The organism is Phenylobacterium sp. (genome assembly GCF_046590535.1).
Lineage (GTDB): Bacteria > Pseudomonadota > Alphaproteobacteria > Caulobacterales > Caulobacteraceae > Phenylobacterium.
In genome coordinates this window covers 1-46,754 of record NZ_JBKJTG010000171.1, presented here as the reverse complement: position 1 = coordinate 46,754, position 46,754 = coordinate 1, and the positions used below count along the sequence as shown (strand labels likewise).

General features: G+C 69.8%; 43 protein-coding genes. 15 read left to right on the top strand and 28 right to left on the bottom strand.

All coding sequences use genetic code 11. From position 1 onward, the window contains the following. A partial coding sequence (locus ACLL81_RS10370; protein ID WP_411288262.1) for an acyl-CoA dehydrogenase family protein occupies window positions 1-1,089 on the bottom strand: 1,089 nt, incomplete at its 3' end. 149 nt (window positions 1,090-1,238) lie between these two features. Between ACLL81_RS10370 and pepN the strand changes: the two genes are divergently transcribed. Both pepN and ACLL81_RS10360 read left to right on the top strand, forming a co-directional pair. Continuing rightward, window positions 1,239-3,872, top strand: coding sequence for an aminopeptidase N (gene pepN / locus ACLL81_RS10365; RefSeq protein WP_411288261.1), 2,634 nt, complete (start codon window positions 1,239-1,241; stop codon window positions 3,870-3,872). A gap of 88 nt (window positions 3,873-3,960) precedes the next feature. Further along, window positions 3,961-5,820: an ATP-binding protein gene (locus ACLL81_RS10360; protein WP_411288260.1), complete on the top strand. Its 1,860-nt coding sequence runs from the start codon at window positions 3,961-3,963 to the stop codon at window positions 5,818-5,820. Here the strand turns inward: ACLL81_RS10360 and ACLL81_RS10355 are convergent. The 18 genes from ACLL81_RS10355 to ACLL81_RS10270 all read right to left on the bottom strand — a co-directional run bounded on the left by ACLL81_RS10355 (window position 5,770) and on the right by ACLL81_RS10270 (window position 24,151). Next, window positions 5,770-6,285, bottom strand: coding sequence for a periplasmic heavy metal sensor (locus tag ACLL81_RS10355; protein ID WP_411288259.1), 516 nt, complete (start codon window positions 6,283-6,285; stop codon window positions 5,770-5,772). The genes ACLL81_RS10360 and ACLL81_RS10355 overlap by 51 nt on opposite strands. Continuing rightward, window positions 6,285-6,710, bottom strand: a complete 426-nt coding sequence (locus ACLL81_RS10350; protein WP_411288258.1) for a hypothetical protein — start codon at window positions 6,708-6,710, stop codon at window positions 6,285-6,287. The genes ACLL81_RS10355 and ACLL81_RS10350 overlap by 1 nt, the downstream gene beginning before the upstream one ends. 1 nt (window position 6,711) lies before the next feature. Then, the gene (locus ACLL81_RS10345; protein ID WP_411288257.1) at window positions 6,712-7,260 is read right to left on the bottom strand and encodes an RNA polymerase sigma factor; all 549 of its coding nucleotides are present in this window, start codon (window positions 7,258-7,260) and stop codon (window positions 6,712-6,714) included. 32 nt (window positions 7,261-7,292) lie between these two features. Then, window positions 7,293-7,739 (bottom strand): EF-hand domain-containing protein, encoded by a 447-nt coding sequence (locus tag ACLL81_RS10340; protein WP_411288256.1) that lies wholly within the window; start codon window positions 7,737-7,739, stop codon window positions 7,293-7,295. 71 nt (window positions 7,740-7,810) lie between these two features. Continuing rightward, on the bottom strand, window positions 7,811-10,672 hold the full coding sequence (locus ACLL81_RS10335; protein WP_411288255.1) for a bifunctional [glutamine synthetase] adenylyltransferase/[glutamine synthetase]-adenylyl-L-tyrosine phosphorylase: 2,862 nt from the start codon (window positions 10,670-10,672) through the stop codon (window positions 7,811-7,813). Between the two features lie 34 nt (window positions 10,673-10,706). After that, window positions 10,707-12,110 (bottom strand): sensor histidine kinase, encoded by a 1,404-nt coding sequence (locus ACLL81_RS10330; protein WP_411288254.1) that lies wholly within the window; start codon window positions 12,108-12,110, stop codon window positions 10,707-10,709. An 18-nt stretch (window positions 12,111-12,128) separates the two neighbouring features. Further along, window positions 12,129-12,800, bottom strand: coding sequence for a response regulator transcription factor (locus ACLL81_RS10325; protein ID WP_411288253.1), 672 nt, complete (start codon window positions 12,798-12,800; stop codon window positions 12,129-12,131). 29 nt (window positions 12,801-12,829) lie between these two features. Beyond that, window positions 12,830-14,416 (bottom strand): Do family serine endopeptidase, encoded by a 1,587-nt coding sequence (locus ACLL81_RS10320; protein WP_411288265.1) that lies wholly within the window; start codon window positions 14,414-14,416, stop codon window positions 12,830-12,832. 147 nt (window positions 14,417-14,563) lie between these two features. Next, complete coding sequence (locus tag ACLL81_RS10315) at window positions 14,564-15,016, bottom strand: cytochrome c-type biogenesis protein (RefSeq protein ID WP_411288252.1); 453 nt, start codon at window positions 15,014-15,016, stop codon at window positions 14,564-14,566. Then, complete coding sequence (locus tag ACLL81_RS10310) at window positions 15,013-16,989, bottom strand: heme lyase CcmF/NrfE family subunit (RefSeq protein ID WP_411288251.1); 1,977 nt, start codon at window positions 16,987-16,989, stop codon at window positions 15,013-15,015. The genes ACLL81_RS10315 and ACLL81_RS10310 overlap by 4 nt, the downstream gene beginning before the upstream one ends. Beyond that, window positions 16,986-17,486, bottom strand: a complete 501-nt coding sequence (gene ccmE / locus ACLL81_RS10305; protein WP_411288250.1) for a cytochrome c maturation protein CcmE — start codon at window positions 17,484-17,486, stop codon at window positions 16,986-16,988. Before ccmE ends, ACLL81_RS10310 begins: the two co-directional genes overlap by 4 nt. Further along, window positions 17,483-18,562, bottom strand: a complete 1,080-nt coding sequence (gene ccmI, locus ACLL81_RS10300) for a c-type cytochrome biogenesis protein CcmI (RefSeq protein ID WP_411288249.1) — start codon at window positions 18,560-18,562, stop codon at window positions 17,483-17,485. Before ccmI ends, ccmE begins: the two co-directional genes overlap by 4 nt. Before the next feature lie 44 nt (window positions 18,563-18,606). Next, window positions 18,607-19,980 carry a hypothetical protein gene (locus ACLL81_RS10295; protein WP_411288248.1) on the bottom strand — a complete coding sequence of 458 codons (1,374 nt, stop codon included), beginning with the start codon at window positions 19,978-19,980 and terminating at the stop codon, window positions 18,607-18,609. An 81-nt stretch (window positions 19,981-20,061) separates the two neighbouring features. Beyond that, window positions 20,062-21,528, bottom strand: coding sequence for an ATP-binding protein (locus ACLL81_RS10290; RefSeq protein ID WP_411288247.1), 1,467 nt, complete (start codon window positions 21,526-21,528; stop codon window positions 20,062-20,064). Then, a complete protein-coding gene (locus ACLL81_RS10285) occupies window positions 21,497-22,189 on the bottom strand; it encodes a response regulator transcription factor (RefSeq protein ID WP_411288246.1) in 693 nt (230 codons plus the stop codon). The genes ACLL81_RS10290 and ACLL81_RS10285 overlap by 32 nt, the downstream gene beginning before the upstream one ends. Window positions 22,190-22,215: 26 nt before the next feature. Next, window positions 22,216-22,560: a PepSY domain-containing protein gene (locus tag ACLL81_RS10280; RefSeq protein WP_411288245.1), complete on the bottom strand. Its 345-nt coding sequence runs from the start codon at window positions 22,558-22,560 to the stop codon at window positions 22,216-22,218. Between the two features lie 94 nt (window positions 22,561-22,654). Then, window positions 22,655-23,605, bottom strand: coding sequence for a DnaJ C-terminal domain-containing protein (locus ACLL81_RS10275; protein WP_411288244.1), 951 nt, complete (start codon window positions 23,603-23,605; stop codon window positions 22,655-22,657). Window positions 23,606-23,686: 81 nt separating this feature from the next. Beyond that, the gene (locus ACLL81_RS10270; protein WP_411288243.1) at window positions 23,687-24,151 is read right to left on the bottom strand and encodes a YcgN family cysteine cluster protein; all 465 of its coding nucleotides are present in this window, start codon (window positions 24,149-24,151) and stop codon (window positions 23,687-23,689) included. Between the two features lie 79 nt (window positions 24,152-24,230). Here ACLL81_RS10270 and ACLL81_RS10265 point away from each other — a divergent pair, with 79 nt between their 5' ends. The 4 genes from ACLL81_RS10265 to ACLL81_RS10250 all read left to right on the top strand — a co-directional run bounded on the left by ACLL81_RS10265 (window position 24,231) and on the right by ACLL81_RS10250 (window position 29,027). Next, entirely contained in the window at window positions 24,231-26,039 is a 1,809-nt protein-coding gene (locus ACLL81_RS10265) for an ABC-F family ATP-binding cassette domain-containing protein (protein WP_411288264.1), read from the top strand. Between the two features lie 488 nt (window positions 26,040-26,527). Continuing rightward, entirely contained in the window at window positions 26,528-27,526 is a 999-nt protein-coding gene (locus ACLL81_RS10260; protein WP_411288242.1) for an ABC transporter substrate-binding protein, read from the top strand. Then, window positions 27,523-28,263 carry an ABC transporter ATP-binding protein gene (locus tag ACLL81_RS10255; protein ID WP_411288241.1) on the top strand — a complete coding sequence of 247 codons (741 nt, stop codon included), beginning with the start codon at window positions 27,523-27,525 and terminating at the stop codon, window positions 28,261-28,263. Before ACLL81_RS10260 ends, ACLL81_RS10255 begins: the two co-directional genes overlap by 4 nt. A gap of 5 nt (window positions 28,264-28,268) precedes the next feature. Continuing rightward, the gene (locus ACLL81_RS10250; RefSeq protein WP_411288263.1) at window positions 28,269-29,027 is read left to right on the top strand and encodes an ABC transporter permease; all 759 of its coding nucleotides are present in this window, start codon (window positions 28,269-28,271) and stop codon (window positions 29,025-29,027) included. Here ACLL81_RS10250 and ACLL81_RS10245 read toward each other — a convergent pair. The 4 genes from ACLL81_RS10245 to ACLL81_RS10230 form a co-directional block, all read right to left on the bottom strand. Then, window positions 29,024-29,245: a hypothetical protein gene (locus tag ACLL81_RS10245; protein ID WP_411288240.1), complete on the bottom strand. Its 222-nt coding sequence runs from the start codon at window positions 29,243-29,245 to the stop codon at window positions 29,024-29,026. The genes ACLL81_RS10250 and ACLL81_RS10245 overlap by 4 nt on opposite strands. Continuing rightward, window positions 29,214-30,596 (bottom strand): hypothetical protein, encoded by a 1,383-nt coding sequence (locus tag ACLL81_RS10240; RefSeq protein WP_411288239.1) that lies wholly within the window; start codon window positions 30,594-30,596, stop codon window positions 29,214-29,216. Before ACLL81_RS10240 ends, ACLL81_RS10245 begins: the two co-directional genes overlap by 32 nt. 169 nt (window positions 30,597-30,765) lie before the next feature. Continuing rightward, window positions 30,766-32,364, bottom strand: a complete 1,599-nt coding sequence (locus tag ACLL81_RS10235; RefSeq protein ID WP_411288238.1) for a peptide chain release factor 3 — start codon at window positions 32,362-32,364, stop codon at window positions 30,766-30,768. Between the two features lie 50 nt (window positions 32,365-32,414). Next, window positions 32,415-32,747 (bottom strand): DUF1491 family protein, encoded by a 333-nt coding sequence (locus ACLL81_RS10230; protein ID WP_411288237.1) that lies wholly within the window; start codon window positions 32,745-32,747, stop codon window positions 32,415-32,417. A gap of 156 nt (window positions 32,748-32,903) precedes the next feature. On the opposite strand from ACLL81_RS10230, the gene ACLL81_RS10225 reads away from it, so the two are divergent. Beyond that, a complete protein-coding gene (locus tag ACLL81_RS10225; RefSeq protein WP_411288236.1) occupies window positions 32,904-33,764 on the top strand; it encodes a hypothetical protein in 861 nt (286 codons plus the stop codon). On the opposite strand, the gene ACLL81_RS10220 is transcribed toward ACLL81_RS10225, so the two are convergent. Then, window positions 33,761-35,347, bottom strand: coding sequence for a sensor histidine kinase (locus ACLL81_RS10220; RefSeq protein WP_411288235.1), 1,587 nt, complete (start codon window positions 35,345-35,347; stop codon window positions 33,761-33,763). The genes ACLL81_RS10225 and ACLL81_RS10220 overlap by 4 nt on opposite strands. Window positions 35,348-35,576: 229 nt before the next feature. On the opposite strand from ACLL81_RS10220, the gene ACLL81_RS10215 reads away from it, so the two are divergent. Further along, window positions 35,577-36,335, top strand: coding sequence for a sensor histidine kinase (locus ACLL81_RS10215; protein WP_411288234.1), 759 nt, complete (start codon window positions 35,577-35,579; stop codon window positions 36,333-36,335). A 59-nt stretch (window positions 36,336-36,394) separates the two neighbouring features. Continuing rightward, the gene (locus ACLL81_RS10210; protein WP_411288233.1) at window positions 36,395-36,820 is read left to right on the top strand and encodes a SufE family protein; all 426 of its coding nucleotides are present in this window, start codon (window positions 36,395-36,397) and stop codon (window positions 36,818-36,820) included. 6 nt (window positions 36,821-36,826) lie between these two features. Here ACLL81_RS10210 and ACLL81_RS10205 read toward each other — a convergent pair whose 3' ends face one another. The 3 genes from ACLL81_RS10205 to ACLL81_RS10195 form a co-directional block, all read right to left on the bottom strand. Beyond that, a complete protein-coding gene (locus ACLL81_RS10205) occupies window positions 36,827-37,309 on the bottom strand; it encodes a PAS domain-containing protein (RefSeq protein WP_411288232.1) in 483 nt (160 codons plus the stop codon). A gap of 195 nt (window positions 37,310-37,504) precedes the next feature. Next, window positions 37,505-37,924, bottom strand: coding sequence for a MucR family transcriptional regulator (locus ACLL81_RS10200; RefSeq protein ID WP_411288231.1), 420 nt, complete (start codon window positions 37,922-37,924; stop codon window positions 37,505-37,507). Window positions 37,925-38,227: 303 nt separating this feature from the next. Further along, on the bottom strand, window positions 38,228-39,112 hold the full coding sequence (locus ACLL81_RS10195) for a crotonase/enoyl-CoA hydratase family protein (RefSeq protein WP_411288230.1): 885 nt from the start codon (window positions 39,110-39,112) through the stop codon (window positions 38,228-38,230). 126 nt (window positions 39,113-39,238) lie between these two features. Between ACLL81_RS10195 and ACLL81_RS10190 the strand changes: the two genes are divergently transcribed. The 3 genes from ACLL81_RS10190 (at window position 39,239) to ACLL81_RS10180 (ending at window position 42,249) form a co-directional block, all read left to right on the top strand. Further along, window positions 39,239-40,777 carry an acyl-CoA synthetase gene (locus ACLL81_RS10190; protein WP_411288229.1) on the top strand — a complete coding sequence of 513 codons (1,539 nt, stop codon included), beginning with the start codon at window positions 39,239-39,241 and terminating at the stop codon, window positions 40,775-40,777. A gap of 48 nt (window positions 40,778-40,825) precedes the next feature. After that, window positions 40,826-41,731: a TylF/MycF/NovP-related O-methyltransferase gene (locus ACLL81_RS10185; protein WP_411288228.1), complete on the top strand. Its 906-nt coding sequence runs from the start codon at window positions 40,826-40,828 to the stop codon at window positions 41,729-41,731. 68 nt (window positions 41,732-41,799) lie between these two features. Continuing rightward, entirely contained in the window at window positions 41,800-42,249 is a 450-nt protein-coding gene (locus ACLL81_RS10180; protein ID WP_411288227.1) for a MaoC family dehydratase, read from the top strand. A gap of 36 nt (window positions 42,250-42,285) precedes the next feature. Here ACLL81_RS10180 and ACLL81_RS10175 read toward each other — a convergent pair whose 3' ends face one another. Next, complete coding sequence (locus ACLL81_RS10175) at window positions 42,286-43,110, bottom strand: serine protease (protein ID WP_411288226.1); 825 nt, start codon at window positions 43,108-43,110, stop codon at window positions 42,286-42,288. 186 nt (window positions 43,111-43,296) lie between these two features. Between ACLL81_RS10175 and ACLL81_RS10170 the strand changes: the two genes are divergently transcribed. The 3 genes from ACLL81_RS10170 to ACLL81_RS10160 form a co-directional block, all read left to right on the top strand. Then, a complete protein-coding gene (locus ACLL81_RS10170; RefSeq protein ID WP_411288225.1) occupies window positions 43,297-45,384 on the top strand; it encodes a S9 family peptidase in 2,088 nt (695 codons plus the stop codon). Beyond that, the gene (locus tag ACLL81_RS10165; RefSeq protein ID WP_411288224.1) at window positions 45,381-45,902 is read left to right on the top strand and encodes a GNAT family N-acetyltransferase; all 522 of its coding nucleotides are present in this window, start codon (window positions 45,381-45,383) and stop codon (window positions 45,900-45,902) included. Before ACLL81_RS10170 ends, ACLL81_RS10165 begins: the two co-directional genes overlap by 4 nt. Window positions 45,903-46,304: 402 nt before the next feature. Further along, window positions 46,305-46,754, top strand: a 450-nt coding sequence (locus ACLL81_RS10160; protein WP_411288223.1) for a hypothetical protein, incomplete at its 3' end; no start/stop codon positions are given.

Genomic DNA, 46,754 nt, shown 5'->3' with positions numbered 1-46,754 from the left:
GCTGACGAGGCGTTCTTTCCAGACCCGAGGCGCACCGGCCACCAAGCTTAGTTGACGCGAGCGGCGGTAGAAGAGGTGGCAGTCCATCTCCCAGGTGAAGCCGATGCCGCCGTGGGTCTGGATGTTTTCCTTGGACGCGAACCAGTAAGCCTCTGACGCGGAGATCCGCGCCGCACTGGCCGCCACAGGCAATTCGGCTGCGTTGGTGTTCAGCGCCCAGGCTCCGTAATAGGCGTTGGAGCGGGCCAGTTCGTTCTTGACGTAGATGTCGGCCAGCTTGTGCTTGATGGCTTGGTAGGAGGCGATCACGCGCCCGAAGGCGTAGCGCTCCAGGGCGTAGGCCTTGGCCATCTCCAGGCAGCGGTCTGCGCCGCCGCACTGTTCGAAGGCCAGCAGCACCGCGGCGCGATCTAAGATCTGCTCCAGCAGGGCGAAGCCCTCGCCCGCCGCGCCCAGCCGCTCAGCCTTGGCGCCCTTGAACGTCAGCCGGGCCGCGTCGCGGGTCGGGTCCAGGGTCTTCAGCGCATCTCGCGTCACGCCCTCGCCCGTCAGGTCCACCAGGAACAGGCCAGCCTGGCCGTTCTCCTTGGCCAGCACCAGCGCCAGGGTGGCGATGTCGCCGTCGGTCACCGGCAGCTTCACGCCGGTGAGCTTGCCGCCGCTGACGCTGGCCTGCAGGGTCGCGGCGCTGAGCACGCCGGGGCCTTCCGAGGTCGCCACCGCGCCGATAACCTCGCCGGCGGCGATTTTCGGCAGGATGGCCGCCTTCTGGGCGTCATCGCCCGCCAGCATGACCGCTTCGGCCAGGAAATAGACCGTCGAGGCGAAAGGGATCGGCGCCACCGCGCGGCCCAGTTCCTCGGCGATGACGCAGAGCTCCAGGTGGCCCAGGCCCAGGCCGCCAAATTTCTCGGGGATCGCCGCCCCCAGCCAGCCCTGCTCGCCAACGGCCTTCCACAGCGCCGCGTCATGGCCCTTGGCGTCGTCGTCGAGCACGGCGCGGACGCGGCTGGTCGGGCTGTTGGCCTCGAGGAACCTGCGCGCCTCGGACTTCAGGGACTTCTGGTCGTCGGAGAAATCGAAATTCATGCCTGCCCTATCGCCTCGGTTGCGCCCGGTCTCGGCGTTTCCTAAGGGCACGAGCATACCTCGCGCGCGGCGGGCGTTGAAAGTGTGACCTCGCGTCAGCCCTGCTCGCCGCCTTGGCGCCGCCCCGTTCGGGGGACTAGATGCCGGCCATGCGCACCGACACCCCCCAGCCGATCCGGCTCTCCGACTACCGCCCGCCCGCCTTCCTCGTCGACGAGGTCCACTTGACCTTCGACCTGGCGCCCAGCGCCACCCGCGTTCGCGCCCGGCTGCAGGTTCGCCGCAACGGCGACCACGCCGAGCCCCTGTGGTTCAACGGCGAGCGGCTGAAGGCGATCTCGGTGGCCATCGACGGCCGCGTCCTGGGCGAGGCCGAGCGCACCATCGACGCCGAGGGCCTGACCATACCGGGCGCCCCTGACGCCTTCGTCCTGGAGACCGAGGTCGAGATCGACCCGGCCAACAACAAGGCCCTGGAAGGCCTCTACATGTCGGGCGGCCGCTTCTGCACCCAGTGCGAGGCGGAGGGATTCCGCAAGGTCACCTTCTGGCCCGACCGCCCCGACGTGCTGTCACGCTTCACCGTGCGCATCGAGTCGGACCAGGCGTTCCGCCACCTGCTTTCCAACGGCAACCTGATGGAGAGCGGGACCTTGCCTGGCGGGCGCCATTTCGCCGTCTGGAACGACCCCTTCCCCAAACCCTGCTACCTGTTCGCCCTGGTGGCCGGCGAGCTGGACGTTCTGGAGGACAGGCTCGTCACCATGAGCGGGCGCAGCGTAGCCCTGCGCATCTATGTGGACTTCGGCATGGCGGCCCGGGGCGCCTACGCGATGGACGCGTTGAAGCGCTCGATGACCTGGGACGAACAGGCCTTCGGGCGCGAGTACGACCTCGACCTGTTCATGATCGTGGCGGTCCGCGACTTCAACTTCGGGGCCATGGAGAACAAGGGGCTGAACATCTTCAACTCCTCCCTGCTACTGGCCGACCCCGCCACCGCCACCGACCAGGACTTCGAGCGCATCGAGAGCGTCGTGGCACACGAGTATTTCCACAACTGGACCGGCAACCGGATCACCTGCCGCGACTGGTTCCAGCTCTGCCTCAAGGAAGGCCTCACCGTCTTCCGCGACCAGAGCTTCTCCGGCGACATGCGCGGGCACGCCGTGCAGCGGATCAAGGACGTCAAGGCGCTGCGCGCCCGCCAGTTCGCCGAGGATCATGGTCCCCTGGCCCATCCGGTGCGGCCGGCCAGCTACCAGAAGATCGACAACTTCTACACCGCGACCATCTATGAGAAGGGCGCGGAGATCATCCGCATGCTGATGCTGCTGATCGGGCCCAAGGCGTTTCGAACCGGCATGGACCTCTACTTCGAGCGTTGGGACGGCCACGCCACCACCGTCGAGGAATTCGTCGGATGCTTCGCCGAGGCCTCCGGCCGCGACCTCACCGACTTTTTCGCCTGGTACGAGCAGGCCGGCACCCCAAAGGTGACGTTGACCAGCCGCTACGACGCTGAACGCCGGGCGCTGGAGCTCAGGCTGGCGCAGGAGACCGCGCCGACGCCGGGCCAGCCCACCAAGCGCCCCCTGCCGATCCCAGTGGCCTTGGGCCTGCTGGATCAGGACGGCCGCACCCTGGCCTTCGAGCGTGACGGCAATGCCTGCGACGAGACCGTCATCGTGCTGTCTAGCGCAGAGACTAGGCTGACGCTGACCGGCGTGGACCGGGCGCCGGTGATCTCCGCCCTGCGCGGCTTCTCCGCCCCGGTGCGCCTGGACACCGACGCGGAGCCCAAGGACCTCTACGTCATGCTGGCCGGCGACCCCGACCTGTTCAACCGCTGGGAGGCCGGTCAGGAGCTGGCCAAGAGCCTGATCCTCGGCCGCGCCGACGGCCAGCCGGACGAAGTAGGCGAGGAGCGCTATGCCGAGGCTGTCGGCCGCGCCCTGGCCAACCAGGCGGCCGATCCGGCCTTCAAGGCTTTGCTGCTGGCGCTGCCCACCGAGGGCGACCTGGCGCTGGCCATGAAGTCCGCAGACCCGGCCGAGCTGCACCAGGCCCGCGAGGCCTTGCGCCTGCGCCTGGCGCTGCACCTTTCCGAGGAGCTCCGCCACCTTCACACCGGCCTGCAGGACCTAGGCGAGTACACTCCGGACGCCGCCGGCGCCGGCCGCCGGGCCCTGCGCAACGCCGCCCTCGACCTCCTGGCCGCCAACCCCCGCGCCGAGGTGGGCGACCTGGCGCTGGGCCACTACCGCGCCGCTGGCAACATGACCGACGCCATGGGCGGACTTACCGCCCTGATGCTCATTGGCGGCGAGGCCTATGAGGAGGCGCTCGCCGACTTCTACGCGCGCTGGACCTCCGAGCCTCTGGTGATCGACAAATGGTTCGCCCTGCAGGCGCGCGACCCGTCCGAAGCCGTCCTCGGCAGGGTCATGGGCCTAACTGCCCACCCCGCGTTCGACACCAAGAACCCCAACCGGCTGCGGGCCCTGGTCTCCACCTTCGCCAACTTCAATCCCGTCCGCTTCCACGACCCTAGCGGGGCCGGCTACCGGTTCCTGGCCGACCAGATCCTCGCCGTCGACGGGTTCAACCCGATGACCGCCGCCAAGCTCATCGACCCGCTCGGCGGTTGGCGGCGCTACCGCTCCGATCTCGGTGAGCTGATGAGGGGGCAACTGCAGCGTATCGCCGCGGCGCCCAGGCTTTCCCGGAACGTCTCGGAGCTGGTCGGACGGGCTCTCGACGAGGCCGCCGACCCAGACTGATCGCCCCGTGACGCTAGGCGCCGCCGAGGTTAGACTCTGATTTGCATTGGGGGTGATTTGCATCGTGGGCGGGGAGGAGCGGCGGGCGTTGGCCGGACGCGCAGGCGACAACGCGGCTGACGCCAGACCGCTGGGCCAGCCCGCCGGCCTTGCGCTCACGCGGCCGCCAACCCAGCGCTTCGCCCGCGTCGCCATTCTGGCCGCCCTGCTGCTGATCGCCGTCTACACCGCCATGGCCGTCTTGCGGCTCCGGGCCGGGCCGCAGAGCCCGGACGAGCAGTTGGTCTGGGTGCTTGTCCCGCTGGCGGTGGCCTTCGCCCTGGGCGTGCTGCTGTGGATGGAATCCCGCCGGGTCGAGCGCACCCACGCCGCCTACACCGACTCCGAACAGCGGTTCCGCTTGGCCGTGGAGGCCGCCCGCTGCGGCATCTGGGAGTGGGACCTGGCCAGCGACACCATCTTCATGTCCGACGTCACCGGCGACCTGTTCGGCTGGCGCGGCGGGGTGGTGGACGGCCAGCAGGTGCTGGATCGGGTCTCGCCAGGGCACCGCGACGGTCTGCGCGAGGCGCTGAGCACCGCGGCGGTCTATGGCGAATTCGACGTCTCGTTCCGGGTGCCCAGCCTGGCCGGCAGCCGGCCGGTGTGGATCGACGCCCGGGGTCAGGGCTTCGGCAAGAGCCCGGAGGGCGGCTTCGCCCGGATCATCGGCGTGGCCCTCGATGTCACCGAAGAGCGCCTCGCCCAGGCCCGCGCCCAGTCCGCCGAGAGCCGGCTGCGCGACGCCATCGAGAGTGTCTCGGAGGCCTTCGTGCTTTGGGACCGCAACGGGCGGTTGCTCATGTGCAACCGCAATTTCCGCGACTTCTTCCGACTGGAGGCCCAGGTGCTGAAGCCCGGCGCCTCCCGCGAGACCGTCGAGGCCACCGCGCAACTGGCCATGCGCCAGGAGTTCCCGGCGGCGGGGGGCCAGGACGTCCGCGAGGCCGAACTGGTGGACGGCCGCTGGGTGCAGATCACCGAACGCCGGACGGCCGAGGGCGGCCTGGTGGTCACCGCCGCCGACGTCACTGTGCTGAAGACCCAGGAGGAGGCCCGCCGGCGCAACGAGGAGGAGCTGCGCAAGGTGGTCACCAACCTCGAGCGCAGCCAGGAGCAGCTCTCGGAACTGGCCCGGAAGTACGAGGCCGAGAAGGTCCGCGCGGAAGGCGCCAACCAGGCCAAGAGCGAGTTCCTGGCCAACATGAGCCACGAGCTGCGCACCCCGCTGAACGCCATTAACGGCTTCTCCGAGATCATGGTGGGCGAGATGTACGGCCCCCTGGGCGACAGCCGCTACCGCGACTACTGCCGCGACATCCTCAACTCCGGCCAGCACCTCCTGGCCCTGATCAACGACATCCTCGACATGTCCAAGATCGAGGCTGGCAAGCTCAGCCTGCGCTTCGAACCCATGTCCCTGGAGGAAGTGGCCGAGGACGCCCTGCGGCTGGTGCGCAACCGCGCGGAGACCGCCGGTCTGACCCTGTTGCTTGACTTCGTGGAGCTGCCGGATGTGGAGGCCGACTACAGGGCCATCAAGCAGGTGCTGCTCAATCTGCTCTCAAACGCGGTCAAGTTCACGCCCCGAGGGGGCCGCATCACCATCCGCGCCGAGCGCCGCGAAGACGCCCTGGGGGAGCGCGTGCGGGTCAGCGTGCAGGACACCGGCATCGGTATTGCGTCGGCCGACCTGGAGCGGCTGGCAAGGCCGTTCGAACAGATCGAGAGCCAGCAGGCCAAGACCCAGCAGGGCACAGGCCTGGGCCTGGCGCTGACCAAGTCGCTGGTTGAGATGCACGGAGGCCTTCTGGACCTGCGCAGCGCGCCGGGCCAGGGGACGACGGCCAGCTTCTCGCTACCGGTCCGGCAGACCGCCCTGGCGCTGGCCGGGATGGCGGCGGCCTGAGCCTTCCGACCGGCCCCTGGGTTGCGACAACGCCTCGCCGAACCGCGCCCGCTCGGCGGCCGGCAAGGTCGCAGCGAAGCCTACAATCCGCTGATCCATCTGCGACCGGGCTACCTGTTCGATGGCCAGCGAGCGCTGCAGGTCGGCCTGCACAGCCGCCGGGTCCAGGGGCTCCCGGCCTAGCTTGAGGAAGGCCTCGCGGCGAACGGTCCTGGCCTCGCGCATCTGCGGGCGCACCTCGCGGGTCTGGTCGCGCCAGGCGTCGCGCCAGGCCTCGCGGCGTTCCGGCGGCAGGCTGAGCGCCGCGGCGGCCATCGGCCCGCCTGGGCGGTGCGCCATGGCCTGCATCGGCGGCGGCGCGCGGAACCGGTGCCCCAGCGCGCCTGCGCCAACCAGGGTCCCCGCCAGGAAGAGATTGAACGCCAGGGAGACGAACAGGATGATCAGCAGCATGCGGCGGCTCATCAGGCCGCCTCTTCCTCGGCATAGAGGCTGAACTCAGCGTCCTCGCCGGCAGAAGCGGCGAGGGTCTCAGCCGAGGCGCTCGGCAGGTTGGAAACCTGCACGCCGACGATCAGGCCGGCGGCGCAGGCCGCCGCCAAGCCCGCCCCCAGGCCGACAGGGGTCAGCCAGCTCAGCCAGGCCGGCCGCCGACGCCGCTGCGGCGCGTGCGCCAGGATGGCCTCGGCCAAGCCGCCGGAAGCCGGGGTGAACCGGAACGCGTCGAGGGCCTCGTCCATCCGCCCGGCGTCGGCCAGCAGGCGCTGAGTGAACGCCGGCTCCGCGGCCATCAGCGTGGCCGCCGCGTCGCGTTCCGCGGGCGGCCAGCGGGCCACGTCCCCGCCATAGGCCTGGGCCAGCGCTTCGAACCGTTCGTGCGTCAAGTCCACGTCAAGGCTCCACCATGTCCGCCAGCGCCAGCCGGAGCGCGCGCCGGCCGCGACCGAGCAGGCTTTCCAGCGCCTCGACGCTGACGCCCATCGCTGCCGCGGCTTCGATATTGCCGAACTCCTGATAATGGCAAAGCACGATCGCCTCCCGCTGCCGGTCGGGCAGCGCCTGCAGCGCCGCCGAGACCCTGCGTCCGGTGTCGGCCGCCTGCAGGCCACGATCCGGTGCCGGCCCCTCGTCCACCTGTTCCGGGGGTTCGGCTAGGACGATCTCGCGCCGCTGCCGCAGCCGGTCGTAGCAGAGGTTGAGCGCCACCCGGTGCAGCCAGGTGTCGAACCGCGCCACGCCCGGCCGCCAGCCCGCCGCATGCTTCCAGACCCGCAGGAACGCCTCCTGCGCCACGTCCTCGGCTTCGGCGGCGTCGCCCATCATGCGCTGGCCTAGGCTCAGTAGCCGAGGCAGTTTGCGAGCCACCAGCGCGCGGACCGCGGCAGGGTCGCCTTCGGCCACGCGCACCAGCAGTTCCTCGTCCGGATCGGACCGATCCAAGCCTGACCTCTCCGGCCGCGTACACGCCGGGGCTATGCGGGGCCTTGGCCGCCACCCGCCCCGTTCTGCCGCATCATGCTCAGCTCTTCAGGGGAGAGCCAGCCATCCTTGTTGGCGTCGGCGGCGTCGAAGCGGCGTTTGCCGCCGTCCGCATCCATCTCGGCCTTGGTGACGGAACCGTCGCCGTCGATGTCCATCCGCTGAAGCATCCGACCGCCGGCGGCCTGCGCGCCACCTGAGGCCTGGGCGCGCTGGCCCATGGCGGCCATCTCGGCCGCCACGAGCTTGCTGTCGTTGTTGGCGTCAAGGCGGGCGAACATGCGCGCATTGCGCTGAGAATGGATCGCCGAGAACTCCGCGAAGGTGACCTTGCCGTAACCGTCGGCGTCTGGGTTGGCCTGACGGCCGCCGGCAGGCTGGGCGCTGGCGGCGCTGGCCAGAAGGGCTGCGGTGGCGGCCGCAAGACTGAGACGCATCATGAAAGGTCCTTCGAAAACAGGGCGATCTCGCCGTCCACCCCTTCCACGCCTGCGGTTAGGCTTTCCGTCGGTCACCCCGCGACGAGGGTCTCGTAGGCCTTCCGAGCTGCGGTCCGGGAACGCTCCAGCTTGGCGCTCAGACTGCGGAAGTCTCGCGCCTCGCCCGCCCGGGCCAGCAGGACCCGGAATGCCTTCGGCTCGGCCCCAGGATCGGCGTGGTCGTCCAGGGCCACCTTGAGGAGCTGGGTAAGATCCTGCTGCAGACGCCAAGCCTGAGCAAGAGCCTCAAGCGGCGCCGGCGGCGCAAGCAACGTCTCCGCGAACGCGGCGAAGGCCTCCGCCGTATTGGCCCTCAGCGGCCCACCGTCGCCCGCGTTGACCAGCTGCAGGAACTGGGCGGCGAACTCCATGTCCACCAGGCCGCCCGCCGTCAGTTTCAGGTCCCACTCGCCCTTTGGCGGGCGTTCCTGCTCAAGCAACTCGCGCATCTCGCGCACGTCGGCGGCGATGGCGGCGCGGTTGCGGGGGCGCCGCAGCGCCGCCTCGATGGCCCCGCTGGCCGACTGCGCGAACGCCTCAGAGCTGGCCCAGACCACCCGGGCGCGGGTCAACGCCAGCAGCTCCCAGGTCTCCGCCTCGCCCTGGTAGTAGTCGCCGAACGCCGCGAAGCTCACCGCCACCGGCCCTTTGGTGCCGGAGGGGCGCAGCTGCATGTCCACCTCGTAGAGGCCGCCCTCGGCCGTCTGGCTGGCGAGCGCCGCGATCAACCGCTGGGTGAAGCGGCCATAGAAGGTCTCGGCCCCCCAGCCCTTCAGCGCCGAAGCCGCGGCGGGCTCATCGGCGCGGTAGAGGGTCATCAGGTCGAGGTCAGAGCCGGCGCTCATTTCCCGTGACCCGCACTTGCCCAGCGCCACCACGGCCACAGCGCCAGGGAAGTCGCCGCCCAGCCGCACGGTCTCGGCCAGGGCCGCCGGCGCCAGCGCCCCGATGCACAGGTCGGCCAGGTCGGCGAAGGCCCGACCGGCGATCTCTGCCGTGGCGGTCCCGCTCATCACCTGGACGCCCACCCTGAAAGCCTGTTCGCGATGCACCCGCCGCACCGCGTCCATGGCGGCTTCGAAACCGTCGGCGTCCGCCAGCGCACGCTGCATGATGGCGCGGTCCTCGGCCAGGTCGATGGTCTCGAAGAAGGCGTTGTCCAGCATGGCGTCGAGAGCCGCCGGACGCCGGGCGAGCGTCGAGGCGAGCTTCGGCGCAAAGGCCATCACCTCCACCACCAGCTCGAACATCCGGGGCTGGGCCAGGAACAGCGACTGCAACTGCACCCCCGACGACAGCCGCGAGAAGAAGTCGGCGAACCGATTGAACGCCGGGTCCGGCGCGCCGGTGGCTTGGGCGGCGTCCAGCAGGCGCGGCGCCAGGCGGGTGAACAGCTCGCGGCCCCGCTCGGTGCGGGTCGCCGGGATGTTGCCATGGTGCCAGCTGCGGATGGTCTGCGAGACTCTGGGCGGATTGGAGAACCCCATGCGGGCGAGGGTCGCCAGCGTCTCCGAATCGTCGTCGACCCCGGTGAATACCAGGCTGCCGAACTTCGACGACAAAGCCTCCTCCTGCGGGAAGAGTTCGCCGTAGCGCGCGTTCACCGCCTTCAGCAGGCGGGTGATGGCCGCGTCGAAGCTCTGTAGCCGGTCGTAGCCGGCCAGGGCCGCGACCCGGCGGCGCTCCGCATCCGCCTCCGGAAGGCGGTGGGTCTGCTCGTCGGCCAGCATCTGGATGCGGTGCTCAATGGCGCGCAGGGTGCGATAGGCCTCGGCGAGCTCGGCCGCCGTCTCTGGCGCCACATGGCCAGCTTCGCTCAGAGCCTGCAGGGCGTCCAGCGTCCGGGAGCTGCGCAGCGCCGGGTTGCGGCCCCCCAGGATCAACTGCTGGGTCTGGACGTAGAACTCGATCTCGCGGATGCCGCCGCGGCCCAGCTTGACGTCCACGCCCTTGGCGGAGACCCGCTCGTCCACCTTGTGGGCATGGATCTGGCGCTTGATGGAGTGGATGTCGGCGATGGCCGCGAAATCGAGGTTCTTGCGCCAGACGAAGGCCGCCAGTTCGTCCAGGAAGGCTTGGGCGGCGGGCAGGTCGCCGGCGCAGGCGCGAGCCTTGATGAAGGCCGCCCGCTCCCAGTTCTGGCCCACCGTCTCGTAGTATTCCAGGGCCGCCGGCGCCGCGACCGCGACCTGGGTGGATGACGGATCGGGCCGTAGCCGCAGATCCATCCGGAAGACGTAGCCGTCGCCGGTGCGTGCCTGCATCAGGTCCGACAGGCGTTGGGTCAGGCGCACCGCGAAGGCTTCCGCCGCGATCCCGTCGGCCAGCGGCATCCGCTCGGCGTCGTAGAACACCGATACATCGATATCGCTGGAGTAGTTGAGCTCGAAGGCCCCCTGCTTGCCCATCGCGATGCAGAACCAGCCGGGCACCGGGCCCTCGTCGCCCGCGCCCAGGCCGGTCAGGCGGCCGGCCTCGACCTCGCCCCGGGCGGCGACCACCAGGGCCGCCTGGACGGCGGTGTCGGCGAAGCGGGTCAGGGCGCCCGTCACCTGATCCAGGTCCCAGACGCCGCCCAGGTCGGCCAGAGCGGCCAGCAGGTGCAACTCGGCCTTCAGGTGGCGCAGCGCCGGCTGGGCGTGGTCCAGGTCGAGCGCCGCCACCTTGGCGGTGCGCTTGAGCAGGCTCTCCAGGCGGACCTGGGGTTCAGACGCCAGCAGGTCGGCCAGCATCTTGGGGTAGCGCCGGGCGAGACGTGCCAGATAGGGCGAGGCGGCGAATACCGGCTCCAGCGCCGGCCAAGCCTTGGCGTCCTTGACCAGGTCACGGGCGCGGGCGGCGGCCTTGGCGTCCAGCGTCGGGCCGCAGGGCTTGAGGCTTTGGGCGAGCGTCATCTGCCCTGGGGCTTCCACCCGGGCGAGGGCGCGGTCAAGCGGCGCGCGGCAGGATCAGGGCCACCCGCAGACCGGGGCCCATCTCGCCCACCAAGCCAGGGCCTTCGTCGAGTTCGAGACGCCCACCGTGGGCCTCGGCGACCGCAGCCACCAGCGACAGGCCCAGGCCCGCCCCGGGCTCGTTGCGGCTGTTCTCAAGGCGCACGAAGCGGTCGACCACCCGCGTGCGGTCCTCAATCGGCACGCCTGGGCCGGTGTCGGTGACCGAGAACTCCACCTCGCCGGAGGAGCGCCGGCGCACCCGCAGCATGATCGCGCCGCCCGAGGGCGTGTACTTCACCGCATTGTCCAGGATGTTGGCCAGAGCCTGGGCCAGGAACTCGCGGTTGCCGCGGATCGTCAGGTCCTCGGACAACTCGGCGGCGAACTCGATGTCTTTGTCCTCGCAGAGCGGCTCGTAGAGTTCGGAGATGTCCGCCGCCAGCTCGGTAGGGTCGAACATCACCGGATCGGGCGCAGCGCCAGCGGCTTGCAGCCGCGCGATGGAGAGCACGGCGCCGAAAGTCTTCAGCACCCCGTCGGTGTCGGTCAGCGCCTGGGCGAGGGCTTCCTTGGGATTTCCCTTGCCAGCCTCTACGTCCAGGGACGCGGCCTCCAGCCGGGCCCGCAGCCGAGTGAGCGGCGAGCGCAGGTCGTGGGCGATGGCGTCGCCGGCGTGCTTGTGGCCGGCCATGGAGCGCTCCAGCCGGTCGAGCATCTCGTTCACCCCAAGGGCCAGCTCGTCGAATTCGTCGCGGGCGCCGCGCACCCTGGCGCGGGCCCCCAGATCACCGTTGCGCACCGCGTCAACTACGTCCGTCAGACCAGCCATGCTGCGCGAGACGTTGCGGCTGACCAGCACCCCACCCGCAAGGCCCAGGACGATCACCAGCGCGCCGGCCCCCCACAGCGCCCGGACGATCTTGACCACATAGGCCTCGTCCGCCCCCACGTCGGCGCCCACGAACAGGATCTCCCCGCCGCTCAGCCGTTCCTGCAGGCCCCGGGCGGGGTGCTTCAGCGCCCTGCCCTGCACATCGGTGTCGGTGACCTGGAAGGTGGTCCAAGAGGGTTCGCCCTCGAACTCCTCCACCGGCGACTGCTCGATGGAGCCGGAGATCCGGCGCCCGTCGCGCGACATCAACAGGTAGAGGAACGGCCGCTCGCTGGACGCGCGCTCGATCAGCGACTGGTTCACCGCGTCGACGCCCGCCCGGTCATAGGCGCCGGTGAGCGAGCGCATCTCGCGCCGGATGTCCGTGTCCGTGCGCCGCGTGGCCTCGCCGGCCGTCGCCACGTAGATATAGGCCAGAAAGGCGCTCGCGGCGCTGGCGAACAGCGCCAGGAACAGCAGCGTCAGCCGAAACGGCGTGGTGCGGAAGATGCGCGGCAGGCGCAAGGCAGCGGCCCGCCGGGCTCAGGCGTCGAGGCGGTAGCCCGCCCCGCGGACGGTTTGCAGCATCGGCCGGTCGAAGCCCTTGTCGATCTTCGAGCGCAGGCGCGAGATATGCACGTCGATGACGTTGGTCTGCGGGTCGAAGTGGTACTCCCAGACCTTCTCCAGCAGCATGGTGCGGGTCACCGACTGGCCAGCGTGCCGCATCATGAACTCCAGCAGTTGGAACTCGCGGGGCTGCAGATCGATCTCCTTGCCCTGGCGGTGCACGGTGCGGGCGATCAGGTCCATTTCCAGCTCACCGACCCGCAGCAGGGTCTGCACGGACCCCGTCTCCCGCCGCCGGGCCAGGGCCTCGATCCGCGCCGAGAGCTCGGCGAAGGCGTATGGCTTGACCAGATAGTCGTCGCCACCGGCCTGCAGGCCCGCGACCCGGTCGCCGACCTCGCCCAGGGCGGACAGGAACAGCACCGGGGTCTGGTCGCCCTCGCGCCGGATGGTCTCGATCAGGGTGACGCCGTCCATCTTGGGCATCATCCGGTCGACGATCATCACGTCGAACTCGCCGGTCTGGGCGGCGGCGAGGCCCGCCTCGCCGTCAGCGGCGCGGGCGCAGTCATGGCCGGCCTCGGTCAGGCCCCGCTCCATGGCGTCGGCGGCTTCGAGGTCGTCCTCGACGATCAGGATTCGCATGTGATTCCGCCCCCCGCAGAGCCGCTAGCTTATCCCGAAACCTTCAGAGGCAGGAAGGCGGTGCGGCCGTTGCGGAACACCCACACCAGCACGCTGGGCCGCCCGGCCCGCTTGGCGGCGTCGACCACAGTGGCCACATCGGCGGCGGCCAACACCGGGCGCTCGCCCACCCGGGTGATCACGTCGCCGCGGCGCAGGCCCTTCTGGCCCGCGTCGGAGTTCTGATCGACCGCGGTCACAACCGCGCCGCGGACCTCTGCCGGCACGCTCAGTTGGCGGCGCGTCGCCTCGTCCAACGGACTTAGCGTCATGCCCAGAACCGCCGGAGCCGCGACTTGCGGCGGCTGCGCCCCCGGGGCCTGACGGCCGCCCGGCGTGTTGTCGTTGGAGGCCAGCTCCCGTTCGGACGGGCGGGTGCCGGAGCGGACCTCGACCACCCGGCGGCGGCCATCGCGGATCACGTCCAGGCGCAGCACGTCGCCGGCCTGGGCGCGGGCGACCTCGCGGGTCAGCTCCGAAGAAGTTTTCACCGACTTGGCGTTGACCGAGACGATCACGTCGCCGGGGGTGAGGCCGGCGCGCGAGGACGGCCCGCCTGGCACCAGGTCGCCGACGATCGCGCCGCGCTGTTCGCCCAGACCCTGGGCCTCGGCCATGTCCGCCGTGAAGTTCTGGATCGAGGCGCCGATGTAGCCGCGGCTGATCTTCCCGCCGGACATTAGCTGCTTGGTCACTGCGTCGGCGACTTCCGAGGGGATCGCGAAGCCGATGCCCACCGACCCGCCGGAGGGCGAGAAGATCGCCGTATTCACGCCGATCACCCGGCCATAGATGTCGAAGGTCGGACCGCCGGAATTGCCCCGGTTGATGGGGGCGTCGATCTGGATGTAGTCGACGAAGGTCTCGCCGATGTCGCGGCCGTAGGCCGAGATGATCCCCGCCGTGGCGGTGCCGCCCAGGCCGAAGGGATTGCCCACGGTGATCACCCAGTCGCCGACCCGAGGCTTGCCGGCGTTCTCGAAGTTCACGAACGGGAAGTTGACGCCCTTGACCTTGAGGACAGCAAGGTCGGTGCCTTCATCGCGGCCGACCACCACGGCTTCCAGCTCGCGCTCGTCCTTAAGCACCACCTTGATGCTCTCGGCGTTCTCCACCACGTGGTTGTTGGTGACCACATAGCCGTCCGCGGAGATGAAGAAGCCCGAGCCGGACGACTGTTGCGACGGCAGACGCGGCTGGCCGCGCTCGGTGCGCCCGCCCTGATCGCCGCCCTGTCCGGGTGTGCCACCGCCCTCCTCGTCCGGCTGACCGCGCGGGACGATGCCGAACGGCAGGCCGGGGAAGCCAGGGATCTGGCGAAGCGCGCTGGCCTCGGCCCGGCTGGTCACGTTGATCGACACCACGGCGGGCGAGACCCGGTCGAAGATGTCGGCGAACGACATGGGCGCGCCCGGCGGCGGCGCGAAGATCGGGGCGGTGGACGCCTTGATGAATCCCGAGGGCTGCTGTCCGGCTTGGGCCTCCGGAAGGCGCATCCCTGCGCCCGCCACCGCGGCGGCCATGACACCGGCGCCGGCGACGGCGCCCAGGAGGTATCCGGTCTTCTTCGAAGTCATAAGCCTCATGTTCCCTGTACGCTCTTCGTCCGACTTCGGATGCGCGCCCGACAAACCTAGGTGCGATGCACGAGAGTGCAACGCCCCTCAAGTTACCTTTAGGTCACCCTGCCCGCGCCATCGCGTCGGATATTTGGCGCAATCGTGTCAGGCCTGATCTTTGTCCGCCAGCCGTTCGACGCGCTCCGCCTCCAATTCCGAAAGCTCCACGTCCGGCCTTCGGTTCCGGAGACGCCCGGCCAGTAGGCCCGCGCCCAGCAACGCCACCAGGAACGGCCCGGCCCAGAGCGCCAGGTTGCCCACGGAGAAGGCCGGCGTCATCAGCACGAATTCGCCGTAGCGGTCGGTCAGGAAGCCCTTGATTTCGCCGTCGCTGCGGCCGGCGCGCACCTGTTCGCGGACGATCTGGCGTAGGTCCTGGGCCAACTCGGCGCTGGAATCGTCGATGGACTCGTTCTGGCAGACCAGGCAGCGGACATCGCGGAAGATCGTGCGGGCTCTCGCCTCCTGGCCGGGGTCGGGCAGGCGCTCGGCCGGGTCGGAGGCCGCGGCGAGCGACGCCACACCAGCCAGGGCCGCGAAGAGCGCCCGCCACCTCACGCGGCCGCCCCTCCCCGCCGGCGTCCGGCGGCAAGCCGCAGCCGGCGGTCCGAGAGCGAAACGAAGCCGCCCAGCCCCATAATCGCGGGGCCCAGGAAGATCAGGCTGGCCCAGGGGTTCCAATAGGCCCGCACCAGCCAGACCGGCTGGCCGGCCGCCTCGCGCCGCTCGCCCAGCACCACATAGACGTGGCTGAGCCCCTGGTAGCAGAGACCCACCTCCGAGGTAGTCTGGCCGCCCGCCGGATAGAACCTGCGCTCGGGCGACGGCGCGCAGATCGGCTGTCCGTTTCGGGTGATGCGAAGCTGCGCCCGCTCGGCGTCATAGTTGGGCCCGTCCACGTCGCGGATGGCCGCCAGGGTCACGTGATAGGCGCCAGCGTCCAGGCTGCCGCCCACCGGCAGCACCTCGGCGGCCTCGACCTTCCAGGTGGTCTCAAAGACCGCGCCCAGGGTGAAGACCCCAAGGCCCAGGTGGGCCAGGGTCATGCCCCAGGCGCCGCGCGGCAGGCCGGTGAGCCGGCGCCAGCTCTCGGAGGCCGGCGCTCTGAACGCCCGTGTGCGCTCGACGATCTCGGCCGCCGCGCCAGCGATCAGCCAGGCGCCCAGGGCCACTCCCGCCGCGCCCATCGCCTTCTTCGGGCTGACTAGCGCCAGGGTCGCCAGGCCAGCCCCCGCAGCGATCAGCGCCGCAAGCCACAGCCGCTGGGCGACGCCCGCCGCATCGCCGCGCTTCCAGGTCAGTAGCGGCCCCGCGGGCACGATGATCAGCAAGGCGGCCATCAGCGGTGTGAAGGTCAGGTTGAAGTAGGGCGGGCCCACCGAGATTGCCTCGCCGCTAATCGCCTCGCGGATCAGCGGGTAGAGCGTGCCGAGCAGCACCGTGGCGGTGGCGGCGGCCAGCAGGATGTTGTTGAGCACCAGGGCGCTCTCCCGGCTTACCGGGGCGAACACCCCGCCTTGGGCCAGCTTCGGCGCACGCCAGGCGAACAGGCAGAATGCCGGCCCCGCCGTGACGCCCAGGATCATCAGCAGCAGGACGCCCCGCGCGGGATCGACTGCAAACGCGTGCACCGACGTCAGCACACCGGAACGCACTAGGAATGCGCCTAGCATCGAGAAAGTGAAGCCCGCCAGCGCCAGAAAGACGCTCCAACCGGCGAGCGCGCCGCGCTTTTCGGTGACGATGGCCGAGTGCAGCAGGGCGGTGGCCACCAGCCACGGCATGAAGCTGGCGTTCTCCACCGGGTCCCAGAACCACCAGCCGCCCCAGCCCAGCTCGTAGTAGGCCCAGAAGGCGCCGAGCGTGATGCCCAGGGTGAGCATGCTCCAGGCCGCCAACGCCCAGGGCCGGACCCAGCGCGCCCAGGCGGCGTCCACCCGGCCCTCAATGAGCGCCGCTACGGCGAAGGAGAACACCACGGACATGCCGACGTAGCCGGCGTAGAGAGCCGGGGGATGCACCGCCAGGGCCGGGTCCTGCAAAAGGGGGTTGAGCGAGCGGCCCTCCACGGGGGCGTCCGCCAACCTCGCCAGCGGGTTCGACGCGAACACGGTGTAGGCCAGGAAGACCACGCCCAGCGCGCCCTGCACCGCCACCGTCGAGGCGCGCAGGCCCCGCGGCAGGGTCCCGCCCAAGCCCGCGGCGGCGGCGCCGAACCCGGTCAGGGCCAGGCACCAGAGCAGCATGGAGCCCTCATGGCTGCCCCAGGTTCCGGCCACCCGGTAGAGCAGCGGCTTTTCCGAATGGGAGTTGGCGGCCACGTTGGCCACTGAGAAATCGGAGGTGACAAAGGCGTACATCAGGGCGGCGAAGGCCACCGCCACGGCCAGGAAGGCGCCGAGCGCCGCCCCCTCGCCGGCCGCGGCCAGCACCGTGGCGCGACGCAGCCGCGCGGCGGCCGACAGCGCCACTTGGGCCACCGAGAGAGCCAGCCCCAGAATCAGGGCGAAGGCGCCGATCTCCGCGATCATCGGGCGCCGCCTTTGGGCGACGGCCGCGCATAGTCCGGGGTGGTCCCGTCGCCGCGCCACTCGCCCTGTTCCTTCAGCGCGTTGGAGATTTCCCGGGGCATGTAGCGTTCGTCGTGCTTGGCCAGCACCCGTTCAGCCTCGAACACCCCGTCCGCGCGGTAAGATCCGGTGGCCACGATGCCCTGGCCCTCGCGGAACAGATCCGGCAGGTCGCCCTGGAACACCACCCGGTCGGCGGCGGTCTGGTCGGCGACGGTGAACTCGACCCGGCCGTCGGGGTGCTTGACCACCGAACCCGCGGTCACCAAGCCGCCGAGTTGCACCGAGCGGCCCACCGGGGGCTGCGCGGCGCGCGCCTGCGAGGGCGTGTAGAAGAACGAGATCGAGTCCCGCAGGCCCCACAGGGTCAGGCCCACGGCCAGCGCCAACACCGGGGCGATCGCCGCCAGCAGGGTCAGGCGGCGGCGCGCCTTGCGGGACTTGGGCAGCCAGCTCATCGCATGGGCTCCGTACGCGCGGCCTGAGCCAGTTGATCGAGGATTTCGGCCTGGCCGGCGTAGCGCGCCTGGGCCGCCCTCAGCGCCGCGTCCCGCTGCGCCGTCTCGCCGAGCACCGAATAGGCCCGCACCAGCCGCACCCAGCCTTCCGGGTCGTCCGGGCTGGCATCAAGCCGCTGGGCCAGTCCCGCCACCATGCCACGGATGGCGGTGAGCTGTTCGTCGGACACCGACGCCACCGTCGCCTTGCCCTCCGCCAGGGCCAGCGCCGCCTCGACCGCGCCGCGCCGTTCGTCACTGGCCGGCACATCGGCCAGCAGGGCGCGCAAATCGGCCGCCGCCTCTGCCTTCGCACCCGCAGCCTGCTTGCCCTGGGCCCGGTAGAACCGCGCGGTGACGTCCCCGGGCTCGCGCCGCAGCACCTCGGCAAACACCTGCGCCGCCTCGGGTTTCACCTCGCCCCCGTCGCGATAGACGATAGCCTCGGCCAGCAGCCGCCACAGGTCCGTGCGTTCCGGCGCCATGGCTACGGCGCGCCGCAGGGCCCGCACGGCGGCCGGAGGGTTCTCCGACGCGCCCTCCGCCAAGGCCAGCAGGCGCAGGCCCTCGGGATCGCCGGGGCGTTCCTTGACCACCTGGCGCAGCACCGCGGCGATCTCGGCGGGCTTGAGGGTGGCGAGGTCGCCGCCGCGCCATGCGGCCAGGCGCGGGGCGTAGGGCTGGTCGGCCAGCCCCGGCGAGCCAAGGGCCAGGTAGAGACCCAGCGCCAGGGCCGGCGCCGCGACAACCGCCGCCAGCACCGGACGGCGGCCGGCGGCCTCGGCGGTCCAGGCCTCAACGGGGGCGTCGGCGGCCCCCAGCAAACGGCGGCCGGCCTCGGCGTGGGCGCTCTTGCGTTCGGCCTCGCCCAGCAGGCCGCGGTCGGCCAGGTCGTCGATTTCGGCGAGCTGGCGGCGATAGAGAATGGGCGTGGGATCGGCGGCCTCGACGGCGGAGGCGGCCCGGGCGGCGCGGAAAAGGGTGAGGCCGGCGGCTGCGGCTGAAATGACGCCGGCCACGACCCAGAACAGGAACATGGCCGAGCGTTTAGCCGAAAGCGCCCGTGGGCGCGAGTGGGTCCTCAGCCGTGGGCGGCCATGGGCAGGTCGGGATGGCCGGCGGCGGCGGCCCGGCGACGCACCAGGTCGGCGGCCTTCTCGCCGCGGACCAGCAGCGCGAACTGCGCGGCCACACCCAGGAAGGCTTGGGCGATCGCCTCGTCCTCCACGTCTCCGGTCTTCAGATAGTCGAGAACCTCCTCGACGTAGTGGTCCAGGAGGTCGCCCAGCTTCTCCAGCATCTTGCCCCGCACGGCGGCGAAACCCCCGTAGTTGGCGCTGGAGCGAATTTCCTGGGCGAAAGTCAGCAACATCAGCGCCCGCGACACGGTCTTCTCGTCTGGCGGCACGGTCAGCCTGGGCACCGTGCGGCGGATGCGGGCCAGCTTGGCGGCCTGGGTGGGCAGCGCCTGGGTGGCGTACTTGTCGGCGTCGCGCAGACGGGCCTCCACGACGCTCGCCAGGGTTTTCTTGTGCTTGGCGATGCGTCCGCCCCAGCCGTGCTCAGGGCCCAGGTCGACGCAGTCCTCGATCTCGGCGGTCTTAAGGGTCACCCCTTCCACCAGCTTGCCGGCCGCGACGGCCGCCGCCGGCCCGCCGTCCAGGTCCAGGTGGCCTATGGCGTGCAGGGCGTCGTCGATCTCCTGCATCACGCGCTCGCCGAAGCCGGCCATCTCGCTGTCGGCCAGGTAGCGCTCGGTAGGCTTGTCCATCACCGCCGAGATCACCCGAAGCACCATCCAAGGATGGGCCATCTGGGCGGTGAGCATCTCGAAGAACCGCGGGCCGGCGTCGTCCGCGAGGGCGACGGCGTCCTTGTAAGCCAGGCGGGCGGAGGCGGTGGTCTCCTCGCCGGAGTGGGCGATCCACTCCGGCAACCTCAGGGTGGCGCGGCGCACCACCGCGCCCAGATCAAGACAGGCCGCCAACTGCTCGGCGCCGCCCGGGCGCGCCCGGTCGCAGAGTTCGGCCGCCTGGACGAACTCACTCACCTGGCCGTGGCGCACGCCGTAGGCGACGATCTGGGACAGGGTGTCGAAGGGTTCGGGTGAACTGTCGTCGGGGCGGAAATCGGTCAGCGCCAGGGCTGCCTCGGCGACCTCGTCCGCCGCGGTGGCCTTCAGGCCGCGCCAGATCAGCCCCAGCGCCCGCGCCGGGAAGATCAGGCAGCGCGGGTCACTGCCGTCGCCCACGCACATGGGCGCGATGGGTTGCAGAACCATGTTGCGTAGCCGCCGGTCCCGGACCTCGGTCTCCACCAGCCGGCGCACGCTGCCCAGGGCGGAATCGGCGCCCGTATCGGCCAGCGCCGCGTGCAGGCCGGCCACGACCTTGTCCGGCGCGGTTTCCACCAGCGTCCGCACAATCTCGATCTTGCGCTCGGGAAGCGCGGCCATGCGTTCGGGCTCCGGGCGCGGACAATCGCCCGCAGCGTCGGACTATGACGAACGCCGGTTAAGGTTTTCCGAAGTCAACCATCAGGCTTCCGCCCGCGGCAGATCGATGTTCAGCGAAAGGCCGCCTAGGACGGCGTCGCCCAGCTTGAGCGATCCGCCGTAGGCCCGGGCCAGTTCGTCGACGATGGACAGCCCTAGGCCCGAGCCCGGGGCGTTCTCGTCGAGACGGGCGCCGCGTAGAACGACCTCATCGCGACGGTCGGGGGGCAGCCCAGGCCCGTCGTCCTCGATGGTCAGACAGAACCGCTCCGGGCCCAGGTCCGAGACCGCGACGCGGACCCTGCCGCGGCACCACTTGCCGGCGTTTTCCATGCCGTTGCCGGCGATCTCCAGGAGGTCCTGGCGCTCGCCCTGGAAATAGAGGTCCTCCGGCGCATCCCAGTCGATGGCCACGCCCTTGTCGCGAAAGATCCGCTCCAGCGTGCGGGTCAGTTCGTCGAGCACCTCAGCGACGGAGGTCCGCTCTCCCTGCCCCTGGGTGCGGGCCGCGGCACGGGCGCGGCGCAGATGGTGATCCACCTGCTGGCGCATCAGTTCGGCTTGGCGGGTCACCACTTCGGCCAGTTGCCCCGGCTGCTGGCTGGCCTCGGCGATCATCACCGAGATCGGCGTCTTCAGGGCGTGCGCCAGGTTGCCCACGTGGGTGCGCTGGCGCTCGACGGTCTCCTGGTTGTGCTCCACCAGGGCGTTCAGTTCGTCGGCCAGCGGCTTAAGCTCCTCGGGGTAGGTCTCCTTCAGCCGCTCGGCCTTGCCCCGGCGCACCGAGGCCACCTCCCGCCGGAGCTGGAACAGCGGACGCAGGCCCACGCGGACCTGGATGATCACCGCCCCGATCAGGCCGGCGCCCAGCAGGATGAAGGCCGCCGCGGTGGTTACGATGAAGTTGCGCACGTCGCGGTCGATCTCGGAGCGGTCCTCCGCCGCCAGGAAGATCACCGGCGTAGCGCGACCCGGCAGCGATGCCTGGCGCGCCATGGCCCGAAGCGGTCGCGCCCGCGGCGAGCCGATGGTGTCCGCCCCGGCCGGGTCGGCGCCGACGCCCGGGGTGTCAAAGGCGATCGGCTCGCCCGGATTGGCTTGCAAGCGCTCCACCAGGCCGGGGGGCGTCCTCAGCTCTGAATCCCAGAGGGAGCGCGATGGCACCAGCACGCGCAGGCCGCCCGTGGGGGTCGGCTCGGCGATCTCCCAGTAGCGACCGGAAAAGGCCCGCAGGGCGCGCAGGTCGGTGAGCGCCGGGGCCAGCACCTCGCCATCTTCCACGGTGGAGCCGGCCAGGAGGTTGTCGATCAGGTCGCTGAGGCTCTGGTCGAACCGGCGGATCGCTTGTTGCTGGAACAGCAGCGCGAACACCAGGGCCGAGACCACCAGGGCCGCGAGGCTCCAGCCCACCGCAAGCAGCACGAGCCGCCGGGCGAGCGAGGGCCGGCGCAAGCCCTCCGGGATCAACGGGTCCCGATCACGGGTTGGCCGCCTGGGGATCGACCTCATCTTCCGGGCAAGCCAGGCGATAGCCGAGGCCGCGCACGGTCTCAATGCGCTCGGCGCCGATCTTCTTGCGCACCCGGCCGATGAACACCTCGATGGTGTTGGAATCGCGGTCGAAGTCCTGGTCGTAGAGGTGTTCCACCAGCTCGGTGCGGCTGATCACCCTGCCCTGGTGCATGATCAGATAGTGCAGCAGCCGGTATTCCAACGAGGTGAGCCGGAGCGGCTCGCCGTTGACGCTGGCCCGGGCGGCGCGTGGATCGAGGCGGAGCCCACCGCAGGCCAGGTTGGGCGTCGCATGGCCGGCCGAGCGCCGCAGCAGGGCGCGCAGGCGGGCCAGCAGCTCCTCGGTGTGGAAGGGCTTGGTCAGGTAGTCGTCGGCGCCCGCGTCGAAGCCAGCCACCTTTTCGCTCCAGGCCCCGCGAGCGGTCAGGATCAGCACCGGGCTGGCCATGTTCTCGCGCCGCCAGCGCTCCAGCACCGACACCCCGTCCACCTTGGGCAGACCCAGGTCGAGGATTACGGCGTCATAGGGCTCGGTTTCGCCCAGGAACTGGGCTTCCTCGCCGTCCGGCGCATGGTCCACCGCATAGCCGGCGTCGCCCAACGCCAGCTTCAGCTGGCGCGACAGGTCAGGATCGTCCTCGACGAGCAGGATACGCACGGCGTCCCTCTTCCCTCAAAATCAGCTCAACCGCCTTGGCGGCCCAGGATTTGACCGCTTTCGGCGTCTACGACGAAGACCACCACGCGGCCGTCCGGCAACTGCCACTGGACGAAATAGGCGGGCCTGCCGCCTGCGTCGCCCTGGGTGGTGTTCAGGTGCCGACCCGGCGTCCGCTGGGCGATCATCGACAGAACGCGCGACAGCGGCGCCTGGCGCCCGGACCTGACGCCGTCGCGGGCGCGGGTCTGGTCGCCCCGGTCGGCGCCCAGCACCGGCCGGCCATAGTCCTGCGCGATCGCCGCCACGGGGACAGCGGTCCCTAACAGGGCGGCCCCCAGCAGGGCGGTGATGTGGCAGCGGCGTTTCATGACGGTGAACTTAAGGAGCCGGGACTGAACCAAGCCTGAATGCCGGGTTTATGGGGCCGCCGCGCGGTTCTGTCACGGTTTGCCCAGCGCGGGATCAGCCGCGACGGCGCGGAGCATAGGGCCGCTTCTGCCGCCAGGCCTCGGCGAAGGCCTCCAGCTCGGCGTCCGGCTTGTCGGGCAGAACCACCACCAAACGGGCAAACAGATCGCCGCGGCGGCCCTGGCTGTCGTTGAGGCCCTTGCCCTTCAGGCGAAGCCGCGAACCGGTGTTGGCGCCCTTGGGCACCGTCAGGGTGACCGGACCGTCAGGCGTCGGTGCCTCCACCTTGCCGCCCAGCACGGCGTCGTAGGCGGCGATCGGCAGGTCCATGACCAGAAAATCACCCTCCTTGCGGAACACCGGGTGCGTCTGCACGGCGAGCTCGATGAAGGCGTCGCCAGGGCCCGACCGCCCGGGCGACCCCTGCCCCTTCAGCCTCAGGGTCTGCCCGTCCTGGGCGCCCTTGGGAATGATCACGTCGATGGTGCGCCCGTCGGAGAAGGCGATCCGCCGCTTGCCGCCGCGGATGGCGTCCAGGAGGTCAACCTCCAGCCTGGCGCGCACGTCGGCGCCGCGCTGGGAGAAGCCGCCGAAGCCGCCGCCCGCGCCGCTGGCCCGGCTCCCCTGGCCGCGGCCGCCGAACATCTCGCCCAAGATGTCGCCCAGGTCGACGCCCTCGAAGCTCTCGTTACGGTTGGGGCCCCGCTGCGGGCCGCCGCCGAAGCCCGCGCCGGGCTGGCCCCAGGGTCCGCCACCGCCGCCGAAGCCCCGCGACGTCTCCCGCCCATCGGCGTCGATCTCGCCGGCGTCGAACTTGCGCCGCTTGACCTCGTCGCCAACCACGTCGAAGGCCGCACTGACCCGCTTGAAGCGCTCTTCGGCTTCCTTGTTCCCGGGATTGGTGTCGGGATGGTTGGCCTTCGCCAGCTTGCGGAACGCCTTGCGGATGTCGTCCGCGCTTGTGGTGCGGGCGACGCCAAGTTCCTGGTATGGGTCGCGCGCCAAAAGGGGTCCTGACCTCGAAAAACCGTTCAATCCGAGTGTTCTAGATCGGCGTGCGCCCGCTTGCACGCAAGTGATGTGACCCTAGTCCTCGCCGCGCTCGTCGATCAGGTCCCAGGCGGCGAACTCCAGGGCGTCCTCGGCCTTGTCCAGCACCGTCTCGCTGATGGTCTGGCCGCGCACAGACACGCCCGCCCGGTGGACGCTCTCCGGGTCGCCGGAGACCAAGGGGTGCCAGTCGGCCAGATCGCGTCCCTCATGCAGCCGACGATAGCCGCAGCTCCTGGGCATCCACTCCAGGGCCTTGATGTTGCCCGGCGTCAGCTTGATGCAGTCCGGCACATGGCGTTCGCGGTTTGCGTAGTTACTGCAAGCGCAGGCAGCCGCGTCAAACAGCTTGCAGTGGACCCGGGTGGGAATCACCACGCCGGTGTCGTCATCCTCAAAGCGCACCAAGCAGCACAGGCCGCACCCGTCGCACAGGCTCTCCCACTCGGCAGCGTTCATCTGCTCGAGGGTCTTCCTTCGCCAGAAAGGTTCGCCGGTCATGGGCTGGCAGATAGACCCTGAGCGCGGCGAACCCAAGGCGGGATACTGCGGGCCTTGCGCCGCCGGCTCCAGCCGCTATCTGAGGCCGCCCATGAGAGCCCCCATCCTGGCCCTGAAGGACGTCCGGCTCGCGGACGGGCCGCTGATGCTGTTCGACGGGGTCGATCTGGCGCTGGACGCCCGCGTGCGCGCCTGCCTGGTGGGCCGCAACGGGGCGGGCAAGTCGACCCTGTTGCGCATCCTGGCCGGCCAGATCGAGGCGGACGGCGGCGAGCGCACGGTCAATCCCGGCGCGCGCATCGCCTTCGTGCCCCAGGAGCCGGAGATCGAAGGCGCGACCCTGCGCGACCATGCAGTGGCGGGCGGCGCCGAGGCGCACCGCGCCGACGCAGCCATCGAAGCCTTCGGGCTCGACCCGCGCAAATCCACCGCGGGCCTCTCCGGCGGCGAGATCCGCCGCGTGTCCCTGGCCCGCGCCTTCGCCGAGGATCCCGACGTCCTTTTGCTGGACGAGCCCACCAACCACCTGGACATCCTGGCCATCGAGACCCTTGAGGCGGAGCTTTCAGCCAGCCGGGCCGCCGCCCTGATCGTCAGCCACGACCGTGCCTTCCTGGAGCGGGTCACCCGCCGCTGCTTCTGGCTGGAGTACCGCAACGTGAAGCGCCTGGACCAGGGGTTCGGCGGCTTCGACGACTGGGCCGAGAAGATCGTCGCCCAAGAGGCCGAGGAAGCGCGCCGCCTGGACCGCGCCCTGCAGCGCGAGCAGCACTGGATGGCCCGCGGCGTGCAGGGCCGCCGGGCGCGCAACGAAGGCCGCCGACGGCGGCTGGAGTCCATGCGCCAGGCCCGGGCCGACCGGGTGAAGGACGCCCGCGGCGGCCTCAACATGGGCATCGCCAGCTCCGGTGTGTCCGGTCAGCGTGTGGCCGAGGCCAAGGGGCTCTCCAAGGCGTTCGGCGAGCGGGTGATCCTGAAGGGCTTCTCCACTCGCATCCTGCGCGGCGACCGGGTGGCGGTGGTGGGCCCCAACGGCGCGGGCAAGACGACGCTGGTCAAGCTGCTGCTGGGCGAGATCGCCCCGGACGCCGGCGAGGTGAAGCTCGGGACCAACCTGGAGGTCAGCTACATCGACCAAGCCCGCGCCGCCCTCGATCCGGAGATGAGCCTGAAGGACGTGCTGACGCCCTTGGGCGGCGACCAGGTCATGGTGCGGGGCGAGCCGCGCCACGTGGTTTCCTACGCCAGAGACTTCCTGTTCCGCGAAAGCCAGATCCGCCAGCCGGTGCGAACCCTTTCCGGCGGGGAGCGCAATCGCTTGCTGCTGGCCCGAGCCTTGGCCCACCCGGCCAACGTCATGGTGCTGGACGAGCCTACCAACGACCTGGACATGGACACCCTTGACCTCCTGGAGGACCTGCTGGCCGACTACGAGGGTACGCTGATCCTGGTCAGCCACGACCGAGACTTCATCGACCGGCTGGCCACCTCCACCATTGGTCTCGACGGGACCGGCCGCGCGGTGGAGACGCCGGGCGGCTGGCAGGACTTCGTCTCGCAGAACCCCGGCTTCTTCGGACGGCCGTCCACCACGGCTCCGGCGAGGAGCGAGAAGCCCGCGCCGCGGCCCGTGGCCACCCGGCCAGTCAAACTGACCTACAAGGATCAGCGCCGGCTGGAAGAGCTGGAGGGCTTGGTCCACGACCTGCCGGCGAAGATCGCCGAGCTTGAGGTGGGGCTTGCCGACGCCGGCCTTTACGCCCGTGATCCAACGGCGTTCCAGCAGCGCAGCAAGGCGCTCTATGCCGCGCAGGCGCAACTGGCCCAGGCCGAAGAAGAATGGCTGGCCCTGGAGGAGCGGCGAGAGACTCTGGAGGCTGGCGGATAGCTCCGCATACGGCTTTCCTGTGGATTTTCCCCGCCTCTGATTTTATAGGAAAAAGAGACATTTACTGCCAATCCATCAACAGGTTGTGCACACAGTTTCGGGGGGTGGCGCACACCGGGTGCGATTCAGGCGCTTGCCGCCCAGCCGGTTCGGTAGCAACCTGATTTTGCCGAGAGGGACTGCGGCGCGGGTGGACGGCGAAACCGGCAACGGACTAGCCTAGACCAAGCGAACAGAAGGCTTCTCAGGAGTAAGGAACCGGGGCAACCCGGGCCCCCTTCAGGGAGGCACCGGACGCGACCAAAACCGGCGGGGCGACCCGCTAACTGAGGCCGCAACCGACCTTGAACGCACAGATCCCCCAACGGATCTGGATGAGAGGGCGGTGTCACGGGCAACCGAGGCGCCGCCCTCTTGCTATTGGGCGATACCCAGCTTGGAAGCTGGGCCGCAGCGCCCTACCCTTTGGCGGCTGATCCGGGGGTCCCATGAAAGCCTTGCGTTCCATCGTCGTCGCGCTTGCCGCGCTGCTCTGCGCCTGCTCGCCGGCCAAGCCGCCGCCGACCGAGGGTGGCGGCCGCACCGCGATCCGCTTCGCCACAGACTGGCGCGCCCAGGCTGAGCACGGGGGCTTCTACCAAGCGCTGGCCAGCGGCGAATACGCCAGGCGCGGACTGGACGTGCAGATCGTCCAGGGTGGCCCCGGGGTGAACGTGCCGCAGCTGCTGGCCGCCGGCGCGGTGGACCTGGGCATGGGGTCCAACAGCTTCATCGCCCTGAACCTCGCCCAGGAGGGCGTGCCGGTGAAGGCGGTGGCGGCCTTCATGCAGAAGGACCCTCAGGTGCTGATCGCCCATCCCGGGCAGGACCTGAACTCCATCGCCGACCTGAAGGGTCGGCCGATCCTGTTGTCCGACGCCTCGGTCACCGCCTTCTGGGTGTGGCTGAAGGCCAAATACGGCTTCACCGACGATCAGGTGCGCAAATACACCTTCAACTCCGCGCCGTTCCTGGCCGACCGGCGCGCGGTGCAGCAGGGCTATGTGACCTCCGAGCCCTACACGATCGAGAAGGCGTCTGGGTTGAAGCCGGTCGTCTTCCTGCTGGCCGACGAGGGCTACCCCGGCTACGCCACCATGGTTCTGGCCCCCGACAGCCTAGTCGCCAGGAACCCCGCCGCCGTGCGCGCCTTCGTCGAGGCCAGCGCCAAAGGCTGGACGGACTACCTGGCCGGCGACGGCCGCGCCGCAGACGCCCGGATCCGCAAGGACAATCCTGAGATGACCCAGGACGTCCTCGACCAGGCGCGGGACAAGTTAAGGACCTACGGGATCGTCGCCGGCGCCGATGGGGCGCCGATCGGCGCCATGACCGACGCGCGCTGGAAGACCTTCTTCGACATGGCGTCGAGCCAGGGTGTCTATCCCAAGACCCTCGACTACCGACGCGCCTACACCCTGCAGTTCGTGAACCCGCCGGCCAAGTGACCGTCGCCGCGCTCATCGAGGTGGAGGTCGACTATGGCGCCCGCGGCCGCGCGCTTGGGCCGTTCAGCCTGGCCGTCGCGCCGGGCGAGATCGTCGCCCTGGTGGGGCCGTCCGGCTGCGGCAAGTCCACCGCGCTGCGGCTGCTGGCGGGGCTCGAGGCGCCCACCCGCGGTCAGGTCGTCCGCACCCCGGCCCGCGGTGAGACCGCCGTGGTCTTCCAGGCGCCAACACTGGCGCCATGGATGTCCGCCCGGGCCAACGCCGCCCTGCCGCTGGAACTGGCTGGGACCCCCGCAGCCGAGGCCAGGCGTCAGGCCGACGCGGCGCTGGCCCGCGTGGGCCTGGAGGGGGCGGAAGCCGCCCGGCCAGCGCAGCTCTCCGGCGGCATGGCGATGCGCGTCTCCCTGGCCCGGGCCCTGGTCACCGGGCCCCGGCTACTGCTGCTGGACGAGCCCTTCGCCGCCTTGGACGAGATCACCCGGCGGGTGCTCTGCGACGACGTGCTGGCGCTGTGGGCCGCCTCCGGGCCGGCCATCGTCTTCGTGACCCACAACGTGGAGGAGGCGGTCTACATGTCTGGCCGCGTGGTGGTGATGACCCCAGGGCCCGGCCGCACCGCCGGTGAACTGCTGGTGGCGGGACCGACGCCGCGTCCGGCTGGTTTCCGCACCACCCAGGCGTTCCGCGACAGCGTCGAAGCGGTCTCCGACACCCTCGCCCAGGGTGTGGCCGCATGAACCGCCTGATCCGGATCCTGGCGCCCCTGGTCCTCGTGGCCCTGTTGCTGGCGGCCTGGGAATTGGCCTGCTGGGGGCTGGCTGTGCCCGCCTACTTCCTGCCCGCCCCCTCCGCCATTGCGGTGGCCCTGGCCAGCGACTGGCAGGCCCTGCTGGGCTCCGCCTGGAACACCCTGGCCATGGCCTTGCTAGCCCTAGCCGTCGCCAGCGTGCTCGCACAAGGTATGGCCCTGCTGGTGGCGCTCAGTCCGACCCTGGAGCGCGCCGTGCGGCCCCTGGCCGTGGTGCTGCAGGTGACCCCGGTGGTGGCCATCGCGCCCCTGGTGCTGATCTGGGCCGGCCTCGACCACCCAATGCGGGCGATCGTGGCCCTGGCCGCTGTGGTCGCCTTCTTTCCGATCTTCTCCGGCGCCGTCACCGGCCTGAAGGCGGCCGACCCGGACCTGGAGCGGCTTTTCGACCTCTATGGGGCCAGCCGGGTGCAGCGCCTGGTCCGCCTGCGGCTACCGTCCGCCGTGCCGTTCCTGCTGGAGGGCCACAAGGTGGCTGCGGGCCTCGCGGTGATCGGCGCGGTGGTGGCGGAGTTCGTCGCCGGTTCCGGCGGCGCCCAGGGGCTGGCCTGGCGCATCCTGGAGGCCGGTAACCGCCTGCAGACCGCCCGCATGTTCGCCGCCCTCGTGGCGCTGGGCCTGATGGGCGCCCTGCTTCACGCTGCGCTAGAGCGCGCCGAACGGGCGGGCCTCGCCTGGTGGCGGGGGCGTTAGGGCTTGGCGACGTCGTCGAGGTCGAAGCGGATCGGCACCCGCACGGTCCCGACGATGGTCGGCAGGCCCTCGTCCGACCACACCGCCAGCCGGAAGGTGCGCGCCAGCGCCAGGGCGGCGCCGGCATAGCCCAGGCCGGCGGGATCCTCCGACTGAGCCTTGCAGGCTGGCTTCGCGGGAACCGCGTCAAACCGCGCGGCGGGGCTCGGTAGAGGCATTGCGGCGCAGACGGCTCAGGGCGTCGATGGCCACGATGCTCAGCGAGCGCAGGCCCTGTTCGGAGAACACTTCGAAGGCGGCGTCCAGCGCGGTGATCGCGGCGGCGCGCTCGCCGCGGTCCTTGCCGGTGATGTCCAGCCGGGCCTCATAGAGCCGGGCGAGGTGCACCTGCGCCAAGGCCCAGCCCGCCGGGTCGCGGCCGGCGCGCAGGTTGGAGAGCTCGATCTTCATGGCCGCCTCGGCCGCGTCGAGCACGGCTAGGTCGCCGGTGAGTTCCGCCGACCGGGCCAGGCATACAGCGCGCGCGCTGGCCGCCAGGCCGCGCAGGGGCGAGGCTGGCGCGTCTTTCAGCACCAGGCCGGCTCGGTCGAAACAGGTGACGGCCCGCTCGTAGGCGCGTTCGTCGTCGCTGGCCTCGCCAAGCGCCTGCAGGGCCTGGCCCAAAGCGATCTGCGTGCGGGCCCAGTCGAAGGGGCTGTGGTCGCGGGTCAGGTGGTCGAGGGCCGTGGCCAGCGCCGCCGCGCCAGCGGCGATGGCGTCGATGTCGCCCACCGCCTCGCCCCACAGGGTCATGGCCTGGCCGCGGGCGATCTCGGCCCGCGCCCAGGTGAGCGGTTCGTAGGCCGAGTCCAGCCGCTCGACGGCCAGGGTCGCGTCGTCAAGGGCGGCTTTCAGCAGACCCTCGTCCTGCAGCCGGGCCCCCCAGCCGCAGAGCAGGTCGGCGCGGATCAGCCGGGCCTCCGCGGCCAGGCCGCGCGCCGCGGTGAACCGGCGCGTGAGCGCGTCGAGGGCGGCGATGGGAGCGGAGAAGCGGGCGGCGGCGGCGTTGGCGGCTGCGGCGTCGCCCTTGGCGAGCTGGCGGCGAGCGTCGACAGCGGCCAGGCCCAGGTCGGCGAGCGGCGCGGAGAGTCCACCGCGGGCCGCGGTGCGAGCTTCGCGGAAGGCGGTTTCGGCGACGGCGTCGAGCTCGGGATCGCCGAACAGCTCGGCGCCCAGGAGCGTGCAGAAGGCCTGTTCACAGCGCGCCCGAGCCCATGCGTCGGGCTGACGGGCGGCGTCAAAGCCGGCGCAGGCGGTCTCCGCGGTGGCGGCGGCTTTGCGAAGGGCTGCGGCGTCGCCGGAGCGGCGGGCGACCTCGCGCCAGACGACGGCGGCGTCCAGGCGGCGCTGCGGCTTGTCTTTGGCGCTGATCCGGCCGGCGGCGATGTCGGCCGCCTTGCCTTCCTGTACGAGCAGCTGGAGGTCGAGCAGTTCGAGCAGGGATTGGTCACCGCCGGTCAGGCCGTCCGCGAAGGGCCTGACGCGCTCTGCGCCAAACAGCCGCTTGAACTCGCGTCCCAACCCCAACATCGCGCCGCTCCGGCTCCGCGGCCGTCCCACGATGGGACGATCCGCCTGGACCTTGAACGAAGAGAGCAAACCCGGAGCCGCGCGCTTTAACAAGTCGTTAACTTCTTGTGCATGGTTAACAGAAGCTTACCATACACAGTAAAGCGCAGATTCAAGACTTGTTCCGCGCTTAGGCGCGTTCCTTGGACCGTTCGAAGCGCACCTTCGGATAGCGCTCGGCCACGTAGCCGATCTCCCAGGCGGTCTTGGCCAGGAACACCGGCTGCTCGTCGATGTCGGCAGCCATGGCCATGCGGTGCTTGCCGGCGAAATCCTCTAGGTCAGCCTTGTCGCCGCCGATCCAGCGGGCTTCGGCGAAGGGGCTGGCCTCGAAGATCACCTCTAGGGCGTACTCGTTGGCCAGCCGGTCGGCCATCACCTCCAACTGCAGCTGGCCCACCGCGCCGACGATGAAGTCCGCGCCGATGTTGGGCCGGAAGAGCTGGGTGACGCCTTCCTCGGCCAGACCCTCCAGGGCCTTCTTCAGGTGCTTGGCCTTCAGCGGGTCCTTCACCCGCACCCGCTGCAGGATCTCCGGCGCGAAGTTCGGCAGGCCCGCGAAGCGCAGGGCGCCGGTCTCCGACAGGCTGTCGCCGACCCTCAGCACGCCGTGGTTGGGTATGCCGATCACATCGCCGGCGTAGGCCTCCTCGGCCAGCTCGCGGTCGGAGGCGAAGAACATGATTGGGGCGTTGACCGATAGCTGTCGCCCGGTGTTCTGCACCTTCAGCTTCATGCCCCGGGTGAACTGGCCGGAGGTGAGCCGCAGGAACGCGATGCGGTCGCGGTGGTTGGGGTCCATGTTCGCCTGGACCTTGAACACGAAGCCGGAGACCTCCCGGTCGCCGGGGATCACCTGGGTGGGTTCGCCAGCCTTCACCGCCGCCACGGCCTTAGGCGGCGGGGCGTAGGCGCCCAGGCCCGCCAGCAGCTCGTCGACGCCGAAGTGGCGGAGCGCCGAGCCGAAGAACACCGGCGTCATGTGTCCCTCCAGGAAGGACCCGATATCGAAGGGTTTGGAAGCCCCCTGTACCAGCTCGGCGTTGTCGGTCAGCTCGGCCAGTTCGTCCGGCCCCAGGAAGGTGGCCAGGGAGTTGCCCGCGAAATTGACGGCGGCGGGGTGTCCCTGCTCGCCATCAGGACCCTTCTTGGCGAAGGGGATGAAGCGTTGCTCGCGCAGGTCCAACATACCTTTGAACCGCCCGCCGGAGCCCGCCGGCCAGTAGAGCGGCGCGGGGTCGAGGGCGAGCTTGGAGCCGATCTCGTCCAGCAGGGCGAACGGATCCTGCGCCTCGCGGTCCATCTTGTTAATGAAGGTGACAATGGGGATGTCGCGCAGGCGGCAGACCTCGAACAGCTTGAGCGTCTGTGGCTCGATGCCCTTGGCCGCGTCCAGCACCATCACCGCCGCATCGGCTGCGGTCAGGGTGCGGTAGGTGTCCTCCGAGAAGTCCTCGTGGCCCGGCGTGTCCAGCAGATTGAACATCAGGCCGGCGTGATCGAACGTCATGACGCTGGCCGAGACGGAGATACCCCGCTCGCGCTCGATCTTCATCCAGTCCGACCGGGTGCGGCGGTTCTCGCCTCTGGCGCGCACCTGGCCGGCAGCCCGGATCGCCCCCCCGGCCAGCAGCAGGTTCTCAGTCAGCGTGGTCTTGCCGGCGTCAGGGTGGGAGATGATCGCAAAGGTGCGCCGGCGGGCGGCCTGCGCGGCGGGTGAGGTGCTCATGGGCGGCTGGTAGCCTGCGGCGTGCGGCGGCGCAAATCCGCGCCCCGCCCTCAGCCCGGTTCGACGGGCTCCACCAGGAAGTGGCGGCCTTCGCGGTCGTCGATCTCCACCACCCAGATGTCGGGATCGACCCGCATCGCGCGCTCGATGTAGCGGTCGAGGTCGGGCTCCTGGTCCGACGGCGCGGGCTGCATCCACACCCGCTCGCCGTCCAGGCGGGTGGCCTCGGCATAGAGGCGCGCGGTGTTCAGAGGCCGGTTCAGCACCTTGACCAGCACCGTACCGGCCCGGGCGTCGCCCTTGCGGATCACCATGGCGAAACCGCCGCCGATCTCGGCGCGGCGGATCAGGGCGCCCACCCAGATGTCCGTGGAAAGCAGCATGGAGGCGGAAGATGCGCCAAACACTGCGCGCCTGTCACGCCGCTAACCGATCGGAAAGGCCCAGCCGTTACGGTCCACCCAAGGTCCAAGAGGGCCGCCAAGAGAAATCAGAAGATGACGAGCTCGCGCAGAACCGCGCGGCCGGCGTTGCGATGGATGGGTTTGCTGAGCGCGGTGTTGACCGCGGCGCCGGGTCTCGCGCAGGCGCAGGCCCTGAACCTCTTCTACGAGCGTACGGTGATGATCGCAGCCGATGGCCGCTGCGGCCTCTTTGCGCCCGATGTGGCTGCGGCCCTCGCCGCCGGCCGGGCCCAGGCCCGCGGCGCGGCGTTGCGCGGCGGGACCACCCCCGGCTCTCTGGACACCCTGGCGCGGAGCGCCCGAGTAAAGGCGGCAGGCGCAGTTTGCGGATCGCCGGACATCGCCCTGGCCGCCAGTCGCGTGCGCGAAGCCTTTGCCGGATTCGCCAAGGTGACGCGCCTCTCCTACCCCGGCGACCTGGCTGGGTGGAGCGCCGACCGGTCGCAGACCCGGGCCGCCCGCTGGCGGCTGATGCAGGAAACGGGATTCGGTGCCGACCGCCTGAGCTTCGGCCTGGCCGGGCGCGAAACGCCGGGCGCCTTGGTGGCGGTGGGCCGTTTCGCTGACGGCGCGACCCCCTATGCCGCGCGCCTGGTGCTGCGCGACACCAGCCGAAGCCTCGGCCCCTATCTGGACCGCTGGGGCGGCGGGCCGACGGCGGGGCTGCCGCTGAGCCGGCGGCTGCCCCCGCGGGCGGCCACCCGTAGCTTCGCCGCCGAGGCGCGCAGCCCGGCGGGCCACGACCTGTTGCCCAAGACGGCCCGCGACGGCTGGGCGTTCCGCTTTCCCCCAGAGGCCGCGCGCGAGGTGGCCGGCCTCGACCCCCGCGAGGCGGTGGCCGTGGAGTTCCTGTTTTCGGGAGAGGTGCGCCGGGCCTATGTGGAGGTGGGCGACTTCGCCGCCGGCCGCGCCTTCCTGCAGCTGGCCGCGCGCTAACGCTCGGCGGCGTCAGCCCGGGCCAGGCGGGGCTGAGGTTCGCCAAGAACCGGCAGGCGCACGGTGACGGTGGTCCCCTCTCCCACAGCGCTCTCGATGGCCATGTCGCCTCCGTGCAGCCGGGCGAAGGCCCGCACCAGCGAGAGGCCCAGCCCAGCCCCGGCGGCGCGTTGGTCGGCGTCGCCGGCCTGTTCGTAGGGTCGGCCCAGCCGCTCAAGGTCGCGGGGGGCGATGCCGATGCCGGTGTCGGCGACGACCAGCTCCAGCACGTCCCCGCAGGCCTGGGCCGTCAGGGTCACCGAACCGCCTCGGGGTGTGAACTTCAGGGCGTTGGAGATCAGGTTCAGCGCGATCTGCTTGACCGCCCTGCGGTCTGCCTCGGCGTCCAGGGGATCGGCCGGCAGCACGCCGCGCAGGTGGATGCCGGCCCGGTCGGCCTGGCCCCGCATCAGCCGCAGCACCGCGCTCACCGCGTCGCGGGCGTCGAAGCTCTCGCGGGCCAGCTCGAACCGCTCGGCCTCGATCTTCGACATGTCGAGAACGTCGTTGATCAGCTCCAGGAGGTGGGTCCCCGACTCGTGGATCAGCTCGGCGTACTCGGCGTAGCGGTCGGCCAGCGGGCCGAACAGCCGCTGCCGCATGATGTCGGAGAAGCCCATGATGGCGTTCAGGGGGGTGCGCAGCTCGTGGCTCATGTTGGCCAGGAAGCGGGACTTGCCGGCGTTCTGGGCCTCGGCCGAAATCCGGGCCTCCTCCAGTTCGCTCTCGCGTCGCCGTTGCGGCCGGCCGTCACGCACCGCAGCGATCAGCCGAAGGGGGTCCATCCGGCGCAGGCTAAGGACCAGCCAACCCTGCGGATCATGAGCGGGGGCGAACCCGACCTCGGCGGCGCCCTCTTCGGCGGCCGCCTGCAAGGATTCGTCCAGGCCCAGGCGGTCCTCGGGTGCCGCCAGGTCCGAAAGGTTGCGGCTCGCCAGGGCGGCGGCCTCGACGCCCACCGGCGCTTGGCCGTAGGCGGCCAGGATGCGGCCGTCGAGCTGGAGGCTGAGCAGGAGCTGCGGCTGGTGATCGAGGAGACGAGACACATCCGAATGCCTGTTTTCCAGGCCCTGTGCATCACGCCGTGCGGCGCCTTGCAGGGCCACCAGGCCCGTGCCCAATCCACCCGCGATGGTGGTGATCGACAGAAAGCTCAACCAAATGGCGGATTGCGGCGACGGCATAGGCAGGGCCAGCAGCCGACCGCCGAGGGCGGCCACGGCGGTGGCGGCGATGGCGCAGGCGGTTCCCAAAGCCAGCAGTCGGGGCCGGCGGAAGGCGGCGGCGGCGGCCAGCGGCGCGAGGCACCAGGCCGCCAGCGGCCCCGCGGCGCCCCCGGTCATCAGGGCCGCCGAGCCTCCGGCCAGACCCCAGGCCAGGATGGCGATCACCCGGCCCGGCCCGCCGGCAGCCAGCGCCAGGCCGGCGCCGCAGAACGCTGCGGCGACCCCCAGCGACAGTGCGGCCAGTTCCAGACCGGGACTCAACAGGCCGTAAGCGACCATCAGGGAGGCGCTGGCGGCGGTGACCGCCGCCCAGCCCACGTGCCAGATAGCCGCGAATAGGGGCTCGCGCCGCCTAGTCTGCCTGGCTGATATTTGGCGCCGTTTGGGCATGCGACCTCTAGGAAACCCCGGTCCCGGCCAAGTCATAGCCTAGCCATGGCAAACGCGGGGTGTAAGGCCGCGCAAAGAACACCGCTTCGTGGAAAGGAAATCGTAAGCGCAAGGCGCCACCCTGTAACCCCCGCAACGGAAGGCCAACGGCCTCTGCATGTCCCAGCCGGCTCATCTGACGGTCCCGGCCGAGCCGCGCGCCCTGTCGCGACGCGACGCCGCGCTGGACGAACAGAAGCGCTCGTTCCTGCGGATGGTCAGCCACGAACTGCGCACTCCCCTCAATTCCATCCTCGGCTTCTCTGAGATTCTCACTTCGGAACTCTACGGGCCCCTGGGCGCACCTCAGTACAAGGAATATGCCGAGATCATCCGCGGCAGCGGACACAAGCTGCTGAAACTGGTCAACCAGGTGCTGGAGATCGCCCGGCTGGAGGGCCGCGCGGTGGACATGGACCTGCGCGCCGAGCCCCTGGAAGCCGCCTTCGACGACGTGCTGGCCGGCCTGCGCGAAGACCTGAACAACCGGGATGTGAGCGTTCTGGTGGCAGATCGCGGAACCCTTCCAGCGGTGCTGGCGGACCAGCGCGGCCTGCGCACCGTGCTGAACAACCTGATTCAAAACGCGATCGCCTTCTCCCCCGAGGGTGGCCAGGTCCGCATCCGCACTGCGCGGGACGGCGCCTTCGTGGAGATCGTCATCGTGGATGACGGAGAGGGCGTCGATCCCACCGACCTGCCGCGGCTGATGACCCCCTTCGAGCAGGGCGAGAACGCGTTGATCCGCCGAGGCGAAGGCGCGGGTCTGGGCCTGCCGATCGCGGACCTGACCTGCCAAGCCATGGGCGGACGCCTGCGGCTGTCGTGCCATCCGGGGACGGGCCTGGCCGCGCGGGTGCGCTTGGCCGCCGCCTGAGGCGCCGGGCCTCCGGCACGGTTGCGGATCGCCGCACGCCCGCCTAAGTCGCAAGGCCCATGGCCACCATCCAGCACGACCTAAATGAACTGGCCGACGAGTTCGAGCTCCTGGGCGACTGGGAGGAGCGCTATCGCTACGTCATTGATCTGGGCAGGGTTCTGACCCCGCTGGCCGATGCGGAGCGGGCGGAGCCCAACAGGGTGCGAGGCTGCGCCAGCCAGGTGTGGCTGGTGACCGAGCCGCGGGCCGACGGGACCTTGAGCTTCCGCGGCGATTCCGACGCCCACATCGTGCGCGGCCTGATCGCCATACTGCTGCGCCTGTTCTCCGGTCATGCGCCGGCGGAGATCCTGGACTTCGACGCCAAGGCCGGGCTGGAGAAGCTGGGCCTCAGCGGCGCGCTGTCGGCGCAGCGCTCCAACGGTCTGGCCTCCATGGTTGCGCGTATCCGCCGGGACGCGGAACTGGCGCGGGCCGCCTAGCGCCGGTCAGGCCGCGCGGATGCCGCTGTGCAGCTGACCCAGGCCCACCACCGCGTCGTAACCCAGGATCATATCCACGTCGGCGCCATTGGAGGCCAGCGGCAGGCGCAGCCACAGGATCGACAAGTGCGAGGCGCCGCGCCAGGCGAGGTTGTGGACGCCCACGGTGGGCCGGCGCTCGGCCACCACCTTGTCCAGTTCCAAGCGCCAGTAGTCGGCGGCCGAAGTGCTGTAGACCTCACTCAGCCGCCGGCCGGTGATCTCGCGGCCATAGACCCCATGCAACGCCGTGCCCGCCAGCCGCAGGCGGTAGTCCGCCCGGCCCGGCAGCACGTCCGTCAGGCTGATGGTCGGCAGGAGCCGCTTGAAGCCTTCCGGGTGAATGTCACGTCGGGCCGGCAGCCTGGCGCCACGCCGCAGCGAAGCCCAGTAGGCGAACAGTTCCTGATGCGCTCGGGCCGCCGCCGGGGCTCCGATCTGCACCGCCATATCTAGATTCCTCAACACAACTACTTGGAATCGCAACGAATCACTTATCGCCCGATGCGCGAATCGGCGGCAAGTCAAAACTGTGGCGAGCGGACAGGTTTTCGCGCGGGGCTAGACTGAAAAGCAGAACGCCCGCCGAGATCGGCGGGCGTTCGAAGTCTATGGAACGACGTTCCGCCGATGGGTGGGCGTCGGCTAACGCTTCTTGCGAGGCGCCTGGCGGCCACCCTGGCCGAGGCCCATCTGTTTGGCCAGGTCGGAGCGCGCCTTGGCGTAGTTGGGCGCGACCATCGGATAGTCCTTGGCCAGGCCCCACTTCGCCCGGTATTCCTCCGGGCTCATGTTGTACTTGGTGCGCAGGTGCCGCTTCAGCGACTTGAACTTGCGCCCGTCCTCCAGACAGATCAGGAAATCGGGGGTGATCGAGCGGCGGATCGGCACCGCCGGCTCCTTCGGCACGGCTTCCGCAGCCTCGGCGCCCGACGACACCGCGGCCAGGGCCCTGTGAACGCTTTGGATCAGGCTGGGCAGATCGGCCGCCGCCACCGAATTGTTCCCCACATAGGCGGAGACGATATCGGCGGTCATCTCGATAACTTCTGACTTATCGTCCATTCTTGTCATTCCGCAGGAATCGCGCACTGAACGGCGCTGATGTGATTCACGAGATCAGTAGCGGCGTCATTATCTGGAACTCGCCCTAAGCACAACACACGAATTTATCTGTTATCCTCGTCGAGCCGATGAAAACTCATAGGGAACGCGAGCGATACTGCCAGACGACCCGCACACCGAGAGTAAGATGCGCGCCCTGTACCTGAGGATGTCGCGTGGGGTCGGGCAGGATCAAGCACCGGGACGATCAAAGTGCGTGCGTTCGTGCGCACGCGGGCGGCGGCGACTACTGGTATTCTCAGCCTAGCTGAAGCCCGGCGCCCGCCAGTGTGGCCAGATGCCCGGCAGGTCGGTGGAGACCCGGTCGGGATAGTTGGGCTGGCGCTTCTCCAGGAACGAGCTCACCCCTTCCCGGGCGTCGCCGGAGCGGCCCCGGGCCTGGATGCCGCGGCTGTCGGCGCGGTGGGCCTCCATCGGGTGCGCCGCACCGGCCATGCGCCATATTAGCTGGCGGGTGATCGCGACGGACACCGGCGCGGTGTTGTCGGCGATCTCGCGGGCCAGGGCGCGGGCGGCCGGCAGCAGGTCGTCGGGGGCGTGCAGCGATCGGACCAGGCCGCGGTCGAGCGCCTCCTGCGCCGGGAACAGGCGGCCGGTGTAGCACCACTCCAGGGCCGTCTGGACGCCCACCAGCCGCGGCAGGAACCAGGACGAGGCCGCCTCCGGGTTGAGGCCCCGTCTGGCGAACACGAAGCCGTAGCGCGCCTCTGTCGAGGCCAGGCGGATGTCCATGGCCAGCTGCATGGTGGCGCCGATGCCCACCGCCGCGCCGTTCACCGCCGCGATCACCGGTTTCAGGCTGTCGAAGATGCGCAGGGTGACCAGACCGCCGCCGTCCCGCTGCACGCCGTCCTTCTGCCGCTCCGCCAGCGCCTCGCCGCCCCGCGCCTCGTAGTCGAAGGTCTGAGCCCCGGCCGAGAGGTCAGCCCCGGCGCAGAAAGCGCGGCCCGCGCCGGTGACGATGACGCAGCGCACCGCGTCGTCGGCGTCTGTGACGTCAAACACGTCGATCAACTCGCGCATCATCTGGGTGTTGAAGGCGTTGAGCTTCTCCGGCCGGTTCAGGGTGACGAGGGCGATCCCCGCCTCCGCCGCATAGGTCAGGGTTTCGAACGTCGGCGCAGGCATGGCGGGTCCCCTTCAGGTTCACGCCATTTCGGCCCGCTTGACGGACGGTAGGTCAAGGCCCGCAATAGCGCTGAAACGAAGATAGGCGGGCCGCACTCACGGACCCGCCGGGGAGCGGGAACGCATATGCATCCGGTAGTCCATGCCCAGACCCACCCGGACCGGGCGGCCTATATCATGGCGTCGACGGGGGAGGCGGTAACCTACCGCGACCTGGAGGAACGCTCCAACCAGGGCGCCCACCTGTTCCGGTCCCTGGGGCTGGTGGCCGGCGACGTGATCGCGCTGTTTATGGACAACCACCCCCGCTACTTCGAGATCGCCTGGGCGGCGCAGCGTGCCGGCCTTTACTTCACCTGCATCTCGTCGAAACTCACGGCCGGCGAGGTCGAGTACATCGTTGGCGACTGCGAGGCGAAGGTGCTGATCACGTCTCCCGGCGTCGGGCCGATCGCCGACGAACTGCCGGCCATCCTGCCGGGGGTGAAGCTCTACATGGTCGGCGAGGCTCGGCCTCCCTACGCCAGCTTCGACGCGGCCCGCGCGCCCATGCCCACCACCCGCATCGCCGACGAGACGGCCGGGTCCGACATGCTCTATTCCTCTGGCACCACAGGACGGCCCAAGGGCGTCAAGCCGGCGCTTACCGGCCTTGCGATCGACGCCCCCATTGGCTTGGCCGGAATGGCCGAGCAGCTGTTCGGCTTCAAGGCCGACGCCATCTACCTGTCGCCTGCGCCGCTCTATCACGCGGCGCCCCTGCGCTGGTGCATGAGCGTGCAGCGGATGGGCGGCACGATCATCGTGATGGAGAAGTTCGACGCCGAGCTGGCCCTGGCGCTGATCGAGAAGTACCGCTGCGACTGCAGCCAGTTCGTGCCCACCCATTTCGTGCGCATGCTGAAGCTGCCGCAGGAGGCGCGCGACCGTTACGACGTTTCCTCGATGCGCTCTGCGGTGCACGCCGCAGCGCCCTGCCCCGTGCCGGTCAAGGAACAGATGATCGCCTGGTGGGGGCCGGTGATCCACGAGTACTACGCAGGCACCGAGGGCAACGGCTTCTGCTACATCTCCTCGGCAGAATGGCTGACCCACAAGGGCTCGGTGGGCCGCGCGGTGCTGGGCGAACTGAGGATCTGCGGGGAGGACGGCGAGGCCTTGCCGCCTCGCGCAGAGGGCGCGGTGCACTTCGCCAACGGCCCGCCGCTCGCCTACCACAAGGCCCCCGAGAAGGTGGCCGAAGGCACCAATCAGCACGGGTGGACAACCCTGGGAGATGTGGGCTGGATGGATGAGGAGGGCTACCTGTACCTCACCGACCGCAAGAGCTTCATGATCATCTCCGGCGGGGTGAACATCTATCCGCAGGAGATCGAGAACCTGCTGATCGGCCACCCCAAGGTCGCCGACGCCGCCGTGGTCGGCGCCCCTGACGAGGAGATGGGCGAGAAGGTGGTTGCGGTAATTCAGCCCCTGGACTGGGACCTGGCCGGCGAGGACCTGCGCGCCGAACTCGCCGCGTACTGTCGCCAGCACCTCAGCCACGTGAAGTCGCCCCGGCTAATCGAGTTCATGCAGGAGTTGCCGAGACACCCCACAGGCAAGCTCTACAAGCGCCTGATCCGCGACGCCTACTGGGGCAAGGAAGGCTCGCGCATCGTCTGAGCGGGCGCTAGTGAGACGATTAGATATCCTCGTCTGACCGGAGCATCCGTGGTCCAAATCTTACCTGACAACGTCAACCCTGAGCTGCTCGTGGCCTTCGGCGACACCGCCCTGCGTAAGGGCGATCCCATACTCGCGGAGCGCTTCTACCGGGCGGCGATCTCCGAGGCCGGCGGCGGCGCGGGACCGGCGCTGCACGCGCGGCTCGGCCTGACGCGAAAGCCAAATAGCCGCACCCTGCCGATGCTCGACGCCCTGGAGGCGGTTCAGCGGATAGATGCGCGCAATAGCTTCGTCGGCGAAGGGCTCGCCACTTGGTACAAGACGCCGCCGTTCGCCGATGACGCACGCTTCCTTGACCTGGCGGACCGGCACGCGAACTTGCTGCCGGCCGCGAATTGGCACTGGAACCTGCAGACCGTGGTCTGGGCGGTACGACAGGCCAGGCCTCTGCCCGGAGATTTCGTGGAGCTGGGCGTGTTCAAGGGACACACCACCCGCTTCGTCGCGGACTACTTAGGCTTCCGGGACTGGCCCAAGACCTGGTTCCTCTACGACACCTTCGAGGGCATCCCGCAGGATCAGATGAACGCCGGCTGGGCGGCGAACAATGCCCGGGCCTACGTGGGTACTTTCTCCTTCGGCGAGGTCCGCGACCGCTTCGCCGACATGGCGAACATCCGGGTCGTCAAGGGCCGCGTGCCCGAGGTGCTCGCCGAGACCTGTCCGGAGCAGATCAGCTTCCTGCACATGGACCTGAACAGCGCCGTGGCGGAAGTGCAGGCCCTGGACATCCTTTTTGACCGCATCACCCCGGGGGGAGTGATCGTGTTCGACGACTACGCCTGGACCGTTTCGGCGCAGCAGCGCGCGGCAGAAGACGCCTGGTTCGCGCGCCGCGGCCTGCACATCTTGCCGCTGCCCACCGGCCAGGGCCTGTTCATCAAGGGATGAAGCCCCGCCTTGCCCGTGGCCGCACAGGTGCTAGACCGCAGGACATCTTGTAATTGAGGACACCAGCGATGAACCCCGTTGAGATCGGCGACCTGCCGGGCATGATCGGACAGGAGGTGGGCGTTTCGGATTGGGTCGAGATCACCCAGGAGCGCGTCAACACCTTCGCCGAGGCCACTGGCGACCACCAGTGGATCCATGTGGACGTCGAGCGCGCCACCCGCGAGATCGGCGGCCCCATCGCCCACGGCTATCTCACCCTGTCGCTGATCCCGTTCCTGGGCGCCGGCATGCTGCCGGTGAAAGGCGTCACTCGGGGGATCAACTATGGGTCCGACAAGGTGCGCTTCATCAATATGGTCCGCGTGGGCAAGCGCGTACGCATGCGCCAGAAGCTGATCGGCGCCGAGCCCAAGGCCGGCGGCATGCAGCTGCGCAACGAATGCACCATCGAGATCGAAGGCGAGGCCAAGCCTGCCTGCATCGCCGAGACGATCTCGATTGTCTACGGGGGTTAGCACGAGCGCCTCCCCCGGTTGCGGGGGAGGACCGTCTTAGTTGGGGGCGGCGGCTTCCTCGGCGGACGCGGCCTTGGCGCCCGTCACTACCGACTGGGCGGCCAGCGTCACCGGCGCCATTGGGTTCTGCACCAGGCTGATCGTCTCGCGGATGTACTTGGCGTGGGTAACGATGCCGATCTCGAGCCGTTCGTTGTTGAGCTCGACCTGCTGGGTCAGCAAGCCGGCTATAAAGCGGCCGCTTTCCGCTTCGGCGCCGGCCCGGCGCTTGCCTTGGGCGCTCATGAACACCGGCCCGCCCGAGTTGCCGGGAAACACCGAGAAGTCCAATAGGAAGGTCGGGAAGATCTTCGCCGGCGCCACCGGATAGGAGGCCACCCGGCCGGAGCGCAGGATCGGGAAGCCCGCCTGGTTGGCCGCCAGGCCCCGGGGGAAGCCCAGCGCCATCATCTCGTCGCCCGCCCCGACATCGTATCTCGAGAAGGTGTCGTCGGCCGCCAGGTAGTCCGCCGGGATCGCCGCCTTGGCAAATTCCGGCGGGGCGGTGATGGCGATGGCGGCGACGTCGCGGGACGGATGGTGCGTCCAGAGTTCACGACCGCCGCGGTCGCGGATGCGGAGCGGCTGGGGCGAGTAGCTCCAGCTGCCGTCGGCGTTGGAGATTCGGTAGCCGATCCGGGCGTCAGGGCCGGGCATCTTCTGCAGCACATGGTGGGCGGTGACGAGGATGGTGCGTGGCCGGCCGTCGGGGCCCGTCTCAGATATCAGGAAGCCGGTGCCGACGGTTCGTGTCCCGTCGCCGAGCGGCTGCTCGAGCTGAACGGTCGCGTGGATCAGCTCCACCGACAGGTCCATATCCATGAGGGTCCCCGAAACTAAGCTCGCTTAAACCCATCGCGTTTTCCGCGCGATCTCGTTCGACTGAGTGAATCAGACATCGCGCCAGCCAACAAGGCGAGAGCGCGTGATTAGGCCCGCGCCCAAACGACGCGTATGGAATCTGCACAGCGCTTGAGCCGGCCGCGGCGGCGCGGCATGTAGCCGGCCATGACCGCGCCCAGGCCTCCACTCGCCCGCAAGCAACCGCACCGCATCGACCAGCTAGGGCGAATCCGGGTGGACGACTACGCATGGATTAAGGACGACAACTGGCAGCAGGTGCTGCGCGACCCCAAGGTCCTGCGGGCCGACGTGCGCAACCACCTGGTGGCGGAGAACGCCTACACCAAGGCCATGCTGGCCGGGACCGAGGCCCTGCAGGCCGAGCTGTTCGCCGAGATGAAGGGGCGCATCAAGCAAGATGATTCGTCGGTTCCCGCGCCGGACGGGCCCTGGGACTACTACGCCCGCTATGACACCGGCGCGGAGCATCCGGTGCATGCGCGCCGGCCCCGCGGCGCGGCCGAGGGCGAACAGGTGCTGCTGGACGAGCCGGCGCTGGCGGCGGGCAAGGCCTTCTTCCAGGTGGGCGCCGCCAGCCATAGCCCGGACCACGCCCTCTACGCCTGGGCCGCCGACGACCAGGGCTCGGAGTACTACACGATCCGGGTGAAGGACTTGGCGTCAGGCGCGGAGCTGGGGCTGCCGGTGGAAAGCGCCTATGGCGACTTCATCTTTTCGCCGGACAGCGGCTGGCTGTTCTGGATTTGGCGCGACGAAAACGCCCGGCCCTCCAAGGTCTTTCGCCGCCCGGCCCGGGGCGGCGAGGACGTGCTGGTCTATGAGGAGGCCGACCAGGGCATGTTCCTGGGGCTGGGGACGGCCTCGGACGACAGCCACGTCCTGATCCAGGTGGGCGACCAGGAGACCAGCGAGATCTGGCTGATCCCCGCGTCAGACCCCACTGCCGCCCCTGTCGTCGCCGCGCCGCGCGAGGTGGGGGTGAAGTACAGTCTCGACCACTGGACCGACCGCTGGGTGATCCGGTCGAACGCCGATGGCGCGGTGGATTTCAAGCTCAGCGTCTCCGAGGCCGCCATTCCCGAACGGACCACCTGGCGCGGCTGGATCGCCCATCAGCCGGGGCGCTACATCACTGGCTTCGCCGCCTATGCCGGCCACCTTGTGCGCGCCGAGCGGGTCAACGCCCTCGACCGGCTGGTGGTGACAGCCCGAGACGGCGGCGAGCACCTCATCGGCTTCGACGAGGAGGCCTATGCGCTGAACCTCGAGGGCGGCTACGAGTACGCCACCACCACGGCCCGCTTCGTCTACCAGTCGCCGACCACACCGCGGCAATGGTTCGACTATAACCTGGCGACGCGCCAACGCACGTTGCGCAAGACCCAGGAGGTGCCTTCGGGTCACGATCCTGCACGCTATGAGGCGCGCCGGCTGACCGCCACGGCGGCGGACGGCGCGGAGGTGCCGATCACCGTCCTGATGCTCAAGGCAACGGCGCTGAACGGCTCCGCGCCGCTGCTGCTCTATGGCTACGGCGCCTATGGCCACGCCCTGGAACCCAGCTTCTCGATCCGCAATCTCAGCCTGGTGGACCGCGGCTGGATCTGGGCCACGGCGCATGTGCGCGGCGGGTCGGACAAGGGGTGGGGCTGGTTTCTCGACGGGCGCAAGGCGAACAAGCCCAACAGCTTTACGGACTTCATCGCCTGCGCCGAGCACCTGGTGGCGCAGGGCTATGGCGCCAAAGGCAACGTCGCAGCCTACGGCGGCTCGGCCGGCGGCATGCTGATGGGAGCGGTGGCGAACCTGCGCCCCGACCTGTGGGGCGCGATTATCGCCGCGGTGCCGTTCGTCGACGTGCTGAACACCATGAGCGACACCACCCTGCCGCTCACCCCGCCGGAGTGGCCAGAGTGGGGTAACCCCATCGCGGACCCGGACGCCTACGATCTGATCGCCGGCTACAGCCCCTATGACCGGGTCAGCCCCCAGGCCTATCCGCCGATCCTCGCCACCGGCGGCCTCTCCGACCCCAGGGTCACCTACTGGGAGCCGGCCAAGTGGGTGGCGAAGCTGCGCGAACACACCACGGCCGAGGCCCCGATCCTCTTGAAGATCAACATGGAGGCCGGGCATGCCGGCGCCTCCGGGCGTTTCGACTTCCTCAAGGAGATCGCCCTGGACTACGCCTTCGCCATCTGGGCGAACGGCGGGGACTGGAAGCGGCCATGATCATCCGGCCGGCGACGGCGATGGACGCGGGGCCCCTGGCGGCGATCTACGGCTATCACGTGCTGCACGGTTTCGGCACCTTCGAGGAGGAGACGCCGGACGCGGGCGAGATGGAGCGCCGCCGGCTGGCCATACTCGAGCGCGGCCTGCCCTACCTGACCGCCGAGGCCGACGGTCGGGTGCTCGGCTTCGCCTACGCCGGACCATTCCGGCCGCGGGCCGCCTACCGATACACCGTCGAGGACAGCGTCTATGTGGCGCCCGACGCGGCGGGCCGCGGGGTTGGCCGGGCGGTGCTGAGCGCCGTGCTGGGAGCCTGCGAGGGCCTGGGCCTGCGCCAGGTGGTGGCGGTTATCGGCGACAGCGGCAACGCGGCCTCCATCGGCCTGCACCGGTCGCTGGGGTTCGCCGACGCCGGTGTGGGGCGCAGCTTAGGCTACAAGCACGGGCGCTGGGTCGACGTGGTGTGGATGCAGAAGGCGCTGACCGGGGGCGACACCCGGGCGCCCGAAGCCTGAGTGAGGCTGACGCGGGGGGTCAGGCCCTCGCGCGGCCGAGGTCCACCAGCTTCGCGACGGACTTCGGTGAGGTCACGCCTGACCACCCGCTGGCTGGAGGAGCCGCCGTCGTCGCCGTAGGGAAAGATTGGCTGCGCTTCCTGGACAGTTATCGAACCCTTTGCTCTGCGCCCAGTCCCGATATCGGAAGAACCCTGAAGGCGGCAGGCTCCTTGGTCATCACCTAACTTCCTGCCCTGATGTCCGGGCCTTCAGAAGATCCACGTGCAGGTTGCGAAGGTCCGCTGACCGGCCAAAGGCCAACCACTGTTAGAGGCGATGCCGTTTGACCTCGCCGATACACGGAGATGGCAATCTGATATTTGAGTGGCGGTATCGGCAAGGTTCAGAGATCAATGCTCAATGACCGAAAGCCGCACGTTCACCAGCTACGCCACGCCATACGATGTCTACGTTGGCGAGCGGGATGTTTCCGATCTGCATCGCGACGAAGTTGACCGCCTGATCAAGGCCGTATTCCTCCCGGACGGCGAGGATTTCCGCGAACTGGTGACGCGGTGGAACGTCAAAAAGGCTCAGGTGGAAGGCCTCTGGTCGCTTGTGGTGCACGTCGGCCTCCGACTGGAACGCACTCGCGGGATCGCGGACCTCATCGAACGCACCGAGGACGATGTGCAGAACATCATCGCGACGTTGGATGGATCGCGCCTTTGGCTGCGGGTCGAGGAAGCTTTTCCGCCTTTCGACCACCTCACCTCCCGCACCGACTACGACTGGTCGGAATTGAACGGCTTGAGCGAAACGCTGGACGACTATTTCGATGATCCTTTCCGGCTTCTGGTCGCGGATGGC

Excerpts from the sequence above, each read along its gene's own strand:
- pepN (WP_411288261.1), top strand. The coding sequence starts at position 1,239 with ATGCGCACCGACACCCCCCAGCCGATCCGGCTCTCCGACTACCGCCCG.
- ACLL81_RS10355 (WP_411288259.1), bottom strand. The coding sequence starts at position 6,285 with ATGAGCCGCCGCATGCTGCTGATCATCCTGTTCGTCTCCCTGGCGTTC.
- ACLL81_RS10340 (WP_411288256.1), bottom strand. The coding sequence starts at position 7,739 with ATGATGCGTCTCAGTCTTGCGGCCGCCACCGCAGCCCTTCTGGCCAGC.
- ACLL81_RS10335 (WP_411288255.1), bottom strand. The coding sequence starts at position 10,672 with ATGACGCTCGCCCAAAGCCTCAAGCCCTGCGGCCCGACGCTGGACGCC.
- ACLL81_RS10325 (WP_411288253.1), bottom strand. The coding sequence starts at position 12,800 with ATGCGAATCCTGATCGTCGAGGACGACCTCGAAGCCGCCGACGCCATG.
- ACLL81_RS10320 (WP_411288265.1), bottom strand. The coding sequence starts at position 14,416 with ATGACTTCGAAGAAGACCGGATACCTCCTGGGCGCCGTCGCCGGCGCC.
- ACLL81_RS10310 (WP_411288251.1), bottom strand. The coding sequence starts at position 16,989 with ATGATCGCGGAGATCGGCGCCTTCGCCCTGATTCTGGGGCTGGCTCTC.
- ccmE (WP_411288250.1), bottom strand. The coding sequence starts at position 17,486 with ATGAGCTGGCTGCCCAAGTCCCGCAAGGCGCGCCGCCGCCTGACCCTG.
- ccmI (WP_411288249.1), bottom strand. The coding sequence starts at position 18,562 with ATGTTCCTGTTCTGGGTCGTGGCCGGCGTCATTTCAGCCGCAGCCGCC.
- ACLL81_RS10295 (WP_411288248.1), bottom strand. The coding sequence starts at position 19,980 with ATGGCCGCGCTTCCCGAGCGCAAGATCGAGATTGTGCGGACGCTGGTG.
- ACLL81_RS10290 (WP_411288247.1), bottom strand. The coding sequence starts at position 21,528 with ATGAGGTCGATCCCCAGGCGGCCAACCCGTGATCGGGACCCGTTGATC.
- ACLL81_RS10280 (WP_411288245.1), bottom strand. The coding sequence starts at position 22,560 with ATGAAACGCCGCTGCCACATCACCGCCCTGCTGGGGGCCGCCCTGTTA.
- ACLL81_RS10270 (WP_411288243.1), bottom strand. The coding sequence starts at position 24,151 with ATGACCGGCGAACCTTTCTGGCGAAGGAAGACCCTCGAGCAGATGAAC.
- ACLL81_RS10260 (WP_411288242.1), top strand. The coding sequence starts at position 26,528 with ATGAAAGCCTTGCGTTCCATCGTCGTCGCGCTTGCCGCGCTGCTCTGC.
- ACLL81_RS10245 (WP_411288240.1), bottom strand. The coding sequence starts at position 29,245 with ATGCCTCTACCGAGCCCCGCCGCGCGGTTTGACGCGGTTCCCGCGAAG.
- ACLL81_RS10240 (WP_411288239.1), bottom strand. The coding sequence starts at position 30,596 with ATGTTGGGGTTGGGACGCGAGTTCAAGCGGCTGTTTGGCGCAGAGCGC.
- ACLL81_RS10235 (WP_411288238.1), bottom strand. The coding sequence starts at position 32,364 with ATGAGCACCTCACCCGCCGCGCAGGCCGCCCGCCGGCGCACCTTTGCG.
- ACLL81_RS10230 (WP_411288237.1), bottom strand. The coding sequence starts at position 32,747 with ATGCTGCTTTCCACGGACATCTGGGTGGGCGCCCTGATCCGCCGCGCC.
- ACLL81_RS10225 (WP_411288236.1), top strand. The coding sequence starts at position 32,904 with ATGGGTTTGCTGAGCGCGGTGTTGACCGCGGCGCCGGGTCTCGCGCAG.
- ACLL81_RS10215 (WP_411288234.1), top strand. The coding sequence starts at position 35,577 with ATGTCCCAGCCGGCTCATCTGACGGTCCCGGCCGAGCCGCGCGCCCTG.
- ACLL81_RS10210 (WP_411288233.1), top strand. The coding sequence starts at position 36,395 with ATGGCCACCATCCAGCACGACCTAAATGAACTGGCCGACGAGTTCGAG.
- ACLL81_RS10205 (WP_411288232.1), bottom strand. The coding sequence starts at position 37,309 with ATGGCGGTGCAGATCGGAGCCCCGGCGGCGGCCCGAGCGCATCAGGAA.
- ACLL81_RS10200 (WP_411288231.1), bottom strand. The coding sequence starts at position 37,924 with ATGGACGATAAGTCAGAAGTTATCGAGATGACCGCCGATATCGTCTCC.
- ACLL81_RS10195 (WP_411288230.1), bottom strand. The coding sequence starts at position 39,112 with ATGCCTGCGCCGACGTTCGAAACCCTGACCTATGCGGCGGAGGCGGGG.
- ACLL81_RS10190 (WP_411288229.1), top strand. The coding sequence starts at position 39,239 with ATGCATCCGGTAGTCCATGCCCAGACCCACCCGGACCGGGCGGCCTAT.
- ACLL81_RS10180 (WP_411288227.1), top strand. The coding sequence starts at position 41,800 with ATGAACCCCGTTGAGATCGGCGACCTGCCGGGCATGATCGGACAGGAG.
- ACLL81_RS10175 (WP_411288226.1), bottom strand. The coding sequence starts at position 43,110 with ATGGATATGGACCTGTCGGTGGAGCTGATCCACGCGACCGTTCAGCTC.
- ACLL81_RS10170 (WP_411288225.1), top strand. The coding sequence starts at position 43,297 with ATGACCGCGCCCAGGCCTCCACTCGCCCGCAAGCAACCGCACCGCATC.
- ACLL81_RS10165 (WP_411288224.1), top strand. The coding sequence starts at position 45,381 with ATGATCATCCGGCCGGCGACGGCGATGGACGCGGGGCCCCTGGCGGCG.